At 56.7% G+C, this 56,651-nt stretch carries 57 protein-coding genes and 2 tRNA genes (1 of these 59 only partly in view); 31 read left to right on the top strand and 28 right to left on the bottom strand.

The window, feature by feature from the left end:
- The 11 genes from flgL to flgB form a co-directional block, all read right to left on the bottom strand.
- Positions 1-652: the 5' portion of a flagellar hook-associated protein FlgL gene (gene flgL, locus PU683_RS08630; RefSeq protein WP_277171107.1), read on the bottom strand. The gene continues 272 nt to the left of window position 1, outside the view; only the first 652 of its 924 coding nucleotides appear in the window; its start codon is at positions 650-652; its stop codon lies beyond the left edge, outside the window.
- Between the two features lie 47 nt (positions 653-699).
- A complete protein-coding gene (gene flgK / locus PU683_RS08625) occupies positions 700-2,340 on the bottom strand; it encodes a flagellar hook-associated protein FlgK (protein WP_277171106.1) in 1,641 nt (546 codons plus the stop codon).
- A gap of 102 nt (positions 2,341-2,442) precedes the next feature.
- On the bottom strand, positions 2,443-3,402 hold the full coding sequence (gene flgJ / locus PU683_RS08620; RefSeq protein WP_277171105.1) for a flagellar assembly peptidoglycan hydrolase FlgJ: 960 nt from the start codon (positions 3,400-3,402) through the stop codon (positions 2,443-2,445).
- Entirely contained in the window at positions 3,402-4,511 is a 1,110-nt protein-coding gene (locus tag PU683_RS08615; protein ID WP_431190931.1) for a flagellar basal body P-ring protein FlgI, read from the bottom strand. The genes flgJ and PU683_RS08615 overlap by 1 nt, the downstream gene beginning before the upstream one ends.
- Before the next feature lie 12 nt (positions 4,512-4,523).
- Positions 4,524-5,198 (bottom strand): flagellar basal body L-ring protein FlgH, encoded by a 675-nt coding sequence (locus tag PU683_RS08610; RefSeq protein WP_431190955.1) that lies wholly within the window; start codon positions 5,196-5,198, stop codon positions 4,524-4,526.
- A gap of 87 nt (positions 5,199-5,285) precedes the next feature.
- Positions 5,286-6,068: a flagellar basal-body rod protein FlgG gene (gene flgG, locus PU683_RS08605; protein ID WP_277171103.1), complete on the bottom strand. Its 783-nt coding sequence runs from the start codon at positions 6,066-6,068 to the stop codon at positions 5,286-5,288.
- A 23-nt stretch (positions 6,069-6,091) separates the two neighbouring features.
- Positions 6,092-6,838, bottom strand: coding sequence for a flagellar basal body rod protein FlgF (locus tag PU683_RS08600; RefSeq protein WP_277171102.1), 747 nt, complete (start codon positions 6,836-6,838; stop codon positions 6,092-6,094).
- Between the two features lie 6 nt (positions 6,839-6,844).
- Positions 6,845-8,044 carry a flagellar hook protein FlgE gene (flgE, locus tag PU683_RS08595; RefSeq protein WP_277171101.1) on the bottom strand — a complete coding sequence of 400 codons (1,200 nt, stop codon included), beginning with the start codon at positions 8,042-8,044 and terminating at the stop codon, positions 6,845-6,847.
- Positions 8,045-8,089: 45 nt separating this feature from the next.
- Positions 8,090-8,803, bottom strand: coding sequence for a flagellar hook assembly protein FlgD (locus PU683_RS08590; protein ID WP_277171100.1), 714 nt, complete (start codon positions 8,801-8,803; stop codon positions 8,090-8,092).
- A gap of 10 nt (positions 8,804-8,813) precedes the next feature.
- Positions 8,814-9,218: a flagellar basal body rod protein FlgC gene (gene flgC, locus PU683_RS08585; RefSeq protein WP_277171099.1), complete on the bottom strand. Its 405-nt coding sequence runs from the start codon at positions 9,216-9,218 to the stop codon at positions 8,814-8,816.
- A gap of 8 nt (positions 9,219-9,226) precedes the next feature.
- The gene (flgB, locus tag PU683_RS08580) at positions 9,227-9,640 is read right to left on the bottom strand and encodes a flagellar basal body rod protein FlgB (RefSeq protein ID WP_277171098.1); all 414 of its coding nucleotides are present in this window, start codon (positions 9,638-9,640) and stop codon (positions 9,227-9,229) included.
- 279 nt (positions 9,641-9,919) lie between these two features.
- On the opposite strand from flgB, the gene flgA reads away from it, so the two are divergent.
- From flgA to PU683_RS08565, 3 genes are all read left to right on the top strand, one after another.
- On the top strand, positions 9,920-10,633 hold the full coding sequence (flgA, locus tag PU683_RS08575; RefSeq protein WP_277171097.1) for a flagellar basal body P-ring formation chaperone FlgA: 714 nt from the start codon (positions 9,920-9,922) through the stop codon (positions 10,631-10,633).
- 71 nt (positions 10,634-10,704) lie between these two features.
- Positions 10,705-11,001 (top strand): flagellar biosynthesis anti-sigma factor FlgM, encoded by a 297-nt coding sequence (gene flgM / locus PU683_RS08570; RefSeq protein WP_277171096.1) that lies wholly within the window; start codon positions 10,705-10,707, stop codon positions 10,999-11,001.
- Between the two features lie 18 nt (positions 11,002-11,019).
- A complete protein-coding gene (locus PU683_RS08565) occupies positions 11,020-11,463 on the top strand; it encodes a flagella synthesis protein FlgN (RefSeq protein ID WP_277171095.1) in 444 nt (147 codons plus the stop codon).
- 857 nt (positions 11,464-12,320) lie between these two features.
- On the opposite strand, the gene PU683_RS08560 is transcribed toward PU683_RS08565, so the two are convergent.
- The gene (locus PU683_RS08560) at positions 12,321-13,979 is read right to left on the bottom strand and encodes an SgrR family transcriptional regulator (RefSeq protein WP_277171094.1); all 1,659 of its coding nucleotides are present in this window, start codon (positions 13,977-13,979) and stop codon (positions 12,321-12,323) included.
- Between the two features lie 216 nt (positions 13,980-14,195).
- On the opposite strand from PU683_RS08560, the gene PU683_RS08555 reads away from it, so the two are divergent.
- The 4 genes from PU683_RS08555 to PU683_RS08540 are packed head-to-tail and all read left to right on the top strand — an operon-like array spanning position 14,196 to position 17,172.
- Entirely contained in the window at positions 14,196-14,747 is a 552-nt protein-coding gene (locus PU683_RS08555) for a peroxiredoxin (RefSeq protein WP_277171093.1), read from the top strand.
- A gap of 28 nt (positions 14,748-14,775) precedes the next feature.
- Positions 14,776-15,996, top strand: a complete 1,221-nt coding sequence (locus PU683_RS08550; protein WP_277171092.1) for a protein-disulfide reductase DsbD family protein — start codon at positions 14,776-14,778, stop codon at positions 15,994-15,996.
- A gap of 8 nt (positions 15,997-16,004) precedes the next feature.
- Positions 16,005-16,553 (top strand): sigma-70 family RNA polymerase sigma factor, encoded by a 549-nt coding sequence (locus PU683_RS08545; protein WP_277174242.1) that lies wholly within the window; start codon positions 16,005-16,007, stop codon positions 16,551-16,553.
- Positions 16,540-17,172, top strand: a complete 633-nt coding sequence (locus PU683_RS08540) for a DUF1109 domain-containing protein (protein WP_277171091.1) — start codon at positions 16,540-16,542, stop codon at positions 17,170-17,172. The genes PU683_RS08545 and PU683_RS08540 overlap by 14 nt, the downstream gene beginning before the upstream one ends.
- A 3-nt stretch (positions 17,173-17,175) precedes the next feature.
- On the opposite strand, the gene PU683_RS08535 is transcribed toward PU683_RS08540, so the two are convergent.
- The 4 genes from PU683_RS08535 to PU683_RS08520 form a co-directional block, all read right to left on the bottom strand.
- On the bottom strand, positions 17,176-18,246 hold the full coding sequence (locus tag PU683_RS08535; RefSeq protein ID WP_277171090.1) for an ABC transporter ATP-binding protein: 1,071 nt from the start codon (positions 18,244-18,246) through the stop codon (positions 17,176-17,178).
- The gene (locus PU683_RS08530) at positions 18,239-20,008 is read right to left on the bottom strand and encodes an ABC transporter permease (protein ID WP_277171089.1); all 1,770 of its coding nucleotides are present in this window, start codon (positions 20,006-20,008) and stop codon (positions 18,239-18,241) included. Before PU683_RS08530 ends, PU683_RS08535 begins: the two co-directional genes overlap by 8 nt.
- 75 nt (positions 20,009-20,083) lie before the next feature.
- On the bottom strand, positions 20,084-21,172 hold the full coding sequence (locus PU683_RS08525) for an ABC transporter substrate-binding protein (RefSeq protein ID WP_277171088.1): 1,089 nt from the start codon (positions 21,170-21,172) through the stop codon (positions 20,084-20,086).
- Between the two features lie 231 nt (positions 21,173-21,403).
- On the bottom strand, positions 21,404-21,778 hold the full coding sequence (locus PU683_RS08520; protein ID WP_277171087.1) for a DUF3592 domain-containing protein: 375 nt from the start codon (positions 21,776-21,778) through the stop codon (positions 21,404-21,406).
- Positions 21,779-22,000: 222 nt separating this feature from the next.
- On the opposite strand from PU683_RS08520, the gene PU683_RS08515 reads away from it, so the two are divergent.
- The 9 genes from PU683_RS08515 (at position 22,001) to tcp (ending at position 32,738) form a co-directional block, all read left to right on the top strand.
- Entirely contained in the window at positions 22,001-22,927 is a 927-nt protein-coding gene (locus PU683_RS08515) for an aminoimidazole riboside kinase (RefSeq protein ID WP_277171086.1), read from the top strand.
- 163 nt (positions 22,928-23,090) lie between these two features.
- Positions 23,091-24,608 carry a carbohydrate porin gene (locus PU683_RS08510; protein WP_277174241.1) on the top strand — a complete coding sequence of 506 codons (1,518 nt, stop codon included), beginning with the start codon at positions 23,091-23,093 and terminating at the stop codon, positions 24,606-24,608.
- Positions 24,609-24,672: 64 nt separating this feature from the next.
- Positions 24,673-26,043: a sucrose-specific PTS transporter subunit IIBC gene (locus PU683_RS08505; RefSeq protein ID WP_277171085.1), complete on the top strand. Its 1,371-nt coding sequence runs from the start codon at positions 24,673-24,675 to the stop codon at positions 26,041-26,043.
- Positions 26,043-27,452 carry a sucrose-6-phosphate hydrolase gene (locus PU683_RS08500; protein ID WP_277171084.1) on the top strand — a complete coding sequence of 470 codons (1,410 nt, stop codon included), beginning with the start codon at positions 26,043-26,045 and terminating at the stop codon, positions 27,450-27,452. The genes PU683_RS08505 and PU683_RS08500 overlap by 1 nt, the downstream gene beginning before the upstream one ends.
- 29 nt (positions 27,453-27,481) lie before the next feature.
- Positions 27,482-28,489: a substrate-binding domain-containing protein gene (locus tag PU683_RS08495; protein ID WP_277171083.1), complete on the top strand. Its 1,008-nt coding sequence runs from the start codon at positions 27,482-27,484 to the stop codon at positions 28,487-28,489.
- Between the two features lie 141 nt (positions 28,490-28,630).
- Positions 28,631-28,942 carry an ArsR/SmtB family transcription factor gene (locus tag PU683_RS08490; RefSeq protein WP_277171082.1) on the top strand — a complete coding sequence of 104 codons (312 nt, stop codon included), beginning with the start codon at positions 28,631-28,633 and terminating at the stop codon, positions 28,940-28,942.
- Positions 28,943-28,944: 2 nt separating this feature from the next.
- A complete protein-coding gene (locus tag PU683_RS08485; RefSeq protein WP_277171081.1) occupies positions 28,945-29,469 on the top strand; it encodes a rhodanese family protein in 525 nt (174 codons plus the stop codon).
- A 66-nt stretch (positions 29,470-29,535) separates the two neighbouring features.
- Positions 29,536-30,960 carry a DNA cytosine methyltransferase gene (locus tag PU683_RS08480; protein WP_277171080.1) on the top strand — a complete coding sequence of 475 codons (1,425 nt, stop codon included), beginning with the start codon at positions 29,536-29,538 and terminating at the stop codon, positions 30,958-30,960.
- A 113-nt stretch (positions 30,961-31,073) separates the two neighbouring features.
- Positions 31,074-32,738, top strand: coding sequence for a methyl-accepting chemotaxis citrate transducer (tcp, locus tag PU683_RS08475; RefSeq protein ID WP_277171079.1), 1,665 nt, complete (start codon positions 31,074-31,076; stop codon positions 32,736-32,738).
- Positions 32,739-32,770: 32 nt separating this feature from the next.
- On the opposite strand, the gene PU683_RS08470 is transcribed toward tcp, so the two are convergent.
- Positions 32,771-33,667, bottom strand: coding sequence for a LysR substrate-binding domain-containing protein (locus tag PU683_RS08470; RefSeq protein ID WP_277171078.1), 897 nt, complete (start codon positions 33,665-33,667; stop codon positions 32,771-32,773).
- 100 nt (positions 33,668-33,767) lie between these two features.
- Between PU683_RS08470 and PU683_RS08465 the strand changes: the two genes are divergently transcribed.
- On the top strand, positions 33,768-34,370 hold the full coding sequence (locus PU683_RS08465) for a short chain dehydrogenase (protein WP_277171077.1): 603 nt from the start codon (positions 33,768-33,770) through the stop codon (positions 34,368-34,370).
- Here the strand turns inward: PU683_RS08465 and PU683_RS08460 are convergent.
- Positions 34,367-35,245, bottom strand: a complete 879-nt coding sequence (locus tag PU683_RS08460) for a hypothetical protein (protein WP_277171076.1) — start codon at positions 35,243-35,245, stop codon at positions 34,367-34,369. The two genes, PU683_RS08465 and PU683_RS08460, sit on opposite strands and share 4 nt — an antisense overlap.
- Positions 35,246-35,365: 120 nt before the next feature.
- The gene (locus PU683_RS08455) at positions 35,366-35,524 is read right to left on the bottom strand and encodes a YqaE/Pmp3 family membrane protein (protein WP_023480545.1); all 159 of its coding nucleotides are present in this window, start codon (positions 35,522-35,524) and stop codon (positions 35,366-35,368) included.
- 179 nt (positions 35,525-35,703) lie between these two features.
- On the opposite strand from PU683_RS08455, the gene PU683_RS08450 reads away from it, so the two are divergent.
- Both PU683_RS08450 and alaE read left to right on the top strand, forming a co-directional pair.
- Entirely contained in the window at positions 35,704-35,883 is a 180-nt protein-coding gene (locus tag PU683_RS08450) for a YodC family protein (protein ID WP_277171075.1), read from the top strand.
- Positions 35,884-36,301: 418 nt separating this feature from the next.
- Positions 36,302-36,751: an L-alanine exporter AlaE gene (alaE, locus tag PU683_RS08445; RefSeq protein ID WP_042712546.1), complete on the top strand. Its 450-nt coding sequence runs from the start codon at positions 36,302-36,304 to the stop codon at positions 36,749-36,751.
- A 13-nt stretch (positions 36,752-36,764) separates the two neighbouring features.
- Here the strand turns inward: alaE and PU683_RS08440 are convergent, their stop codons facing one another.
- On the bottom strand, positions 36,765-37,109 hold the full coding sequence (locus PU683_RS08440) for a DUF2002 family protein (RefSeq protein WP_277171074.1): 345 nt from the start codon (positions 37,107-37,109) through the stop codon (positions 36,765-36,767).
- Between the two features lie 161 nt (positions 37,110-37,270).
- On the opposite strand from PU683_RS08440, the gene PU683_RS08435 reads away from it, so the two are divergent.
- From PU683_RS08435 to emrB, 12 genes are all read left to right on the top strand, one after another.
- Positions 37,271-37,597: an ElaB/YgaM/YqjD family protein gene (locus PU683_RS08435; RefSeq protein ID WP_124967463.1), complete on the top strand. Its 327-nt coding sequence runs from the start codon at positions 37,271-37,273 to the stop codon at positions 37,595-37,597.
- Positions 37,598-37,862: 265 nt separating this feature from the next.
- A complete protein-coding gene (gene nrdH, locus PU683_RS08430) occupies positions 37,863-38,093 on the top strand; it encodes a glutaredoxin-like protein NrdH (protein WP_042712550.1) in 231 nt (76 codons plus the stop codon).
- Positions 38,090-38,500: a class Ib ribonucleoside-diphosphate reductase assembly flavoprotein NrdI gene (gene nrdI, locus PU683_RS08425; RefSeq protein ID WP_277171073.1), complete on the top strand. Its 411-nt coding sequence runs from the start codon at positions 38,090-38,092 to the stop codon at positions 38,498-38,500. Before nrdH ends, nrdI begins: the two co-directional genes overlap by 4 nt.
- Positions 38,473-40,617, top strand: a complete 2,145-nt coding sequence (gene nrdE, locus PU683_RS08420) for a class 1b ribonucleoside-diphosphate reductase subunit alpha (RefSeq protein ID WP_277171072.1) — start codon at positions 38,473-38,475, stop codon at positions 40,615-40,617. The genes nrdI and nrdE overlap by 28 nt, the downstream gene beginning before the upstream one ends.
- Positions 40,618-40,627: 10 nt before the next feature.
- Positions 40,628-41,590, top strand: a complete 963-nt coding sequence (gene nrdF, locus PU683_RS08415; protein ID WP_277174240.1) for a class 1b ribonucleoside-diphosphate reductase subunit beta — start codon at positions 40,628-40,630, stop codon at positions 41,588-41,590.
- Between the two features lie 363 nt (positions 41,591-41,953).
- Positions 41,954-43,156 (top strand): glycine betaine/L-proline ABC transporter ATP-binding protein ProV, encoded by a 1,203-nt coding sequence (gene proV, locus PU683_RS08410; RefSeq protein ID WP_277171071.1) that lies wholly within the window; start codon positions 41,954-41,956, stop codon positions 43,154-43,156.
- Positions 43,149-44,213, top strand: coding sequence for a glycine betaine/L-proline ABC transporter permease ProW (gene proW / locus PU683_RS08405; protein ID WP_277171070.1), 1,065 nt, complete (start codon positions 43,149-43,151; stop codon positions 44,211-44,213). Before proV ends, proW begins: the two co-directional genes overlap by 8 nt.
- 61 nt (positions 44,214-44,274) lie before the next feature.
- Entirely contained in the window at positions 44,275-45,270 is a 996-nt protein-coding gene (proX, locus tag PU683_RS08400; RefSeq protein WP_128482277.1) for a glycine betaine/L-proline ABC transporter substrate-binding protein ProX, read from the top strand.
- 160 nt (positions 45,271-45,430) lie between these two features.
- Positions 45,431-46,615 (top strand): MFS transporter, encoded by a 1,185-nt coding sequence (locus PU683_RS08395; protein ID WP_277171069.1) that lies wholly within the window; start codon positions 45,431-45,433, stop codon positions 46,613-46,615.
- Between the two features lie 450 nt (positions 46,616-47,065).
- Positions 47,066-47,596 carry a transcriptional repressor MprA gene (gene mprA / locus PU683_RS08390; protein WP_023480518.1) on the top strand — a complete coding sequence of 177 codons (531 nt, stop codon included), beginning with the start codon at positions 47,066-47,068 and terminating at the stop codon, positions 47,594-47,596.
- A 117-nt stretch (positions 47,597-47,713) separates the two neighbouring features.
- On the top strand, positions 47,714-48,886 hold the full coding sequence (emrA, locus tag PU683_RS08385) for a multidrug efflux MFS transporter periplasmic adaptor subunit EmrA (RefSeq protein ID WP_277171068.1): 1,173 nt from the start codon (positions 47,714-47,716) through the stop codon (positions 48,884-48,886).
- Between the two features lie 15 nt (positions 48,887-48,901).
- On the top strand, positions 48,902-50,434 hold the full coding sequence (gene emrB, locus PU683_RS08380; RefSeq protein ID WP_277174239.1) for a multidrug efflux MFS transporter permease subunit EmrB: 1,533 nt from the start codon (positions 48,902-48,904) through the stop codon (positions 50,432-50,434).
- A gap of 36 nt (positions 50,435-50,470) precedes the next feature.
- Here emrB and PU683_RS08375 read toward each other — a convergent pair whose 3' ends face one another.
- The 8 genes from PU683_RS08375 to PU683_RS08340 form a co-directional block, all read right to left on the bottom strand.
- Positions 50,471-51,904, bottom strand: coding sequence for an FKBP-type peptidyl-prolyl cis-trans isomerase N-terminal domain-containing protein (locus PU683_RS08375; protein ID WP_277171067.1), 1,434 nt, complete (start codon positions 51,902-51,904; stop codon positions 50,471-50,473).
- A 26-nt stretch (positions 51,905-51,930) separates the two neighbouring features.
- Positions 51,931-52,302, bottom strand: a complete 372-nt coding sequence (locus PU683_RS08370) for a hypothetical protein (RefSeq protein ID WP_277171066.1) — start codon at positions 52,300-52,302, stop codon at positions 51,931-51,933.
- Between the two features lie 277 nt (positions 52,303-52,579).
- Positions 52,580-53,095, bottom strand: coding sequence for an S-ribosylhomocysteine lyase (gene luxS / locus PU683_RS08365; protein ID WP_023480587.1), 516 nt, complete (start codon positions 53,093-53,095; stop codon positions 52,580-52,582).
- Between the two features lie 154 nt (positions 53,096-53,249).
- Positions 53,250-54,794 carry a glutamate--cysteine ligase gene (gshA, locus tag PU683_RS08360; RefSeq protein WP_277171065.1) on the bottom strand — a complete coding sequence of 515 codons (1,545 nt, stop codon included), beginning with the start codon at positions 54,792-54,794 and terminating at the stop codon, positions 53,250-53,252.
- A gap of 80 nt (positions 54,795-54,874) precedes the next feature.
- Positions 54,875-55,303: a YqaA family protein gene (locus PU683_RS08355; protein ID WP_277171064.1), complete on the bottom strand. Its 429-nt coding sequence runs from the start codon at positions 55,301-55,303 to the stop codon at positions 54,875-54,877.
- Entirely contained in the window at positions 55,300-55,866 is a 567-nt protein-coding gene (gene yqaB, locus PU683_RS08350) for a fructose-1-phosphate/6-phosphogluconate phosphatase (RefSeq protein ID WP_277171063.1), read from the bottom strand. Before yqaB ends, PU683_RS08355 begins: the two co-directional genes overlap by 4 nt.
- A 322-nt stretch (positions 55,867-56,188) precedes the next feature.
- Positions 56,189-56,265, bottom strand: a tRNA-Arg gene (locus PU683_RS08345).
- Positions 56,266-56,450: 185 nt separating this feature from the next.
- Positions 56,451-56,527: transfer RNA gene (locus PU683_RS08340), tRNA-Arg, on the bottom strand.
- Positions 56,528-56,651: the final 124 nt, after the last annotated feature.

The raw sequence follows: 56,651 nt of genomic DNA, 5'->3' as shown, positions 1-56,651 counted from the left end.
CATCCAGTACAGCCTGCAGCGCATCGCGATCTGCGTCGCTGGTTACCGGCTGTTTAAGCTGCGCAATCGCGCTGTCGAGCGCCTTGAACATATCGTCCGGCGTACCGCTCAGGAACACATCATTGCCGGTGTGACCAACCTGCATTTCCGTGCTGTCGGAGACAACCTGGGTCATGGCGGTATCGCCGCCAACATAGGTACCATCGGCCTGGAACGGCGGATTACCGGTTTTATAACCGGCAAAAATGTAGCGACCGTCGCTGTTTTTAGTGTTCGCCAGATCCAGCAGGTTATCGCGGATGCCCTGAAGCTCTTCCGCCAGCGCGGCGCGATCTTCGTCCGAGTAGGCACCGTTGCCACCCGCGATGATTTTTTGCGTCAGGTTCTCTGTCAGCAGGTTGCTGATTGAATCCAGCGTATTGTCTTCTTGGCCTAATGCGTCCTGCGCGTAGGTTCGCGCGGTATCAAACTGGCTCATGCGCGACAGCGCCGTTTGCAAGGTAACAGACTGCGACGCGCCGGTCGGATCGTCAGAGGGTTTCAGCAGCGTCTGGCCCGCGGAGAGGCGGGTCGCCAGATCGTTGTAACCCGTCATCGCGTCGCCCAGGCTATCTATGCGGTTTTGAAAAATATAACTCGTGCTAAGACGCATCGTTATTTCCCGATCGTAGGTTAAGCAACCCGGTTACCCGGGCGCGATTAACGGATATTTAAAATGGTGTCGAACAGCGTATTCGCGGTCTGTAGCACCTGCGCATTCGCCTGGTAGTACTGAGAGAACATCTGCAAATTGACGTACTCTTCCGTGATATCCACCCCTGAAACGGACTGCTGCTGCAAAGCCCACTGGTCGTGGACATTCGCGGCGGTCGAGATGTCCGCTTTTAACGCGCTGACGGAGGAGCCTACGGAACTGACCAGGCTGGCGTAAGCACCGGAGAGCGTCTTGCCTTCGACCACTTTTTCATCTTTGATACCAATCAGATCGAGGATATTTTCGTTATCGCTCTGATCGTCCGGATCGGCAGATTTCGCCGCCGCGATCTGATCGCCATCGGTGATCGCCACGGTCAGGTTATCCGCCGCGCCGTCGGTCGGGTTGAGGGTGAAGCTGTCGCCCGGCTGCGGCGCGCCGCCCGGCGTCACGGAGATACCTTCAAACTCAAGCTCGCCGTTGGTGCCAATCGTCGGGGTGATGTTACGACCATCGCTGGTGGTGATGGACCAGTCAGTGCTGCCCGGTCCGTTATAGACCAGTTCGTAATCCTCGGATTTCACCGACGGAATATCCGTGAAGTTAACATCCAGCGAACCGGTGCCGGTGTTATTGATTTTGCCCACCGCCAACGGATCCGCAATGTTGAAGAGATCGCCGCCGGCATTGCCGTCAAGATCGTAGCCCTGGGCGTTCACTTCGTTGAATTTGTTCGCCATCTGCAGCGCCAGCTGGTTGAGCTGATCGCGCGCGGAGACCAGATCTTCATTGCGGAATTTAAACAGGCCGCCCAGCTCGCCGGTGGTCTTCTCTTCATCCAGCGGTAAGGCATTACCGGAAGCGTCAACGTACGCCACCACGGTCGTATTGGGATCGCTTGCCGAGGCGCTGGCCTGCAATTCATAGGATTTGCCGGCGCTCACTAGCGCCATACCGTTTTGCATTGAGACGCTGACCGCGCCGGTATCGCTGTTTTCGCTGACTTTAATGCCGATCTTTTCGCTGAGCTGGCTTAAGAGCTGGTCGCGCTGATCCAGCAGATCGGCTGGCATACCGCCGGTCTGGCCGTGCACTTTTTCAATCTGCTCATTAAGTTTGGCAAGCTGTTTGGTATAAGAGTTGATGTCGTCAACGCTCTGGCTAATCTGCGTATTGGTGCTCTGCTCAAGGCCGTTTAACGTTTTGCTGTTACTGCGATACTGATTCGCCAGCGCGTTAAACTGGGAAAGCACACTTTGACGCGCGGCTGGATCGACCGGGTCTTTACTGACCGACTCCATCGCTTCAAACAGGCTATCCATGGTGACAGAGATATTGTTGGTGCTGTCGCCGAGCATGTCATCAATTTGGCTGACCTGCTCATAGCGGCTATTCAGGGTATAAAACTCAGTGGTTGCGCCGCGCACCTGGTTGGTCATAAAACCGTCGTAAGCGCGCTGTACATCACCCACTTTCACGCCATAGCCGAAGAAGCCATAACTTGTGGATTTCCCACCTGCCTCGCCGAGAATAATATTCTGGCGGCTGTAGCCTGTTGTTGTGGCATTTGACAAGTTATTACCTACCACATTTAACGCGTTCTGCGCGGCGTTAAGCCCGGACTGGGCCAGATTGATTAAATTCATTGCTATCGATCCTTACCAGAGGAGGAGGAGATAAGAAGCCCCCGATAAAAGTTGTGCTCTCTATATTTATCGGCCCTGCAAAATTTCGCTAAAGGCCGCGACCTAAAATAATGAGGAAAAATCCGAGGAATATGCCTCTGTCGCTTCATTCACCTTATTTCGGACCTGTTGAATGATATTGATCAATTTTTTCGCATATGCCGGATCCGTTGCATATCCTGCGGATTGCAACGCTTTTGCCGCTATTTCCGGCGTTTCCGATTTCACAACATTTTTATAACGAGGGTTACGGCTTATTAACGACGTATAATCTTCCAGCGCTTCGGCATAAGAGGAGTAGACTTTAAATTTATCCTTTATTTTTTGCGCCACGCCATTTTCATATTCGGTGGTGGTTATTTCGGTCGTTTCACCCTGCCACTCTGCTGTCGCTTTTACGCCAAATAAGTTATGGCTCGGTTTGCCATCTTCGGTCAGTATTTCCCGTTTACCCCAACCGGACTCCAGCGCCGCCTGGGCAATGATTAATTGATGCGGAATACCGCTTAAACGCGCCACCGCCATAGCCGGTGCCATCATGCGAGAGATAAATCCGCCGCCGGGGATGGCGGGCACTTCGGGCTGGGGTGCCCGCTCATTATTGGCCTGCGCCGTTTCCGGCTCTGCCGGTTGCAGACGCAGCGGCACGCCAATAAAGCGTGCCGGGCTGATATTGAGGGGAACTTCGCGCGTCGCGGTAGCCGGTTGCGCTACCGCATCGCTTTTGCCGGTCAGCTGTTTGACCATCAGATCGGCAAAACCCATCCTGCCTTTGTCGGCGATGTTCTGCGAAATCTGCTGGTCGTACAGCGAGGTGAACATCTCCGACTGCTGGGTATTGAATAAGCCATCTTTAAAGCTGGCCTGGCGCATGCTTTTCAGCATCATCTGCACGAACAGGCCCTCCATCTGTTTAGCAACGGCTTTGAGCGCCTGCGGCGAATCATTGCGTGCCGCCAGCTTTAACTTATCGAGGCTGTGGGCATCAAAGGCTGCATCTTGCGGCACGGACGGGCCAATCATCAGTTGATCTCCAGACGAGCATGCAGACAGCCTGCGCTTTTCATCGATTGCAGGATCGCCATCAAATCGTTCGGCGTTGCGCCAAGGCCATTAAGGGCGCGGACGACATTGTTCAGATCGGTGCTGGTCTGTACGCGCTGCAGGGAGCCGTTCTGTTCACGCACCGAGAGCTGCGTGTTTTGCGTCACCACCGTCTGCCCGCCAGCCAGCGGTGCGTTGGGCTGATTGACCTGCTCATTTTGCGCCACTTCAACCGTCAAATCCCCCTGCGCAACAGCGCAAGAATCGAGAGAGACATGGCCATTCATCACCACCGAGCCGGTACGCGAGTTAATGATGATACGCGCATCGCCGGCGTCGACCCGCAGCGGCAGATCCTGCACCGCAGAGAGGAAACGCACGCGCGCCGCGCTGTCAGCCGGAGCACGCAGGCTCACGGTACGGGCATCTTCCGCCACGGCCGCGCCGCCATAACGACGGTTAATGGCATCGCTGACCTGCTGGGCAACGGTGAAGTCATCCTGGTGCAGCACCAGTTTCAGCGTGCTCTGCCCGGCAAAGTTAGAGGGCACCTCGCGCTCAACCGTTGCGCCGCCGCTGATGCGTGCGCCGTTCAGCTGGTTAACCTGCACGCGGTTACCGCCCGCCTGCGCGCCTGCGCCGGAAACCAGCAGGTTCCCCTGTGCCAGGGCGTAGATTTGGCTATCAGCGCCTTTAAGCGGCGTCATCAGTAGCGTACCGCCGCGTAAACTTTTCGCGTTGCCCATAGAGGAGACCACCACATCGATCTTCTCTCCGGCGCGGGCAAAGGGCGGCAGCTCTGCCGTCACCATTACCGCAGCGACGTTTTTAAGCTGCATGTTGACGCCCGCAGGTACGGTAATGCCGAGCTGCGAGAGCATATTGTTGAGGCTCTGGGTGGTAAACGGCGTCTGCATGGTCTGATCGCCGGTGCCATCCAGGCCCACCACCAGGCCGTAGCCCATCAGGGAGTTGCCGCGAACGCCCTGAATCGTGGCGAGATCCCGGATCCGCTCGGCGCTGGCCTGGCCGGTGATAAGTCCCGACAGACAGCAGAAGAGCGCCAGGTAACGCATAAAGGAAAACATTTTCATCATCAATCAAAAAGGAGAAAGGTTAAGGAACAGGCGTTGCAACCAGCCCATCTGCTGCGCTTCGTTGATATAGCCGTTACCGACATACTCAATGCGCGCATCTGCCACCTGGGTTGATACAACGGTGTTGCTGGCGCTGATGGTGCGCGGGTTCACGATGCCGGAGAAGCGGATGAACTCCGTTCCCTGATTAATGGCGATCTGTTTTTCCCCCACCACGGCCAGGTTGCCGTTTTCCAGCACCTGTTTCACCGTCACGGTGATGGTGCCGCTAAAGGTATTTTTCGCTGCCGCCCCGCCCTGTCCGGCGAAGTCGTTGTTGCCACTCAGCGATGCATCGGCTTTGCCGCCGCCCACCAGCCCGGAGAGGAAGCCAGGCACCGTGCTCATACCGACATCGGTCGATCCATCGCGCGATGCGGTGGCGGAGGAGCTTTTGCTGGCGCTGACGTTCTCCTGCAAGGCAATGGTCAGCGTATCGCCGACATTGCGCGGACGGCGGTCTTCAAACATCGGTTGATAACCATAATTCATCGCCTGCCCTGACTGAAAAATTGCGCCATTAACCGATGCGGCAGCAACCGGCGTCGGCGCGGCAGAGGTTTCCCCCCCTACCAGTGGTTTTTGTGGAATGTAGGCGCAGCCGGTTAACAGACTCATTAACAGGAGCGTTGAGGCCATACGGCCCAGCGTGGTTTCAGAGCAAGGGAGATTAGTCATCATATTCACTACAGGTAATGCAGCCGCGAGCGTGCCCGCGGCCAGGGTTCAAAGTTGTGACAATCGTTGCAGCATCTGGTCAGAGGCCGAGACCGCCTTACTGTTAATTTCATAGGCGCGCTGGGTCTGGATCATATTGACCAGCTCTTCCGCTACGTTAACGTTGGAGGTTTCGACATAGCCCTGCTTCAGGGTGCCCGCGCCGTTGAGACCCGGCGTAGATTCATTCGGCGCACCCGACGATTGCGTTTCGCGATAGAGGTTTTCACCAATACTTTCAAGGCCAGATTCGTTGATAAACGAACTCAGGGTGAGCTGCCCGACTTGCTGCGGCGCGGTCTGGCCAGGAACCGTGACGCTTACCGTACCGTCGTTGCCGATGGTCAGGCTCTGTGCATCCTGCGGAATGGTGATAGCCGGCTGCACCTGATAACCGCTGGAGGTCACCAGCTGACCGTTCTGGTCGAACTGGAAAGAGCCATCGCGGGTATAGGCGGTGGTGCCGTCCGGCAGCAGCACCTGGAAGAAGCCGCCGCCTTCAATGGCGACATCCTTGCTATTGTTGGTCTGCGTCAGGCTGCCCTGGCTGTGAATACGCTCGGTCGCCACCGGACGCACGCCGGTGCCCAGCTGTAAACCAGACGGGATGGTGGTCTGCTCGGACGACTGTGCGCCCGGCTGGCGTAGGGTCTGATAGATCAGATCCTCAAACACCGCCCGCTGGCGTTTAAAGCCGTTGGTGCTGACGTTCGCCAGGTTGTTGGAAATCACATCCATATTGGTTTGCTGGGCTTCGAGGCCGGTTTTCGCAATCCATAAAGAGCGAATCATGCTGTTGTTCTCCTTACCGCGACCTAACTGGCGCTCAGTAACTGGTTGGCTTTCTGTTCGTTGTCATCAACGGTGGTGATGACTTTCATGTTCATGTCAAAGCCGCGTGAGGTGGCGATCATCTCCACCATCGATTTCACCGGGCTGACGTTGCTCCCCTCCAGCATGCCGGGCATCAGACGCAGATCGGCATCGGCAGGCAGCACGGCGGCAGCGTTCGGATCGGCGACGTGGAACAGGCCATCGTCGCCATGTTTCAGCATGCCTGGCGTGGCATTGACCATCTTCAGACGGCCAACCTGCGCCAGCGCGGAGGGCTCATCGCCTGCGCCCAGCGCGGTAATGGTGCCGTCAGCGGCGAGCGTCAGTTCTGCCTGTGGCGGGACGGCAATCGGGCCGCCATCGCCAATCAGCGGCATGCCGTGCACCCGCAGCTGGCCATCGGCGTCCACTTCGATGTTGCCATCTTTGGTATAGCCTTCACTGCCGTCGGGCAGTTGCACCGCCAGCCAGCCGTTCTGCGGCATCGCCACGTCGAGGTTGCGCCCGGTGGCCTGCATCGGGCCCATGGTGCTGTCGCTCCATGGCGTCGACTCCGTCACCATCGTGCGGGTCTCCACCGACGGGCCGCGCACCGGGATCGCGCGATAAGCGGCGATCTGCGCCCGGAACCCGTTGGTCGATGCGTTCGCCAGATTGTTTGAGGTCACCGCCTGGCGGTTAAGCGCCGCGTTAGCAGCGCCCATTGCGGTATATATCGCGCGATCCATCAGCCATTAACCCAGGTTAACCAGCGTCTGCAGCAGCTCAGACTGGGTTTTGATGGTCTGCGAGTTGGACTGGTAGTTACGCTGGTAAACGATCATGTTCACCATCTCCTTACTCAGATCCACGTTGGAAGCTTCCAGCATGTTGCCGCGCAGCGAGCCGAGGTTGCCGGTGTCAGCAATGCCAATTACCGGCTGCCCGGATTCCGGCGTCTCGGTCCAGCAGTTGTTACCGGCAGACTGAAGGCCGCCCGGATTGGTGAAGTTGCTCAGCACCACCTGACCCAGCAGCTGGCTTTCACCGTTGCTGTAAGAGGCGATAATCTGGCCGTTATCACCGACGGTGTAGCCATTCATTAATCCCGGCGGATAACCGGTGGTGCTCGGGCTGTCCATGGTGTTTTCTGATGCCTGCTGGCTCAGGCCAGAGAGATCGAGGTTAAAGTTGAGCGCGGCCCCGCCCTGGTACGCTGCACCGACGACGGCGAGTTCAGCCGGGTTGGTGGTCAGCTTGCCGGAGGTATCAAATGTCAGGTTGACGGAGCTGGTGGTGCCCGGTGAAGTGGAGTCCACCGAGTACGCTGTCCACTGGTTATCCGCGGTTTTCACGTAGTAGACGTTAATCGCGTGCTCGTTACCGAGGCTGTCGTAAGCGTTCACCTGCGTGGAGTAGGTGTAGGAGTCACCATCCGTCGGATCGAACGGGGTAACAGAGACCACATCGTTACCGGAGTCCAGGTTACCGGAGATGGAACCCGCGTCGGACGCGCGCGCCGGCATCTGCCCGGTTGGGATCTGAATCGGCCCTACCGGCGCGCCCTGCTGAATGGCCGGCGGCGTGCCGGTCGCCATATAACCGGTCAGGCGCATGCCCTGGTTATTGACCACATAGCCGTTTTCATCCGTCTGGAACTGACCATTACGGCTGTAAAATACGCGCCCCGCTTCTGTCACCATGCGGAAGAAGCCGTTGCCCTGGATACCCATATCCAGCGGGCTGCTTCCTGCGCCGAGCACGCCATCGCTGAAGTTCTGGTTTACACCGGCAACCTGTACGCCCATCCCCACCTGGGAGCCGGCGAAAACATCGGCGAACGCCACGGAGCCGGATTTAAAACCGACCGTCTGCGAGTTGGCGATGTTGTTACCAACCACATCTAACGCCTGCGATGAGGCGTTTAATCCACTAAGACCTTGAGAGAAACTCATTTGTTAAACGTCCTGTGCGCGTAGCGCGCAACTCTGAATGAAAAATTATTCAATAAGGTAAACTTCGCTGAGCGACGCGGTGCCATCCACGCCCAATTGCAGCACGGCGCCTGAGCTGGTGAAGGAGACGCTCTGTACTTTTGCCGGCTTCAGCGCAGTAACGGATGGCGCGCTGCCGTCGGCATTGGTAGCGGTAAACGACACCGTAAAGTGGGTGTCGGGCTGGCTACGCGGATCGCTCGGCTGGAAATCGTCAAAGTCATCCAGCGTGTACTCATGCACGCCCGCTTCCACATTTTTCAACTTCGCGTTGTAGGCGTTACCGGCCGCATCGGTGAGCGTGACGGTCACTTCATCCGCGTCGCTATCCAGCGAAAGCCCCACTTTCTGGTTGCCATCTTCCGCGGTAGAGACCTTCGGATCGCCGGCAATCATGATGTCGCGGCCTACCCAGTCAGCGGAGTTCATCTGCTGCATACTGGCCACCAGCGTGCCCATGCTGTTCATGGTGGTGTTGAGTTGCTCAACGCCCGCCGCCGTGTTGAACTGCGCCAGCTGAGCGGTCAGCTGGTTGTTGTCCATCGGGTCGGTCGGATCCTGGTTTTGCATCTGCGCAACCAGCAGCGTCATAAAGCTGTCCAGCAGCTCGTTGGCGCTGGAGCCTGTGCCGACATTGCCGGAGGTGGCGTTGGTCGCCGTCGTGGATGACGAACTTTTTGTTGTCGCGGCGCTGTGCGTCATGACCGGTGAAACTGCCATCGTTTTATCCTTACTGACCCAGCGTCAGCGTTTTCAGCATCAGGCTCTTCGCCGAGTTCATCACTTCGACGTTGGCCTGGTAGCTGCGGGATGCCGAAATGGTGTTGACCATTTCCCCCACCACATCGACGTTCGGCATATGTACATAGCCTTGCTCGTCCGCCAGCGGATTAGCCGGTTCATACACCAGACGATCGGGGGCTGTGGATTCCGTCACGCCGCTGACTTTCACGCCGCCAATCTCCTGGCCGGCGGCGTTATCGACATTGAAAATAACCTGACGGGCGCGATAGGGTTTGCCATCCGGCCCGGCAACACTGTCGGCATTTGCCATATTACTGGCGCTGACGTTAAGTCGTTTTGACTGGGCGGTCATTGCCGACCCGGAAATATCGAAAATACTAAACAGCGACATGAAAGTTATTAACCCTGGTTAATGACGCTCATTAAACCTTTAATTTGAGCGCCGAGGATGGTTAAGCTCGACTGATACTTAACGTTGTTATCTGCAAAATTAACGCGCTCACGATCCATATCGACAGTATTACCGTCCGCGCTTGGCTGATCCGGGATTCGGTAAAGTAATTGTTGATCGTTGGCTTTTGGCGCAACGCCGGGAATATGTTTCCCGGATGTTAGAGCTAATGTTAATGGATGATTATTTCGCGTCTCCTGCGCCATCGCATTTTTCAACTCTTTCGAAAAATCAATGTCTCGCGCCTGGTAGCCCGGCGTGTCGGCATTCGCGATATTGGAGGCTAAAATATCCTGCCGCCGCGACATCAGGCTTAATGCCTGCTGCTGGAAACGCAATTCATTATCAAGTTTATCAAACATGAAATGACTCGCCTGCTTCGCTAATTGATTACGGAGCATAGTCTAAGAGACAACCTAATAAATCTATACCTTAAACATCCGACAGAAATAAGCGCATTTAAATACTTCATTACGCGCATCGATATCTAAATCGGGTTTTTATACATACTCTGAAACAGCGAACCTGCAATATACAAACAGAAGTGCACGCATTTACGCGATAAACAAATTGCCGCCCTGAATTACAATTAAAGAAATTGTGATATCTGCTTTCCCCTATTTATTTATAAGGTTGTTCTGATGCTGCACACGCTTTTAAGGCCGCTTTGCCTGCTGCTGCTCGGCTGCGCACTCTCTTTTGCCGCGCAGGCTGCCAGTGCCCCCAGTGATCCCGACGCCGTGCTTGAGTCGCGAATAGCTAAACTGCTGGCCGCCGATCATCACGGAGCAGAGGAGAATGCGCCGCGTGTGCGCATTCACATTCTTACCCCGAAGACAAAACGTGCCGCTCTCTGTGAAAGACCCGATTTACGTCTTTCCGGTCATCCGGTGCGTTTAACGGGCAACCGCAGCGTGATCGCTAAATGCGGCAGAAAACAGCACTTTATTCAGATAAAGGTGAGCGCCAGCGGACGCTACTGGATTGCGGCCCGCCTGCTTAAACCGGGGCAAACCATTGGCCCGAGTGATATTCAGCCGCTCAGCGGCGAGCTGGATAAGCTGCCCGCCGGGCTGCTGTTAGATGCCAATAAGATTGTTGGCCGCACGCCGACACGCACCCTGCGCCCCGGCCAGCCGCTGACGGAAAATCAGCTGCGCCAGCGCTGGCTGGTGGTAGCCAATCAGGAGGTGGAGATTGTTGCCCCTGGCGATGGTTTTTTGATTCATGCCAAAGGCAAGGCGCTGAACAATGCGGCGCTGAACGAAGGTGTACGGCTGCAGACGCGCAGTGGTCGCGTGGTGGCGGCAACCGCGGTGGCGGAAGGGACGGTAAGCATCAAAATCGATAACTGATTTCAGTTTTATTTTGCCTGGGCCGATATCTTTATTACAGGCCACACATCAAAGATATCACCAGGACACTTATGAATATTGAACGCACTAGTCAAGCACGCGCAATCCAGGCGACCACCGCACAACAGCAGGGCGAGCCGCGTGCCAAGTTTGACGATATGGGCACAGCGGCGACATCTGACGATCGGGCAAACGGTACTCAGGTCAAGCTGAGCCAATTGATGCAACAATTCAAAACTGACAGTAGCCGTGATATCGACACCGCACGCGTTGCTGAAGTTAAGGCGAAGATGGAAGCAGGCGAGCTGACGCTGGATAGCGACAAGATTGCCAGCGCACTGGTCCGCGACATCTTTCAGTTCTCATAATCCTGACGAATAGTAGAGATGGAAAATTTATCCGTAATATTGAAAAAACTCACCGGCCTGCTGGAGGAGCTGGAGAGCACGCTGGTTGAAGAGAATGGTCAGCTAAGCCGGGCGCAGATCAATCCGGTTTCGCTGCAAATTATCTCTGATAATAAAAGCCGACTGCTGGCCGCCATCAACTTTTATGATGAGCAGCGTAAGCAGGAGGAGAACCAGCAGAAGATCGCTTCTCCTTATGCTCATAAACCGCAGCTGGCAGCGCTGTGGAGCGGCATTACTTCAGTAGTGAAAAAATCGAGCGAGCTGAACCAGAAGAATTATCAGCTGCTGGAGATGCATATGAAGAAGGTTAATGACGTTAAGCAGATCGTCAGCCGGGCGACGTCGACGACGCAACTCTATGGGCAGAGCGGCAATCACAGCAATGATGGTTCCGGCAATGTCTATCGCATCTCCGTGTAACCTCCCTTCCTCTTCCCCGCAATTGAAAGCAGGCGCTCGCCTGTCTGCCGGTGCCGGGAACAGGCGAAATACGCTTCGCGCTGTTCCCGCCAGGCTTTAACCAGCATTTTCCACTGCGCACTTTTCCTCCCCAGGCCAACCGCAAAAATTACAACTTCTTTTTTACGCCATCCCGCGCCAGCCAACGCTTCGCGCTGTTTTACAAATTAAAATGTTTCAAAATATTTCATAAAAACAGGCCTGAGAATTGCCTCTTTGCGCAGGAAAAAACAAAAGCGCTGATTTTGATCCCTTTTTTCCGGTTAAAAAAACTGTACTACTACGCAGTTACAGCCGAATAAATGCCACACAAATTTTAATGAAATTATTCGATGAACATCTGCGCAAGCAAAACAAAAAAAAGCGTATTTACGACACCCGTGGAAATAGCGAAAATAGATTCACGCACTGCATCAGGACGTTTTACCGGTAATACGAAATGATGGCTCTGTGAAAATCCCCTCTCGAAAAGGCTCGTTTTTTCCAGTTGCCTTATACCGGGAAGGTCGGTGACTTAACTCAATTACTGCCAACATATTCCAGTAATGAGTCGTCATATGTGATGTATAACCACTCTTTTCGATAGCCACCTTCGGGTGGCTTTTTTTTACTTATTTTTCATAAGCCTAAAAAGAGAAGGTAAAAAAATCGCGCCATGCGTTCATTGGCGATAAGAATTTACCTGGAATAAAGGGCTGACCGGCAAGCTCACAATGTAAATATACGTAAGGATTACCGCTTCGCTGAATAATAGTTACTGTTTTACCGCTCCGCTTATTTCTCTTTTATTAACGCGGCTACCTGATCTATTCCGCCTGTCACTCTCCCTTAATCGCGTTATTAAGTGTTGTTCCCCCCTCCTCCTCCCGTTCGTCAGTCCAGATACGGCTGTAATCCGGCCACTCTTGCGCATAGCAGGCGATATTTTTGATGCAGGCAGGTGTCGTCAGGCGGTAACGCTGGGCGCACAGCGGCACCACCAGATGATGCTTTTTAAGAAACCGCATCATCCGCCGGATACGCGCGCTATGACGTGCCGCCGGGCCGGCATTAATGCGATCAAGCAGCTGGACACCACGTAGCCACTCCGCATGCCCCCAGAACCAGGTCCACATCTCACTGTGACGATAGCGCTCCTCCAGACTGAAGGTTTCATGCGGATCAAAGCGCAGAAAGCCGAGGCAGAGATCCTCCTCCTCCCACTGCTGATTGGGCAGCAACCAGTGCGAAACGCTGATGGGATTGGTCTGTACCGTACAGCCGCGGTAGCGCAGGCTTTTGACTAACTCATCCACCAGCTTTTTCATCTCGGTGGATCGAAAGTAGGTGATCTTGAGCGTGGCGGGCAGCAGCGCCTGAGCGGGTACCTCATTTGGCGGCTGTAGCCAGTCAGGCAGCTGTGCCAGCGTCTCTTCGCGCTCCATCAGCGCGCGGCTCAAGGAGCGCGCAATCTGGCGGATCACCGCCTGTTGAGTCAGGCTCAATCGGCCGCGCCGTTGATTGAAAGTGACATAGTAAAACGCATCGCTACTTTCACGGGTGATCATCGGTTCCGGCGTCAATTGTGAGCGCGGCGTATCGAGGCGCACCAGCGCCGGTGAGGGTGTTGCGACCAGCGGCGTGCTGTAGACGATCTCGCTCGCCTGCGGCATTTCACCGTACCAGCCGGGCGCGCGGGTGAGGATCATCTGCGCATCGGAATGGCTGCCAAGCTGAAAAGGCCCGAGGCCCACCACGCCATTTTCCGGGTGCGACAGTGCGTAGACCGGGCTTGCCAGACGATAGAGCAGCATCGCGTCCGGCTGGTTAAGGTGGATGATCAACACATAATCCTGCACGATGACATCCGTCACATGGGGCAAACCAGGCCCGCCCGCATAACGCTGTAGCGTGGTCTGCAGCTGCGCAGGCGCTACCGGCTCACCGTTGTGCCACACCAGCCCCCGGCGCAGCATAAAGTGCCAGCTCAACCCATCTTCACTGACGCGGATCGTGTGCGCCAGCCCCGGAACCGGCTCGGCCTGCTCCGGCAGATGGCGCGTCAGCCCCGCATGTACCATTTGCAAAATATGTCGTCCGGCGCGATCGGTATGAATAGAGGGCACAGGTGCCTGTAGCGGGCGATAAAAAGAGATGTGATAGTGAAAGCCATCGTTTGAATAGGAGGTTCCCAGCTTTGCCGGCACGCTTTTCGCCTCTGCCGCAGGCGTGTTATTGCCGAGCATATTCTCAAGCGCCGCTACGCTCATCTGGCACTGCAACACGCCGAGCGCCCCGCGACCTGGTCTGGAGCGCCAGATAAGCCATCCCTCCTCCTGCATCTCCTGCAACAAGGAGCGCGCATAGCGCGCCGTGCACGCTAACGTGTCGGCGATTTGCGCCAGCGATAACTCATGTCGGTGCGTACTGTATTTCGCCAGTAGCCGGTTATAACGGCGCAGCAGGCTGCCCTTCTCAATAGCGGAGTAATAAACCATTGTTTATTTACCATGATAAACAGATAACGACAGGGGATTCGATACGATGGCGAGCGCTGTAATGAATATAGCATATTAGATAAATCTTATGATTTCGTCCGTCCGCTGCGGCGCTGTATGAGATTTTTCACTTTTTTTTCACCGCCAGCGAAACCTTTTCCTCTGCGCCAGCGAACTGTAGATGAACGCACACTTAACGTTGACCTGGAGCGCACAATGACCCCGATAAAAAAACTTTTTCTGAGCCTCTCTGCCGCAGCCCTGCTGAATGTTGCCAGCGCCCAGGCGGCGCTGCCCACCGGTTCGCAGGCACCCGATTTCCAGTTACAGGGGGCGCTGGCGGGAAAACCGCTCACCCTCTCCCTTAAGCAAGCGCTGCAAAAAGGGCCGGTGGTGCTCTACTTCTTCCCGGCGGCATTCAGTAAAGGGTGCACTATTGAAGCCCACGCCTTTGCCGAAGCGACCGATGATTTTAAAAAGCTCGGCGCGACGGTGATTGGCGTTACCGCCGGTAATACCGATCAGGTGGATGCCTTCTCCAAAGAGGAGTGTCGCGATAAATTTACCGTTGCCGCCGATCCGGGCGCGAAAGTGGCGGCGCAATACGACACGCTGATGGAGATGAAGGGCAAAACCCTCTCCGATCGCACCTCTTACGTTATCGCGCCGGACGGCAAGATCCTGCTGAGCTACACTGACAGAAACCCGGAAACGCATATCCAGAAAACGATGGACGCGGTGAAGCAGTATGCGAAATCCCATTCGTAACTAACCCTTTTTCCGGCAGAGAAGCGCTATGTTAACCGCCATGCTCGCCGCCTTCGCAGGCGGCATTATTCTCAACTTTATGCCCTGTGTATTTCCGATTATCTCGCTGAAAGCGCTGGGCCTGCTGCGCCATACCCAGGATCTCAGGCAAACCCGCCGTGAAGGGCTGGGCTTTTTGCTCGGTACAGTGGCAACCATGCTGATCCTCGCCGGGATCCTGCTCGCGCTGCGCGCTGGCGGCAGCGCCGTTGGCTGGGGCTTTCAGCTCCAGTCGCCGCTGGTTATTGCCGCGCTGGCGCTGATTGTGCTGGCGGCGGCGCTCAACCTGCTCGGCGTGTTTGAAGTGGGTCTTTCTGTACAGCGGGCCGGGGAGATCCGTGTTGAGCGCGGGGCGTTTATCCGTGCGGCACTGACCGGCGCGCTCTCCATTATTGTGGCAACGCCCTGCGCCGCGCCGTTTATGGCTGGCGCCATTGGCTACGCGCTGGTGCAGCCGCCCGCCGTCGCGCTGGCGATCTTCTTCGCCCTTGCGCTCGGCTTTGCCGCACCGTTTAGCCTGATTTCGCTCTTCCCCGCCCTCGGCAAATGGCTGCCGCGCCCCGGCGCGTGGATGAGTACCCTGAAACGCGGGCTGGCTTTTCCCATGTTCGGCGCGTTTGGCTGGCTGGTGTGGGTGCTGGCGCAGCAGGCAGGCACCACAGCGCTGGCAGCGATCATTGCCGCGTCGGTAGTGGTGAGCTTCGCCGCCTGGCTCTATGGCATGGCACAGCAGCGCCGCTTCGCCGGGCGCGGCCATAAGGGGCTCTTCACCGCGACGGCACTGCTGATAGTAGCCGCCCTTGCGCCACTCCCGTCGGTGGTGAAGAGCGGCGCGGCGCTTGCCTCATCGCAGGTGGAGGAGACCAGTTGGTCGCCGCAAAAAGTGGCGGAGAATCGCGGGCACGGGAAAGCGATTTTCGTCAACTTCACCGCCTCCTGGTGCATCACCTGCCAGGTGAATGAGAAGACCTCACTCTCAACCCAGGCGGTCAAAACGGCACTGGCGAAGAGCGGCACGCTCTATATGGTGGCGGACTCGACAAAATTTAACGCCGATATTGATGACGCGCTCAACGAGCTCGGCCAGGGCAGCCTGCCGCTCTATGTCGTCTACCCGGCGGATGGCGGTGCGCCGACCATCCTGCCGCAGGTGTTAACGCCGACGATCGTGGTTAACGCCCTGAACGCAGCGAGCGGCAAAAAAACCTAAGGCGGATGATGGAAAAAGAGGTGGCAGCGCGGGAAGAGTGGCCGCATCTGATGGCCCGGGCGCAGGCAGGCGACGGTCAGGCCTATACCCGCCTGCTCAAAGCGCTGGTGCCGGTTATCCGCACGCTTGCGCATAAGCAGATCGCCGACGACGAGCTGGTCGACGATGTGATTCAGGATGTGCTGTTGACCCTGCACCGGGTTCGCCACACCTACGATCCCGCCGCGCCATTTTTGCCCTGGCTAATAACGATTGCCCATGCCCGTACGGTGGATGCGCTGCGCAAACGCGGCCGCCACCAACAGCGGGAGGTGGCGGATGAACGGCTACCGGAGCCGGTGGCAAGCTCACCCAGCCTGCATGAGGAGGAGCTTGCGGCGCTGCTTGCCCAGCTACCCGCACGCCAGCGTGAGGTGATTGAGCATTTTCACCTGCGCGAAATGAGCCTTGCTGAAACCGCGACGCAGCACAACCTGACGGTCTCCGCCGTCAAATCGCTGCTGCACCGCGCCCTGAATAATCTTCGTCGGTTAGGAGCCCTTCATGGCCGATCATGAGTGGTTAATTGAGAAACTTGGCCGTTCGGCAGAGCCGGTGAAACGGCCCTGGCGCAGCAGCTGGCGTGTGGCGAGCTGGCTTGCCGTGGCGCTGCCCTGTGGGGTGATAGTCAGCCTGCTGTTAAACAGAACGCAGACCGACTGGTCGCACACCGGGGCATCGTGGGCCATGTTGCAACTGCTGCTCACCTTCGCCACCGGCACGCTGGCAATCCGGAACGCCTTTCTGATCAGCATTGCCGGGCAGCGCCCGCTCGGCTGGGGCTGGTTTGCGCCGCTGATCGGCCTCTGGCTGGCAACAACCTTTTTGAATCTGCATCTGCATCGCGCTCCGGCAAGCGGCGTGGTCGAGGGGCCAAACTGCTACCTCTTTATGCTGGCGGTGAGCGTGCCGATGGCGGCGATAGTGGTCGGTTACCTGCGCCGCACCCGCACGCTCTTTCCCGCCCGCAGCCTTGGCGCTGCGGGTGCAGGCGTCGCCTGTATGGCGCTGAGCCTGCTCTCGCTTTGTCATCCGACGCACATTAGCGCGGCGGATCTGCTGATGCATATTGCTGCGGTAAGCACCATTGTGCTGCTTACCGTTGTGCTCGGTTATCGCTGGGTTTCCCTGCCGTAGCCATCACTTTTTCGGGAAGATCCATAGCTGATCGGCAGGCAGCACCACGCGGTAGTTTTGCGCCGCGCGCGACTGCGTACCGTAGACGCGCACCACATAATCATCGACCGGCGTGCGGAAGAGATACTCCCAGCGGTCGCCAAGATACATGCTGGTGAGCATCGGCAGATCCAGCGAGTTATCCTGCGGCGTCTCCGTCAGCCGCAGGCTCTCTACGCGGATCACCGCCGTCGCCTCCTGTCCCGCGCTGACGCCCGGACCGGCAACACCCCACAGCGCCCACTGCGCCCCTTCGATGCGCGCCCGACCGTTGGAGACTTCCGTCACTTTGCCATGCAGGCGGTTGTTGCTGCCCATAAACTCGGCGGTAAAGAGCGTTGAAGGCTTGCTGTACATCTCCTGCGGCGTGCCCTGCTGCTCAATCACCCCGTTGTTGAGCAACAGGATGCGGTCGGAAATCGCCATCGCCTCATTCTGATCGTGTGTCACCATCAGCGCCGACAGCCCGAGCTTGACGATCAACTCGCGCAGGAAGACGCGCGCCTCTTCGCGCAGCTTGGCGTCGAGGTTGGAGAGCGGTTCGTCGAGCAGGATTACCGGCGGGTTATAGACCAGCGCGCGGCCAATGGCGACGCGCTGCTGTTGGCCTCCCGAAAGCTGATGAGGGTGGCGCTGGCCGAGCGCGCCGAGTCCAAGCTGATCGAGCACACTCTGCACCCGCTGGCTCATCTCCTGGGTGGCGATTTTGCGCAGCTTCAGCGGATAGGCAACATTCTCAAATACGGTTTTATGCGGCCACAGGGCGTAGGACTGGAACACCAGCCCGAGATTACGCTCCTCCGCCGGCACTTCGCTGCGCGGTGTGCCATCGTAGACCACGTTTTTGCCAATGGTGATGCGCCCCTGGGTGGGCTTCTCCAGCCCGGCGACGGCGCGCAGCAGGGTAGTCTTTCCGCTGCCCGAAGGGCCAAGCAGCGAGACCACTTCGCCACGTTTGAGATCCATCGACACGCCCTTTAATACCGGGTTGTCGCCGTAGGTCAGGTGTAAGTTCTCTACCGTTAGCTCAATCATGTAATTTCACTCCAAAACGCAGGGCCACACCAAGACCGATGACCACCAGCAAAATATTGATAAACGAGAGGGCCGCGACAATATCGATAGCGCCCGCCGCCCAGAGCGACACCAGCATTGAGCCGATGGTTTCGGTGCCGGGCGAGAGCAGATACACCCCGGTGGAGTATTCGCGCTCAAAGATCAAAAACATCAGCAGCCAGGAGCCGATGAGACCATAGCGCGACAGCGGCACCGTCACATGGCGGGTCACCTGCCCGGCACTCGCGCCGGTGCTGCGCGCCGCCTCTTCCAGCTCCGGCCCGACCTGTAGCAGGGTTGAAGAGATAAGCCGCAGGCCATAGGCCATCCACACCACGGTGTAGGCCAGCCAGACGCTGAAGATGGTGTTGCGCAGCGAGCGCAGCCAGACAATCAGGTTGTCACGCAGCCACTCGGAGACCGGCAGACCCGACAGCCAGCCATTTTTCAGAGATTGATCGAGCCACATCGGTAAGAAGAGGAAGACCCACAAAAAGGCCAACCCGGCGAGCAGCCCCGGTACCGCGCGCGGCACCAGCACGCTGTAGTCGAGGAAACGGGTGACGTTATCCTGCTTGCGGTGCATAGCGATGCCGACAAACAGATAGCAGATCACCGCCAGCGCGCCGCCGAAGACGCCAATCGCCATCGAGTTAACAATCGCCCGCAGCAAGTTCGGCTGCTGCCAGATATTGCGGAAGGTCTCCAGCGAGACGTTATCCCACAGCGGGACGCCAACCCCCCAGTGGGAGATAAAGGCGCGCAGCACCACGCCCAGCAGCGGCACACCAATGGTGACCGTCAGCCACGCCACCACCACGGCACCCGCTACCCAGCGCCATTTGCCCAGCGGCAGTGCGCGCGCCTGCGACGCTTTGCCCTTCATGGTGACAAAGCGGTTAGCGGTGCGCATTAAGCGACGTTGCAGCATCACCAGCGGAATAGTGATGCAAATCAGCACCACTGCCACTGCGGCCATCAGGTGATAAGAGGGAGTACCGAGTTTGTTGGTCAACTTATAGAGGTAGGTGGCCAGCACCATGTTGCCCTCGGGATCGCCGAGTACCAGCATCAGGCCGAACACCTCCAGCCCAAGGAAAAAGAGCAGGACGCAGGCGTAAAGAATGGAGGGGCGAACCATCGGCAGGCTAACGGAGGTCATCACCTGTAAAGGCGACGCCCCCACCGTGCGCGCGGCCTCCTCCACATCCGAGCCGACGCTGCGCAGCGCCGATGAGATATAGAGATAGGCGTGCGGGACGTGCGTCAGCCCGGCGATCACCACAATGCTGAACATCGAGTAGATATTCCACGGCACAAACCCCAGCAGCTGCTGCGCCCACTGCGACAGGAAGCCCACTGGCCCGGCGGAGACGACATAGCCAAAACCCAGCACCATCGGCGAGACGAAAATGGGCACCAGGATTAGCGGCTCAATAAAACGCCGCCCCGGCAGGTCGGTACGCACCATTAAGAATGCGAGAATGCCGCCGAGCGGAATGGCAATAAACACCAGCCCGAAGGCGAGAATAAAGCCGGACTTTAAGGCGAGGTAAAAATCGGGGTCGGTGAAGATAAAGGCGAAGGATTCGAGGCTCAGCTCCTTGCTGCGGGAGAAGAAAGGCGCTGAAAGAAAACTCTGTACGACGATAAATAATAACGGAACGTAGATCACCAGGGCGGTAATCAGGACCGTTACGCCGCGCGGTAACCCTTGCCATTTTCTGCGCACGATATTCATAGAAGATCCCTGTGGTCAGAAGATGAGAGAGAAAGGGCTGTGTGCGGACAGCGCCACACACAACCGGCAACGCCTCTATTTCCCGGCGGCGGTGCGCCACTGTTTAATAAATTCGAGACGCTTTTTCGGCTCCAGATACTCAAGCAGCGACTCATCAACCGGGATCGGTTTCAGGGCATCGCCGAGCAGTTTGGTCATGCCGTCGATATCATTACTGCCTTCGATATCGTTACGCAGGGAGGGAATATCTGCCTGGCTTGCGAGTATGCTCTGCCCTTTTTCGGAGAGCACATAGTCAAACCACAATTTCGCCGCGTTGCTGTGTTCCGCTTCGGCACTGATAAAGGAGACGCGCGACAGCACCAGCACATAATCTTTCGGGTAGGAGACGCCTAAAGATTTATCCGCTTTCGCGCGCGCTTCGGCGTAGGAGCCGAGGATGTTATAGCCCACCAGGTTTTCACCGGAGGAGACGCGCTCCATCATGGTGCCGGTGGAGGATTGCACCGTCAGGCCGCCTTTGGCGATATCTGCAAGATGGGTGAAATACTCTTTATCATGTTTGCTGTCTTCAACGGCGAGCATAAAGCCAAGCCCCGATTTTTCGATATCGTAGGTGGTCACTTTGCTCTTGAACTTATCGGTCTGGCTGGCAATCAGCTTTGCCAGCGCAGTGTGGGAATCCGGAACATCGCCCTGCGGGATCAGGCGTTTGTTATAGATAAAGACCACCGGCTCGTAGGTGGTACCGTAGGCTTTGTTTTGCCAGACCGCCCATTTCGGCAGTTTGCTCTGTTCAGGGGAGGCATACTCATCGGCGTACTCGGTCGCCAGCTTCAGCGCGGTGTCCATTGACGAACTCCACACCACGTCGCCGCTGCCACCGCCGGAGGCCTGCTCGCTGAGATAACGGTTATACAGTTCGGTGCTGTTCATATCGTTATATTCAACTTTGATACCGGGATATTGCGCTTCAAACCCTTTGATCAGCGGCCCAGCGGCTTTGGTGTCGGTCGTCGAGTAGACCACCACTTTGCCCTCTTTGGTGCCGGCATCGACGATTTTCTGATAATCCGCCGGGTAGCCCGCAGGGACCGCTGCGAGAGCGGCAGAGGAAAAGAGAGCCGCCACTACGCCCGCCAGTACGCTTTTTTTCATCTCCATGAACAAACCCCTATTTATCATTTTGTAAACACAAATTTAACATATAGCGCCTTAGCCACCCGATGCAACGCGAAGGGGTCTTTTTTGCGGGTTTTGTGACATTGAAGGGATTTACGCTAATTACGCCATTATTTTACCGACAGTTAGCGGCATTTTATTCAGAACGGCGTTTTGTTCAGGATGAAAAATGGCAGGGCAAAGCGGTAAGAGTTGTTTACGCTTTTTAACAAATCAATCGCCGAGGATAAGGGGGCGATCGTACAGCACAACATGCTCCGGTTTATGCGGGTCATATTTTATGGTGGTGCCATCCCCGGCGGCCAGGCGGTTCGCATCCTTATACGCCAGCGGCACGGTGATAGAGGCCTGCTCAACATGCCCTTCCCGCGTGGTAAACCGCACCCCTATTTCGCACCAGACCGAGGTGCGATCCATCCTGTTCGTGCGATGAAAAGCAACGATATCAGCATTAGCAGCAATACCGTGTTTACAGACATGGGCCTCAATAAAAAGCTTTCGCACCCAAACGAACGCTTTGTACATCAGCCACAGCATCACTATCACAGCGATGCTGCTCAACATCTCGTAAAGCGGTTTTAGCGTCATTTTTCGTCCTGATGTTGCAATTTTCCTCGAAAGCGCATTTTTCCACTCTTCAATGCGTGATAAAAGCCCCCGGATTTCATTGCTTTTTTACACCAACATACTCTTCCCTCTATCAATCAGAAGCGGCTCTACATCCCTAAAGCGCAATAAACCCACCATCAGTATTGAATGGCTAAACCGGTTTAGTTAATGTTTAGCGGTACTCATTATTGGGAGAAAATCATGTCAGCTCGAGTCTGGTGTCTGGGTGACGCCGTGGTGGATTTGCTACCGCAAGGGGATGCCTGCCTGATGCAGTGCCCCGGCGGCGCACCGGCCAATGTCGCGGTCGGCATTGCGCGCTTACAGGGAAATAGCGGTTTTATCGGTCGCGTCGGCGACGATCCCTTCGGCCACTTTATGCGTCAGACGCTGGCGAAAGAGCAGGTCGACACCGCCTGGATGCGCGCCGATGCGCAGCATCGCACCTCCACCGTCGTAGTGGCGCTCGATGAAGAGGGTGAACGCTCCTTTACCTTTATGGTGCGCCCGAGCGCTGACCTCTTTCTCGCTGAAGCGGATCTGCCGCCGTTTGCCCGCGGCGAATGGCTGCACTGCTGCTCGATTGCACTGGCGGCTGAGCCTTCACGCTCCACCACTTTCAGCGCCATGGAGCGGGTGCGCAGCGCGGGCGGATTTGTCAGCTTCGACCCCAATATTCGCCACGATTTATGGGCCGACAGCGCCCAGCTTCGCCACTGCATTGAACGCGCGCTGGTGCTGGCGGATGTGGTGAAACTCTCGGAAGAGGAGCTGGCGTTTATTGCCGACGCGCCCGCTGACGAGGTGAGCCTGCCTGCGCTGGCGGCGCGTTATGGCCTCACCCTGCTGCTGGTCACTCAGGGCAAAGCCGGAGTGAAAGCCTGCCTGAATGGTAAGTGCTACCACTACCCGACGCTGCCGGTGATAAGCGTGGATACAACCGGCGCGGGCGACGCCTTTGTTGCCGGTCTGCTGTGGGGGCTGGCGCAGCACGGCCTGCCCGATGGCGAAACGCAGCTGGCCGCGCGGCTGGCGAGCGCGCAGATCTGCGGCGCGCTGGCAACCACCGCCAAAGGAGCGATGACCGCCCTGCCCTGGCGCCACCAGCTTGAGGAGCAACTCGCCTGACGTTGCGCGCTTACGTCTCGTTTTGCGAGCCGTCTCACATTCACTAAACCGGTTTAGCTAATTTCATTGCGTCCTGAAATTATGCGCGATTATGATTCGACACCTAAACCGGTTTAGCAAAAATAACTCTGTGATGATGGCTCTTCCTTAGGGATGCAAAATGATGAAAAAAAGCACGCTCGCCATAACCCTTGGTCTTATTCTCAGCGCGGGAGCGGCACAGGCCGCCGATCCGAGCATGAGCAGCATTGAAGCCCGTCTTGCCGCGCTGGAGCAGCGCTTACAGGCCGCTGAACAGCGTGCCAATGCCGCCGAAAGCCGCGCGCAGGCTGCGGAAAAACAGGCTCAGCAGCTGGCAGCCGCCCAGCAAAAAACCGCCACCACCACCACGCAAGTTGAGCAGCGCACCGCCAAACTGGAGCAGAAAGCCAGCGATGAAGGCGGCTTTGAGTTCCACGGCTACGCCCGCTCCGGCCTGCTGATGAGCGATTCGGCGAGCAAAACCCAGGGCGGTCCGACCGTGACGCCAGCCGGCGAGACCGGCGGCCATGTGGGTCGTCTGGGTAACGAACCGGATACCTATGTCGAGATGAATCTCGAACATAAACAGACCCTCGCCAACGGCGCGACGACCCGCTTTAAAGTGATGCTCGCCGACGGCCAGCGCACCTATAACGACTGGACCGCCTCCACCAGCGCTCTCAACCTGCGTCAGGCCTTTACGGAAATCGGCCATCTGCCGAGCTTTACCGGCGCCTTTAAAGACTCCACCGTCTGGGCCGGGAAACGCTTCGATCGCGATAACTTCGATATTCACTGGATCGACTCCGATGTGGTCTTCCTCGCCGGGACCGGTGCCGGGGTATACGACATGAAGTGGAGCGACGAGGCGCGCAGCAACCTCTCCCTCTACGGCCGCACCTTTGGCGATATCGAAAACAGTGAAAACAGCGCGCAGAACTACATCCTGTCGCTGAACAACTACTATGGCCCGCTGCAGCTGATGGTCAGCGGCATGCGCGCGAAGGATAATGACGACCGCCTCGATCTGGAAGGCAATAAAGTGAAGAGCGACGCGGCGGACAACGGCGTTCATGCCCTGCTCGGCCTGCACAACGACAGCTTCTACGGCCTGCGTGAAGGCTCGGCGAAAACCGCGCTGCTCTACGGTCACGGCCTCGGTGCGGAAGTGAAAGCCATCGGCTCCGACGGCGCGCTGCTGTCGCAGGCCGATACCTGGCGCCTGGCGAGCTACGGCATTACGCCGCTCGGCGGTGGCTGGCACATTGCCCCGGCGGTGCTGGCACAGAGCAGTAAAGATCGTTACGTCAAAGGCGACAGCTACCAGTGGGCGACCGCCAACGTGCGCCTGATTCAGGGGCTGACGGAGAACTTTGAAATGCAGTATGAAGGGACTTATCAGTACATGGATCTGCGCCCGGAAGGCTACAACAGCCGCAATAACGTGAGCGGCAGCTTCTACAAACTGACCGTTGCCCCCACGCTGAAAGCGAGCGATGTCGGCGAGTTCCTCAAGCGCCCGGAAATCCGCCTGTTTGCTACCTGGATGGACTGGGATCACCGGCTGGATAACTACGCCGGTGACGACGCCTTCGGCAGCGCTGGCTTCAAGGCCGGCGGTGAATGGAACTTCGGCGTACAGATGGAAACCTGGTTCTGATAGCGCGGCCCCTGCGGGGGCCGTTTGCGTAGCCTGAAAGCTCAAAAACAAGACAGAGGTTGTTATGGATTTTGCACAAATTTCCCGCTCGCTGCTGCCCTTGCTCGGCGGCAAAGAGAATATCGCCAGCGCCGCGCACTGTGCGACGCGCCTGCGTCTGGTGCTGGTGGACGACGCGAAAGCAGACACCGCCGCGATTGGCAAAATCGACGGCGTGAAGGGCTGTTTTCGTAATGCCGGGCAGCTACAGGTCATCTTCGGCACCGGGGTGGTGAACAAAGTTTACGCCGCGTTTATTGCCGAGGCGGGGATTAGCGAGTCGAGCAAATCGGAAGCCGCGGACATCGCCGCACGTAAGCTGAACCCGTTCCAGCGCATCGCCCGTTTGCTGTCGAACATCTTCGTGCCGATCATTCCGGCGATCGTCGCCTCTGGCCTGCTGATGGGACTGCTGGGGATGGTGAAAACCTACGGCTGGGTCAACCCGGATAACGCGCTTTATATCATGCTCGATATGTTCAGCTCGGCGGCGTTTATCATTCTGCCGATCCTGATTGGCTTTACCGCCGCGCGCGAGTTTGGCGGCAACCCCTATCTCGGCGCAACGCTTGGCGGCATCCTCACCCACCCGGCGCTGACCAACGCCTGGGGCGTGGCGGCGGGCTTCCACACCATGAACTTCTTCGGCATTGAGGTGGCGATGATTGGCTACCAGGGGACGGTCTTCCCGGTACTGCTGGCGGTGTGGTTTATGAGCATGCTGGAAAAACAGCTGCGCCGGGTGATCCCGGACGCGCTGGATCTGATCCTCACCCCATTCCTGACGGTGATCATCTCCGGCTTCATCGCCATGCTGATTATTGGCCCGGCGGGCCGCGCGCTGGGCGACGGCATCTCGTTTGTGCTCAGCACCCTGATTGCCCACGCGGGCTGGCTGGCGGGGCTACTGTTTGGTGGTCTCTACTCGGTGATAGTCATCACCGGCGTGCACCACAGCTTCCACGCCATTGAGGCGGGGCTGCTCGGTAACCCGTCGATTGGCGTTAACTTCCTGCTGCCAATCTGGGCAATGGCTAACTTTGCACAGGGCGGCGCGTGCCTGGCGGTGTGGTTTAAAACCAAAGACGCGAAAATCAAAGCGATTACCCTGCCCTCGGCCTTCTCAGCGATGCTCGGTATTACCGAGGCGGCGATTTTCGGTATCAACCTGCGCTTTATGAAACCGTTTATCGCCGGGTTAATTGGCGGCGCGGTCGGCGGCGCGTGGGTGGTGTCGATGCATGTCTATATGACGGCGGTGGGACTGACCGGGCTGCCGGGTCTGGCAATTGTGCAGGCCAGCTCGCTGCTTAACTATATTATCGGTATGGCTATCGCGTTTAGCGTCGCCTTCATTCTCTCCTTCTTGCTGAAATACAAAACGGACGCGGAATAATGGCATCTGATTCTCTGCTGCCCGCCATTTTACAGGCGGTGATGAAAGGCCAGCCGAAAGCGCTGAGCGACGCCTTCTACCCGAGCTGGCACCTGGCGCCGGTCACCGGGCTGCTCAACGATCCCAATGGGTTTATCCAGATGGGTGGGCGTTACCATCTGTTTTACCAATGGAATGCGCTGGGCTGCCAGCACCAACATAAGAGCTGGGGGCACTGGAGTTCAGCGGATTTACTCCACTGGCAGCATGAGCCTATCGCGCTGATGCCTGACGAAGAGTATGACCGCAGTGGCTGCTACTCCGGTAGCGCCGTGGATAACGACGGCGTACTGACGCTCTGCTACACCGGCAACGTTAAGTTTGACGACGGCACGCGCACCGCCTGGCAGTGTCTGGCGGTGCAGAACCGCACCGGCGGTTTCGACAAGCTCGGCCCGGCGATCCCGCTGCCAAACGGCTACACCGGACACGTACGCGACCCGAAAGTGTGGCGACACGGCGACATCTGGTACATGGTGCTCGGCGCACAGGATCTCACCTTACAAGGCAGAGTGCTGCTGCTGCGCTCAGAAAACCTGTGGAACTGGCAGAATCTTGGCGAGATTGCCGGTAGCGGCCTCAACGGCCTGGGCGATGCGGGCTATATGTGGGAGTGCCCGGATCTCTTCACGCTCGGCGACAGCACCTATCTTATCTGCTGCCCGCAGGGGATTACGCGCGATGAGAAGCGCTGGCTCAATACCCATCCGAGCGCTTATCTCAGCGGCGAGCTGGATTACGCTAACGCGCAGTTTCGCCACGGCGAGTTTCATGAGCTGGATGCCGGGTTTGAGTTCTACGCTCCGCAAACCACGCAGAGCGAAGATGGCCGCCGTCTACTGGTCGGCTGGATGGGTGTACCGGATGGGGAAGAGATGCGCCAGCCTACCGTCGCCAATGGCTGGATCCACCAGATGACCTGCCTGCGCGAATTAACCTCGCGCAACGGTAAGCTTTATCAACAGCCGGTCGTCGAGCTTCAGGCGCTGCGCGACGCCGGGCAGATTTTCAACGGCCACGCCGATGCGCTGCCCGCGCTGGATGCCGCGTCGCTGGAGTTAATCGTGGAGAGCGCAGGCGATATCACGCTGAACTTCGCTGACACACTGATCCTTGAGTGGAGGCAGAGTGAACTGCGTCTCGCGCGCAGAAGCTTTGAGAGCGGCGAGTGGCACTATCGCTACTGGCAAGGCGCGGCGCGCAAGTTGCAGATCCTCTGTGACCACTCAAGTGTGGAGATCTTTATCAATGACGGCGAAGGGGTGATGAGCAGCCGCTACTTCCCGCAGCAGCCTGCGCACTTAACGCTTACGGGCGATGCAGAAGTGCGGGCGCGCTACTGGTCGTTACGTGCTTGCATGGTAGAATAAGCGCTTGTTTCTTTGAGCGATGCCAAACCGTGAGAAAACCTAAACGCGTTACCATCAGTGATATTGCCGCGCTGGCGGGGGTGTCAAAAGCCACCGCCAGCCTGGTGCTTAACGGCCGCGGCAAAGAGCTGCGCGTCGCCCAGGAGACGCGCGAGCGCGTGCAGGCGATTGCCCAGCAGCACCACTATCAGCCCAGTATTTACGCGCGCCTGCTGCGCGAAAACCGCAGCCATACGCTGGGGCTGGTGGTGCCGGAGATCATTAACTATGGTTTCGCCGTTTTCTCTCACGAGCTGGAAAACCTCTGTCGCGAAGCGGGTCTTCAGCTGCTTATCTCCTGCACGGATGAAAACGCCAGCCAGGAGACCGTGGTGGTGAATAACCTGGTGTCGCGCCAGGTTGATGGCCTGATTGTCGCCTCCAGCATGTTGAACGACGCCGACTACGTAAAGCTGAGCGAACAGCTGCCGGTGGTGCTGTTTGACCGCCATATCAGCGACACCCAACTGCCGCTGGTGATCACTGATTCGCTGACCCCCACCGCCGAGCTGGTTGAGCGCCTGGCGCGCGCCAACCCGGACGAGATCTATTTTCTTGGCGGCCAGCCGCGCTTATCGCCGACTAAAGATCGTCTGGCGGGCTTTATGCAGGGCCTTGAGCGCGCTGGCGTCACGCCGCGCCCGGAGTGGATTATTCACGGTAACTATCACCCGAGCAGCGGATATGAGATGTTCGCCGCTCTCTGCGCGCGCCTCGGCCGCCCGCCAAAAGCGCTGTTTACCGCCGCCTGCGGCCTGCTCGAAGGGGTGCTGCGCTATATGAGCCAGCATCACCTGATGGAGAGCGATATCCATATCGCCAGCTTCGACGATCACTATCTCTATGATTCGCTCTCTCTTCCCATCGATACCGTCGAGCAGAATATCCCGCGCCTGGCGCAGGACTGCTTCGATATCATCACGCAGCTGGTGGACGGCAACGAACCGGCCACGCCGCAGCGCATTCTTCCTGCCACGCTGCGCTGGCGTCATCCGTAGCTTACCCAGGCGTGGCGCGGTGGTGCCGCGCCAACTCCGTCAGAACCGGCTTACTCTGTGAGCGCAGCGGATGCACGTTGCGCTTGCTTCTTTCCCATTTGTATTTTAGATTTTCCTAAATTTAGAAAAAGCTAAAATATCATGTCACCCTCGAATATTACGCAGTTACAGAACCAGGCAGAGCAGGCCGCTGCGCTGCTGAAAGCGATGAGTCACCCGCGACGGTTGCTGATTTTGTGCATGCTCTGCGATGTGCCCGGCACCCATGCGGGCGAGCTCTCGGCGTTGACCGGTCTTAGCCCGTCGGCCACTTCGCAGCACCTGACACGCATGAAGGATGAGGGGCTGATTGAGAGCGTGCGTCAGGCGCAACGCATCACCTACTTCATCAAAGATCCCGCCGTGAACCATATCGTTAACACACTCAAGGGCATCTACTGCCCGGAGGTCTGAATATGCACTACAGCACCATCACCCCGCGCGATGCGCGTATACAGCAGCAGCAGGGCGTGCCGCTGATTGATATTCGCCAGCCAGATGAGTTTCGCCGCGAACATCTGCCCGATGCCCTCTCCCTGCCGCTGGAGGATCTGCTGGCCGGTAAAAGACTGAGCAGTGAAAAACCCGCGCAAACGGTGATTTTCCACTGCCAGTCCGGGATGCGTACCCAGAAAAATGTTGAGGCACTAATCCAGGCCGCCGCGCCTGCTCAGGTGATGCTGCTTGAAGGGGGGCTGGCGAACTGGAAGCGCGCGGGTTTGCCAACGGTGCAGGATAGCGCTCAGCCGCGCCCGCTGATGCAGCAGGTGCAGATCGTCGCGGGCAGCCTGGTGCTACTTGGCGTGCTGCTCGGCTACCTGCTCAATCCGGCACTCTTTCTGCTCGCCGGGTTTGTTGGCGCAGGCCTGCTCTTCGCGGGATTAAGCGGCTGGTGCGGCATGGCGCTGCTGCTGGCGAAGATGCCGTGGAACCGATCCTGATGTGCGGCATTTCTCCTCCGGGTCAAATGAGTGATATATTTCCCGGCCTACACCCAAGGAGACGCCATGGCGGAATTTGATTCACTCGCGCAGGAAGAGCTGGCGCAGGCAGAAGCTTTGCAGCAACAGGCACGGGATCGTGCGCTACTCAACCAGGTACTCGACATCTATGGTCAAAAGTATGTGGCAGAGCAGTTAAAGAAAGCGGGCAAATCTGAGTGGAGCCGCGAAGCGCTCAACCGCTGGGTTAACGGCAAAAGCGCGGCGAAAACCCTCACCGCTGCCGAAGAAACCCTGCTGCGCGGGCTGCTGCCCTCCCCGCCCGCGCACCATCCCGATTACCGTTTTCGCTTTATCGATCTCTTTGCCGGTATTGGTGGCATCCGCAGCGGGTTTGAAGCGATTGGCGGGCAGTGCGTCTTTACCAGCGAGTGGAACAATAACGCGGTGCGCACCTATAAAGCCAACTGGTATAACGACAGCGCCACGCACACCTTTAATCAGGATATCCGTGAAGTGACGCTGAGCGGCAACCCCGCCATCTCTGAAGCGCAGGCCTACGCCCATATCGCGCAACATATTCCTGAACATGACGTCTTGTTAGCCGGTTTCCCCTGCCAGCCCTTTAGCCTTGCAGGCGTCAGTAAGAAGAATGCCCTCGGGCGGGCGCACGGCTTTGAGTGCGAAGCGCAGGGGACACTCTTTTTCGACGTTGCGCGGATTATCAAAGCCCGCCGCCCGGCCATTTTCGTGCTGGAAAACGTCAAAAACCTCAAGAGCCACGATAAAGGCAAGACCTTCAGCGTGATCATGAATACGCTGGATGAGCTGGGCTACGACGTCGCTGACGCAGAGGCCTCGGGCAAAAACGATCCGAAGATTATCGACGGCAAACACTTTCTGCCGCAGCACCGTGAGCGCATTGTGCTGGTCGGTTTTCGCCGCGACCTCAATCTCGCCAACGGCTTTACGCTGCGCGATATCGACCGCCTCTATCCGCAGCAGCGCCCGACCTTTGGTGAACTCCTGGAGCCTGTCGTCGACAGTAAGTATGTGCTCTCGCCCAAACTGTGGGATTACCTCTATCGCTATGCCAAAAAGCACGCAGCCAAAGGTAACGGCTTCGGCTTCGGGCTGGTCGATCCCACAAACGCCGACAGCGTGGCGCGCACCCTCTCGGCGCGCTATCACAAAGATGGTTCTGAAATTCTTATCGATCGCGGCTGGGATAGAGCGCTGGGCGAGGCAGACTTTACCCACGCGGAGAACCAGGCGCGTCGTCCGCGTCGCCTGACGCCGCGCGAATGTGCCCGCCTGATGGGCTTTGAGAAGGTGGGCGAAAAGCCGTTCCGCATCCCGGTTTCTGATACCCAGGCGTATCGCCAGTTCGGCAACTCGGTGGTGGTGCCGGTGTTTGCAGCGGTGGCCGAACTGCTGGCTCCGCGCATCGATCTGGCGGTGAAACAGCGGAAAAAGAAGAGCAAACTGTGACGCATAAGACACTTCACTGCGCCGGGGTGAGGTGTTTGATAAGCGATCGTAAAGTTAACAGGGGCCAGGTCGATAGTAGTTGAGCAATCCCGACTCTTTTACGGACTATGACCATGCTCAAAAACATACGTGTTATTACCGGCATCATTATCGCGCTTTCGATATTTTGCCTTCTTCAACTGGTCACCGGGGGTCTTTTTTACTCGGCGGTCAATAACGACCGGGTAAATTTCCAGAACACCGGCGTTCTGAATGCGCAGCAAGAAAACCTTGGCGACAGCGTGAATACGCTGATCAAAACCCGCGTCACCGTCACCCGCGTGGCGATCCGCTTCCTGAAAAACCAGCGCGATCCGGCCTCCCTTGCCAGCATCGAAAAGCTGCTCAACACCGCAACCGATTCCCTGCAGAAATCTGAAGCCTATTTCAGTAACTATAAAAGCACGCCGCGCGTCGCCGGGCAGGAGAGCGCACTGGCGGACGACGTCGCGCAGAAGATCACTAAAATGCACGATGTGTTGCAGCAGTCGATCGCCTTCCTGCGCGCTAACAACTATGAAGCCTATGGCAACCTGGATGCGCAGCAAGCGCAGGATGAGATGGATGCCAGCTACGCCAAATGGCGCACCGAAAACAACACCTTCCTGCAGGCCGCCGCACAGCAGAACCAGCATAGCTTTACCAGTATGCAGTGGACGCTGGGGGTAATTCTGCTGGTGGTGATTGCGGTGATGGTGATGATCTGGCTCGGCCTGCAGCACCTGCTGCTGCGCCCACTGCACAGCATCATGAACCATATCCGCGCCATTGCCGGCGGCGATTTGACGCAGCCGATTGCGGCACAGGGGCGTAACGAGATGAGCCAGCTGGCAGCCGGTCTGCATGAGATGCAATCTTCGCTGGTGAAAACCGTTAGCGCGGTGCGCAGCAGTTCAGACTCGATCTATACCGGTGCCAGCGAAATCTCGACCGGCAATAACGATCTCTCTTCACGTACCGAGCAGCAGGCCGCGTCGCTGGAAGAGACCGCCGCCAGCATGGAGCAGTTGACTGCAACGGTGAAACAGAACACCGATAACGCTCGTCAGGCGTCGCAGCTGGCGAAAACCGCTTCTGACACCGCTGCGCGCGGCGGTCAGGTGGTGAGCAACGTGGTACGCACGATGAGCGAGATCTCCGACAGTTCCCAGCAGATTGCCCATATTACCAGTGTAATTGACGGTATTGCCTTCCAGACCAATATCCTGGCGCTTAACGCCGCCGTGGAAGCTGCGCGCGCGGGCGAACAGGGTCGTGGCTTCGCCGTGGTGGCAGGTGAAGTACGCACGCTGGCAAGCCGCAGCGCGCAGGCGGCAAAAGAGATCAAAACGTTAATTGAAAACTCCGTCAACCGCGTCAACTCCGGCACCACGCTGGTTGCGGAAGCGGGCGATACCATGAAAGAGATCGTCAATGCGGTGACTCGCGTGACGGATATTATGGGCGAGATCGCCTCGGCATCCGATGAGCAGAGCAAAGGCATTGAGCAGGTGAGCCTGGCCGTATCGCAGATGGATAGTGTGACGCAGCAGAACGCCTCGCTGGTGCAGGAGTCCGCCGCCGCGTCCGCTGCGCTTGAAGAGCAGGCCGAGCAGCTGCGTCAGGCCGTTGCCGTGTTTCGCGTCAACGGTCACAGCGCGCTGTTGAACGCCAGACCGGGTAAACCGAGCGCCGCACCGCTGCGCCCTGTGGCCACCGCCAGCACGGGCAGCAGCGACAGCAACTGGGAAACCTTCTGACAGCCAGCCGCGCGTTAAAAGTGTCGCGCCGGTTACGCTGCCACCCACGCTGTTATCTCGTGGTGTAAGTGCTCAATGTACCGCGTCAATTTCGGCAGCGGTCGGCTGTCCTGGCGATAGACCAGGTTCACCGGCCGCGGCCTGGGCGTGAAGGGCTGCATGATGCGCACCAGCGTGCCGTTTGCCAGCTCCTCGCGCACCAGGATTTCAGGCTGCAACAGCAGCCCCGCCCCGGCAATTGCCGCCATCCGCAACCCCTGCCCGTCATTACAGCGCAGCACCGGATCACGCTGCCAGCTCGTCCCCCCCGCTTCACCCGGTAATTTCCACTCATTGCGCCGGTTCCATACGCCGTTCGACAGACAGCGGTGATCGCGCAGCGCCTCGGGTGAGGCCGGCTCGCCATAACGCGCCAGATAAGCAGGCGCGGCGCAAATCACCATCCGGTAGAGGCAGAGCGGCTTGACTACCACATCCTCACTGTTCACCGCGCCGATGCGGATCGCCAGATCGTACCCCTCCTCCAGCAGATCGACGCTGCGATTACTGAGATCCAGCTCGACGCGCACCTGCGGCCATGCCGTGAGGAAAGTCGCGGTGATCGGCGCGATGACGCAGCCGCCAAAGGTGGTTGAGGCAGTGACGCGCAGCGTACCGGCAGGGGCTGCGCGCAGCCGCTCTACCGAGGTTTCGGCGATATGCACCTGCTCCAGCACCCGCCGCGCCTCCTCATAGAAGACGCGGCCGGCGTCCGTCAGGCTCTGACGTCGGGTATTACGCGCCAGCAGGCGCGTCGCCAGGCTGTTTTCAAGTTGAGTAATGTATTTCCCGACCATCACCGCCGAGATCTCCAGCCTGACGGCGGCCTGAGTAAACGACCCCGCCTCTGCCACGGCGACAAACACCGCCATACTGCGCAGCTTATCCATAGTACAAACCATTAGTTAGGAATGAATAAACATTAAGAGCATTTATCTTATCAATGATTAGCGAAAAAATGACCACTCCGCACACTGAAGGAGAGGTGAAATGAAGATTATCGTGACAGGTGCTACCGGCACCCTTGGCCGGGCAGTCGTGGCAGAACTGAGTAAAGATAACGAAGTGATAAGCGTCGGACTCACCCACGGCGAGTTACAGGTCGATTTAACGCGTGATGAGAGTGTCGAGGCGCTGTTTGCGCAGACCGGACGCGTCGACGCGATTGTTGCCACCACGGGCTCACTCTTTTTTGGCCCGCTGACGGCGATGCGCGCAGAGGATTTTGCTTTCGGCCTTTACGACAAACTGCTGGGTCAGGTGCGGCTGGCACTGATGGGCCAACATTATCTCAATGATGGCGGGTCGATCACGTTGACCAGCGGCATTATCAGCAGCGAACCCATTGCGCAGGGAGTGAACGCCACCGCGGTCAATGCCGCACTGGAGGGGTTTGTGCGTGCGGCGGCGTGCGAGTTACCGCGCGGCTTACGCATCAATGTCGTCAGCCCAACGGTGCTCCGCGAATCCGTTGAGAAATATGGCGCGTTCTTCCCGGGGTTTGAAAGTGTGCCTGCCGCACGCGCTGCACTGGCCTATCGACGCAGTGTTCACGGCGTGCAGACAGGCCGCACGTTTACCGTCGGGTATTAAGCGCGCGGGGTTTCGTCACCCGCAGGTTGCTCTGCCGCTTTCAGCAGGGTGGTGAACTGCGTCCACTGCTGCTGTAACGCGTTAAGATGGTCCTTCTCCAGCGCGGTCATAAACGGCAGCGAACCGCCTTTTTCTATCTGCTGGTTCATCTGCGCGAACCAGCTGTTACTGTCGCTGCTATTGGCGGTGCTCGCCAGCATCTCTTTGCGTGCGATTTGTGACGAATGGGTGCCGGCATCAAGCTGCTCGATCGCCTGCTGGTTCTGTTTCGCATACCCCGTGTCGCCGAGGCTTTGCGCCAGCGCCACCGACTGGGTCAGCACTTCGCGTTGAATCTGATCCGCCTGCTCGCCCTTTTTTGCCACAAACCCGGCGACGAACTCACGCGCCTGCTGCTGGTAATCCGCAGAGACGAACTTATCCACGACATAATTGAGTTTCGCCTGAGTCATCGCCACGTCCATCCCGAGAGTGGTCTCATTACCGCTGCCTTGCGGCGAGGTCAACGCCTGGTGCAGTGCCGTGGCCATATCATCGGCGCTAATGTTGGAGTGATAGAAAAAGTCGATAAAGCTTACGGCGTCGTTTGCGGTCGCCGGATCGCCATAGAAGGCGCTGTCAAGGCGCGGGCCGGTTGCGTGAGAGGCCATATTGGAGTTGCGCAGTGCCGCCATTTCGCGGGCAACTTTTTCGCTCTCCTCTTTGGTTGGCTGTGGCTTGCTCTGTGCAACGCGCGCCAGCGCTTCCTCTGAGAGAGAAACGGAAATCGAACTCTCGGTAACGCTCTCTTTTCCGCCAGGGTTGGGGGTTTTTAACAGACGTAACTCGTATTGCGACTGTGATGCCACAGAGACACCAACTTCCTGAATGCTCATTTCGCTTCCTTAAAGTGATTGCTGACGTGATATTTATCGACGCAACCAACGCTCTCTTTAATGTTTTGGAGAAAAAATGTGCACTCGATCGGCTCGGGGCGGAAAACCGCCCCGGATGAATCAGTCGCGGGATTGCACCCAGAAGGCGTGGATCAGGCCCGGGATGTAACCCAGCAGCGTGAGCAGAATGTTAAGAAGAAACGCCAGGCCTAAGCCTTTCCCGAGCAGCACGCCCAGCGGCGGAAGAAGAATCGTAATGACAATACGCCAAAAGCCCATATAGCCTCCTGTGCAAGATAAATTCCAGGTGATTGATAATTTACACAATCTGTTTAAGCGTAGCCCCTATATGCCACCGTGCCAATCAGCCATCAAGAGGTTTACCCTCTTTTACGCTGTACCACGCTCGCCCTTCAGTCTATGTTTACTTTCACAACCTCATTACAAAGGAGAGACGTATGTTTTCTGTAGGCGATATCGTTCAACCGCGGATTGGTGGCCCAAAACTGAAAGTTCTGGAGGTGCATGAGGATCAAATTGTTGCGGTGCCGACTCACAACGAGCAGGCGGAGAAGCTGACGCTTAAAGCTGAAGATGTCGCGCTCTATAAAGAAGAGGGCGACTTTGGCGTCTGCTAACTCAGGGCGGTGGGCTCGCCCGCCGCGTACCTGCATAAATACTCCCTGCCGATGCGTAAAACCTCACCCCCTCCAGACCGCATCTTATGCTACTGAAAACGCCTTACTAGCATAAAAGATACTACCTCAGCGCTTTTCACTCTTCGCAAAAGCACAGCGCGCTATGCTTACGGCTACCCCTTGAAACTAAAATCTTTAACTCATTGATAGTAAAAGTCTTTAATCGCACCCCCAACAATAATAGGGCAATGCGGATGAATGCAGCAGCTACAGAGCACTTTATCCATGCAGAAGTTAAAAATAAAAATTAATCGCTAGTTGAGAGTTTTAAATCAGACAGATACGCTATGCGCGTAAATTAGTCCGTTTTAAAACGCTAAATCTCTTCATTGCGCCATCATTTTCAAGGAGCTTCATCATGTTTTCTTCGCAGTCTCGCCTGCGCCACGCCGCTGCGGACACTTTCGCGATGGTGGTCTACTGTTCAGTAGTGAACATGGTGATTGAAATATTCCTCTCCGGAATGAGCTTTGAGCAGTCCCTTTCCTCTCGTCTGGTGGCGATCCCGGTCAACATCATTATTGCCTGGCCTTACGGCTTTTATCGCGATCTCTTTATGCACTATGCGCGCCGCATCAGCCCCGCAGGCTGGATGAAAAATCTGGCAGATGTGCTGGCGTATGTCACTTTTCAGTCACCGGTGTATGTCACGATCTTGTGGTCGGTAGGGGCTGACTGGCAGCAGATTATGGCGGCGGTGAGTTCAAATATCGTGATTTCGATGTTGATGGGTGCGGTGTACGGCTATTTCCTCGACTACTGCCGCCGTCTGTTCCGGGTGAGTCATTACCACCAGGCGAAAGCCTGATGGCAGCTCTGGCTTAGTGCTGTTCGCCGAACAAGCCGGTCAGGAAGCGCTCAAGCGCCATACGCGAACTGAAACCATGCGGAATGCCGTAATGTTCCTGTTCATGTCCGCCCAGATAGAGCGGGAAATTGTGGTAGTGATCGCATAACTTAATCTCCGATGCGGGATCGGCCAGCGATGAACTGCGCTCTTTAAGGGTAGGATGGATAACCAGCGCCGTGCGGCCCATACGTGCTTCACGGTTAACATAAACATAGTTTTCGCCACGGCGATAACCGTACGCTTTGTTGGTCGCCACATCCATCGTAAAGCCGACATTCTCCAGCACGCGCGCCACTTCATCGGGTCGTAAATACATAGATTTTCCTCATCATCTCTCAACTGCTTCGCAACCTTACAGTACTGAGCATGGTCAGTGACTCAGAAAATTCCACAAACTGCGCGCAAAAGGGTGTTTGCCGTTTGGCCTGTAAATTTATGGTCTACGCTTAAAAGCACACCAAAAAAAGGGAGGCTACTATGTTAAACAGACCCACTCGCCGTGAAGTAGATGAAGGTGTTGAAGATATCAATAATGATGTCAACCAGTTAGCTGATAGCCTGGAAGAGCTGCTTAAATCCTGGGGCAGCGACGCGAAAGAGGAAGGCGAATCTGCGCGGCGTAAAGCGCAGGCGCTGCTAAAAGAGACTCGCGCCCGCATGCATGGTCGCAACCGTGTGCAACAAGCTGCACGTGACGCCGTCGGCTGCGCCGATAGCTTTGTAAAAGATCGCCCGTGGTGCAGCGTGGGTGCCGCCGCCGCAGTCGGTATTTTTGTCGGCGCGCTGCTCAGCTTCCGTCGTTAATTTATACAAATAATCTGAAACCTCTGCCCATCCCGCCGGATGGCAGGGGTTTTTCTTTCTCCTTTTTCCACCCCGCCTTACAATACGCGGCGACATTTCGCCCTTACCCATTCAGCCACTCCTCTGGGCACGGCCTGTGTCTTTTTCCCATATATTGTATGGTTGATAAATTTTATAACTACATCTAGTATCTCTTCTTGTACTCCATACACTAACTGACGCGATCTATCGCGCCGCTCTATCACTTTTAACGGAAATACGAATCATGCGCATTACTATTTACACTCGAGATGATTGTGTTCAGTGCCACGCCACCAAACGGGCGATGGAGAGCCGGGGTTTTGAATTTGAGATGGTGAACATTGATCATGTGCCGGATGCCGCAGACCAGCTGCGCGCGATGGGATTTCGTCAGCTGCCGGTAGTGGTCGCAGGCGAGACAAAATGGTCCGGGTTCCGCCCGGATATGATTAATCGTCTCAGCGCAGCCGCATGAGCACGCTCGTCTACTTCTCCAGCAGCTCGGAAAACACTCATCGCTTTATTGTGCGTCTGGGGCTGCCGGCGGTGCGTATTCCGCTAAACGAGCGTGAGCGCATTCAGGTAGAAGAACCCTATATTTTGGTGGTTCCCAGCTACGGCGGCGGCGGTACGGCTGGCGCTGTGCCGCGCCAGGTGATCCGCTTTTTGAACGATCCGCATAATCGGGCGTTGATTCAAGGCGTGATCGCCGCCGGTAATCGCAACTTTGGCGATGCGTTTTGCCGCGCGGGCGATGTTATTGCGCAGAAGTGTGCGGTGCCCTACCTCTATCGGTTTGAATTGATGGGGACTGCGCAGGACATCATCAACGTGCGAACAGGAGTAAGCGAATTTTGGCAACAACAACCGCAGCGCGCGTGATGCAAAGCACGCCCGATTTCCATGCCCTGAATGCCATGCTCAATCTTTACGATCGTGACGGCCGCATTCAGTTTGAAAAAGACCACCAGGCGGTGGAGACGTTCATGGCGCACCACGTTCGCCCTAACAGCGTTCACTTTGCAAGCCAGGATGAGCGCCTTGACTGGCTGGTGGCGGAAAATTATTACGATGAAAGCGTGCTCGCGCGCTATGAGCGGGCATTTGTCACTGACCTGCTGGCGAAAGCGAAGGCGCGCGGTTTTCGCTTCCAGACCTTCCTGGGTGCCTGGAAGTTCTACACCAGCTACACGCTGAAAACATTCGATGGCAAACGCTATCTGGAAGATTTTGAAGATCGCGCCTGCATGGTGGCCTTAACCCTGGCGCAGGGCGATACCGCACTGGCGCAGGAGTTGGTGGAGGAGATCCTCTCGGCCCGCTTCCAGCCCGCAACGCCAACCTTCCTCAACTGCGGCAAAAAGCAGCGCGGCGAGCTAGTCTCCTGTTTCCTGCTGCGCATTGAAGACAATATGGAATCAATTGGCCGTGCGGTGAACTCTGCCCTGCAGCTCTCCAAGCGCGGCGGTGGCGTCGCCTTTTTACTCTCGAATCTGCGTGAAGCCGGAGCGCCAATCAAGCGCATCGAAAACCAGTCTTCCGGCGTGATCCCGGTGATGAAGATGCTGGAAGATGCCTTCTCCTATGCTAATCAACTGGGCGCGCGCCAGGGCGCAGGTGCGGTCTATCTGCACGCGCATCACCCGGATATTCTGCGCTTCCTTGATACCAAGCGCGAAAACGCCGATGAGAAGATCCGCATCAAAACCCTGTCGCTGGGGGTGGTGATACCGGATATCACCTTCCAGCTGGCGAAAGAGAATGCGCAGATGGCGCTCTTCTCCCCGTACGATGTGGAGCGCCTCTATGGCAAGCCGTTTGGTGATATGGCAATCAGCGAAAACTACGACCAGTTAGTGGCCGATGAGCGGGTGCGCAAAAGCTGGATCAATGCACGCGACTTCTTCCAGACGCTGGCGGAGATCCAGTTTGAGTCCGGTTATCCCTACATCATGTTTGAAGATACGGTTAACCGCACCAACCCGATTGCCGGGCGCATAAACATGAGCAACCTCTGCTCGGAGATTTTGCAGGTTAACAGCCCCTCAACCTTTGATGACAACCTCGACTATGCTCACACCGGGCACGATATCTCCTGTAATCTCGGCTCGCTGAATATCGCCCACACCATGGATTCGCCCGATTTTGGTCGCACCGTTGAGACCGCGATCCGCGGTTTAACCGCCGTCTCCGATATGAGCCATATTCGCTCGGTGCCGTCGGTGGAAGCGGGCAACGCCGCTTCCCATGCGATTGGGCTTGGGCAGATGAACCTGCACGGCTATCTGGCACGTGAAGGCATTGCCTATGGCAGCCCGGAAGGGCTCGATTTCACCAACCTCTACTTCTACACCATCACCTGGCATGCGCTGCATACCTCGATGATGATCGCCCGTGAACGCGGCCAGACCTTCGCCGGTTTTCCCGCCTCTCGCTACGCCAGCGGGGAGTATTTTGATCGCTATCTTGAAGGCGACTGGCAGCCGAAAACCGATAAAGTGCGCGCGCTGTTTGCCCGCGCGAATGTCACCCTCCCCACGCGCGAGATGTGGCAGCAGCTGCGTGAAGAGGTGATGCGTTACGGCATTTACAACCAGAATTTGCAGGCGGTGCCGCCGACCGGATCGATCTCCTATATCAACCATGCGACATCGAGTATTCATCCGATTGTGTCGAAGATTGAGATCCGCAAAGAGGGAAAAACCGGGCGCGTTTACTACCCTGCCCCATTTATGACCAATGAGAACCTGGCCCTGTATGAAGATGCTTATGAGATTGGGCCGGAGAAGATCATCGATACCTACGCCGAAGCGACGCGCCATGTCGATCAGGGTCTGTCACTGACGCTCTTCTTCAAAGATACCGCCACCACGCGCGACATCAACCGGGCGCAGATTTACGCCTGGAAAAAGGGCATCAAGACGCTCTACTACATCCGCCTGCGCCAGCTTGCGCTGGAAGGCACCGAAATCCAGGGCTGCGTCTCTTGTGCGCTGTAAGGAAAACATGATGACCCCACTCTCCCGCGTCAGCGCGGTGAACTGGAACAAAATCCAGGATGATAAAGACCTCGAAGTGTGGAACCGGCTGACCAGCAACTTCTGGCTACCGGAAAAAGTACCGCTGTCGAACGATATTCCGGCCTGGCAGAGCTTAAGCCCTGCCGAACAGCAGCTGACGATCCGGGTGTTTACCGGGCTGACGCTGCTCGACACCATTCAGAACACCGTCGGCGCACCGGCGCTGATGCCGGATGCCGCCACGCCGCACGAAGAAGCGGTGCTCTCCAACATCAGCTTTATGGAGGCGGTGCACGCCCGCTCCTACAGCTCCATCTTCTCGACTCTCTGCCAGACGCGGGATGTTGATGCCGCTTACGCCTGGAGCGAAGAGAATCACGCCCTGCAGCGCAAAGCGCAGATCGTGCTGAGCCATTACCGCGCTGACGATCCGCTGAAGAAAAAGATCGCCAGTGTCTTTCTGGAGTCGTTCCTCTTCTACTCTGGTTTCTGGCTTCCGATGTACTGGTCGAGCCGCGGCAAACTGACCAACACCGCCGATCTGATTCGGCTGATCATCCGCGATGAAGCGGTGCACGGTTATTACATCGGCTATAAGTACCAGAAGGGATTAGAGAAAGTGAGCGAGAGCGAGCGAGAGTCGCTAAAATCTTTCGCCCTCGATCTGCTGATGGAGCTGTATGATAACGAGCTCGCTTACACCGACGATCTCTACGCCGACAGCGGCTGGGCAGAGGAGGTAAAAGCGTTTCTCTGTTACAACGCTAACAAGGCGCTGATGAACCTCGGCTACGAGGCGCTCTTCCCGCCGGAGATGGCGGATGTCAACCCGGCGATATTGTCGGCGCTCTCGCCCAACGCCGACGAAAACCACGACTTTTTCTCCGGCTCCGGCTCGTCGTATGTGATGGGCAAAGCCGTCGAAACGGAAGACGAGGACTGGAATTTTTAAATATTCTCTCCTCTCGCTCAGCGGGAGGAGAATCTCCCATCGGTTTATAATTCACTACTATTTATTCCGCCCCACCTAAGCTGATTCTTAGCAAAATAACTATGGCGATCTGCACTGTCATGATTTGTTCATATTTCACAAAATCATGCCAATTCAGCCTTGTTTTTCTCACCAATTCGAAAAAATGATTACCCGCGCCAGCCCTTATATCATGGGAAATAATGCCATTTCACTGCATGGGAATTGTGTAAAGCGCGGAACGGAAGGGTTGTCTCAGATGGAGAGTGTGGTAGGGTATGACCAGTCAAATATATTCATTGGGTAGCGTATCGAAATAATAAATAACAGGAACTCTATTATTGCATGGCAATTAAATTAGAAGTTAAGAATCTATACAAAGTATTTGGCGAGCATCCGCAAAGAGCTTTCAAATATATAGAAAAAGGACTTTCGAAAGAAGCAATACTGGAAAAAACGGGTCTGTCGCTTGGCGTTAAAGACGCCAGTCTGGCCATTGAAGAAGGCGAGATATTCGTCATCATGGGGTTATCCGGCTCGGGTAAATCCACTATGGTACGCCTTCTCAATCGCCTGATTGAACCCACCCGCGGGCAGGTGCTGATTGACGGCGTTGATATCGCCAAAATATCCGATACTGAGCTTCGTGAGGTGCGCAGAAAAAAGATTGCGATGGTATTCCAGTCATTTGCGCTGATGCCCCATATGACGGTGCTGGATAATACAGCATTTGGTATGGAATTAGGCGGCACGCCCGCGCAGGAGCGGCAGGAAAAAGCGCTTGATGCGCTACGCCAGGTGGGGCTGGAAAATTACGCCCACGCCTACCCGGATGAACTCTCCGGCGGCATGCGTCAGCGCGTCGGATTAGCCCGCGCATTAGCCATCAATCCCGATATCTTATTAATGGATGAGGCCTTCTCCGCGCTCGATCCCTTAATTCGTACCGAGATGCAGGATGAACTGGTAAAGCTGCAGGCGAAACATCAGCGCACCATTGTCTTTATTTCCCATGATCTCGATGAAGCGATGCGGATTGGCGACCGGATTGCGATTATGCAAAACGGCGAAGTGGTGCAGGTTGGCACGCCGGATGAGATTTTAAATAACCCGGCCAATGATTATGTGCGCACCTTTTTCCGCGGCGTCGATATTAGCCAGGTGTTCAGCGCGAAAGATATTGCCCGCCGCACGCCCGTCGGCCTGATCCGTAAAACGCCCGGTTTCGGCCCGCGCTCGGCGCTGAAAGTGTTGCAGGATGAAGACCGCGAATATGGCTACGTCATTGAGCGCGGCAATAAGTTTGTCGGCATTGTCTCCATCGACTCCCTGAAGGCGGCGCTGGCCGCGAGTCAGGGGATCGAGGCGGCGCTGATTGACTCCCCGCTTGCGGTGGAGGCAGACACGCCGCTCAGCGAACTGCTCTCCCATGTCGGACACGCGCCCTGCGCGGTGCCGGTGGTGGGCGAAGAGCAACAGTACGTGGGCATCATTTCGAAACGAATGCTGCTGCAAGCTTTAGATCGCGAGGGGGCAAACAATGGCTGATCAAAACAATCCGTGGCAGAGCGCGCCAGCAACCGACAGCGCCGCACAGTCGACAGATGCCTGGGGCGGCGGCGCGGCGGCGCCCGCCGATAGCAGCAGCGCTGACTGGCTCAACAGCGCCCCGGCTCCCGCGCCGGAACACTTCAATATTATGGATCCGTTCCATAAAACCCTGATCCCGCTCGACAGTTGGGTGACGCAGGCGATCGATTGGGTAGTACTCCATTTCCGCCCGCTCTTCCAGGGCATTCGCGTGCCGGTGGATTACATTCTCAGCGGCTTCCAACAGCTGCTGCTCGGCATGCCGTCGCCGGTGGCGATTATCCTCTTCTCGCTGATCGCCTGGCAGATGAGCAGCGCCGGGATGGGCATCGCAACGCTGGTATCGCTGATTGCCATCGGTGCGATTGGTGCCTGGTCGCAGGCGATGATCACCCTGGCGCTGGTGCTTACCGCGCTGCTGTTCTGTGTGGTGATCGGCTTGCCGATGGGGATCTGGCTGGCGCGCAGCCCGCGGGCGGCGAAGATTATTCGCCCGCTACTGGATGCGATGCAGACCACTCCGGCGTTCGTCTACCTGGTGCCGATTGTGATGCTGTTTGGCATCGGCAACGTACCGGGCGTGGTGGTGACGATTATCTTCGCCCTGCCGCCGGTGGTGCGCCTGACCATCCTCGGCATTAACCAGGTGCCAGCCGATCTGATTGAAGCCTCGCGATCCTTTGGTGCCAGCCCGCGTCAGATGCTGTTCAAAGTTCAGCTGCCGCTGGCGATGCCAACCATTATGGCGGGCATCAACCAGACCCTGATGCTGGCGCTGTCGATGGTGGTGATCGCCTCAATGATCGCCGTCGGCGGGCTGGGGCAGATGGTGCTACGCGGTATCGGTCGCCTTGATATGGGCCTTGCCAGCGTTGGCGGCGTCGGGATTGTGATCCTCGCGATTATTCTCGACCGCCTGACCCAGGCGGTAGGCCGCGACTCGCGCAGCCGCGGTAACCGCCGCTGGTATCAGACCGGCCCGCTCGGCCTGCTGACCCGCCCCTTCGCCAAATAATTTTGCTGCCCGGCGTACCCCGCCGGGCAACAACATCACACCCGAAAAATAAGGAACAACGATGCGACATAGCGTACTTTTTGCCACAGCGTTTGCCACCCTTCTCTCCACCAGCGCCTTTGCCGCCGATCTGCCGGGCAAAGGCATTACCGTTAAACCGTTTCAGAGCACCATCGCCGAAGAGGCTTTCCAGACCCTGCTGGTAAGCCGCGGCCTTGAAAAGCTTGGCTACACGGTCGAAAAGCCTGATGAGGTCGATTACAACGTCGGCTACACCTCGATGGCCGCAGGCGATGTCACTTTTACCGCCGTAAACTGGCAGCCGCTGCATGACGATATGTATGCCGCTGCCGGGGGCGATAAGAAGTTCTACCGTGAAGGCACCTATGTGACCGGCGCGGCGCAGGGCTACCTGATCGATAAGAAAACCGCCGATAAGTATCACATCACCAACATTGAGCAGTTAAAAGATCCAAAAATCGCCAAACTGTTCGACGGCAACGGCGACGGTAAGGCCGATATGATGGGCTGCTCGCCGGGCTGGGGATGTGAAACGGTGATCAACCACCAGCATAAAGCCTATGGCCTTGAGAATACCGTTACGGTTAACCACGGTAATTACTCGGCGATGATGGCGGACACCATCACCCGCTTTAAAGAGGGGAAACCGATCCTTTACTACACCTGGACGCCCTACTGGGTCAGCGATGTGCTGAAACCGGGGAAAGATGTGGTCTGGCTGCAGGTGCCGTTCTCCTCCCTGCCGGGTGAGCAGAAAAATATCGATACCAAACTGCCGAACGGCATGAACTATGGCTTCCCGGTAAATACCATGCACATTGTCGCCAATAAAGCCTGGGCGGAGAAAAACCCGGCGGCGGCGAAACTCTTCGCGGTCATGAAACTGCCGCTGGCGGATATCAACGCCCAGAATGCGATGATGCACGCAGGCAAAGCCTCAGAAGCGGATGTGCAGGGCCACGTTGATGGCTGGATCAAAGCCCATCAGCAGCAGTTTGATGGCTGGGTGAAAGAGGCGCTCGCCGCGCAGAAGTAACGCCTGCCTTGCAGTGAGTTTTATACCGCGCCATCGGGTGTTATACCGGATGGCGATTTTGTTTGCCTGTCCTGAACAGGCTGCACAGATAACAACACGCGCGGGCAGGCAATTGTCTATGATGGCATTCTGACAAAACCATTAACGATGCTTGATAATCATGACAACAACTCACCAGGGCCTCAGCCCGGCGCTGATTGCGCTCATGTCGGTGGCAACCGGTCTCGCCGTTGCCAGTAATTATTACCCCCAGCCCCTGCTGGATACTATCGCTAACGCCTTTTCGATCACCGCAAGCCAGGCCGGCTTTATCGTCACCGCCGCGCAGCTTGGCTACGCCGCCGGACTGCTGCTGTTGGTGCCGCTTGGCGATATGTTCGAGCGGCGCACATTAATTGTGGTGATGACATTGCTCTCAGCAGGCGGGATGCTGATTACTGCCAGCAGCCCATCGCTCGGATTGATGATTCTGGGTACGGCGCTCACCGGACTCTTCTCGGTGGTGGCGCAGCTCCTCGTGCCGCTGGCCGCTACACTTGCGACACCCGAGAGCCGTGGCCGCGTGGTCGGCACCATCATGAGCGGCCTGCTGCTGGGGATTTTGCTTGCGCGTACCGTTGCCGGGCTGCTGGCAAGCCTCGGCGGCTGGCGCACCGTTTACTGGGTCGCCAGCGTCTTAATGGTGCTGATGGCGCTGGCGCTCTGGCGCGGCCTGCCGAAACTCAAGTCGGAAACGCACCTTAACTACCCGCAGCTGCTCGGCTCCGTCTTCACCCTCTTCGTGAGCAATAAACTGTTGCGCACCCGCGCACTGCTTGGCTGCCTGAGCTTTGCCAACTTCAGCGTCCTGTGGACCTCAATGGCCTTTCTGCTGGCTGCGCCGCCGTTTCACTTCTCTGATGCGATGATTGGCCTGTTTGGCCTGGTGGGTGCCGCCGGTGCATTAGGCGCGCGTCAGGCGGGCGGACTTGCGGATCGCGGGAAAGGCAACCTCACCACTACCGGCGGGCTGCTGCTGTTGCTGTTCTCGTGGCTCGCTACCTGGTGGGGTCACACCTCGGTGGTGGCGCTGGTTATTGGCATTATCGTGCTCGATCTCGCGGTACAGGCGGTGCATATCACTAACCAGACGATTATCTATCGCGTTAATCCCGAAGCGCGTAACCGTCTGACCGCCGGCTATATGACCAGCTACTTTATTGGTGGTGCCGCCGGTTCGCTGATTTCGGCCACGGCCTGGCAGCATGCGGGTTGGGCTGGCGTCTGCGCTGCGGGTGGTCTCCTCGCCCTGCTCAACGTGCTGGTGTGGTGGCGAGGATATCGCCATACGGAGGCGCAGAGCTAAGCAACCGCTCACGTTTAGGCAATTCGGTGCCAAACCGGGGTGTTAACACGTCCGTCACTCTGCTAAGGTTATAGGACTTGTTTATCCCGGTTATATTAACGTGGGTGATATATAACAAACTTTATGGATATGGAACGTTCATTGAATCACACCGCCGGGCCTGAAAAGGTGGTATCACACACGGAAGGCATTACAAACTGCCTGCCCCCTATTCTTAGCCACTGCGCCGTGGCATTTTCCCTCGTTTCGCACGCCCGCTTCGCTGGTCGCCACCTCTGGCATCGTCACCGCCCTCTCTTTCCCACGCTACTGAGCGCACTGTTGTCCCGTGTCGCCTGGAAATTTTTGGCACATGTATAGATAGAGCGAATTTATTAGCACAAATAATACATTTACTTTATTTGTCACCGTCGTTACTATATCGACTGCAATTAATGAGGTTATACCCAAATGGATAGTTCGTTTACGCCCATCGAACAAATGCTTAAGTTTCGCGCCAGCCGCTATGAAGATTTCCCGTTTCAGGAGATTTTATTGACCCGTCTCTGTATGCATATGCAGGGCAAGCTGCTGGAAAACCGCAATAAGATGCTGAAAGCGCAGGGCATTAACGAGACATTGTTTATGGCGCTGATTACCCTGGAGTCGCAGGAAAATCACAGCATTCAGCCGTCGGAGCTGAGCAGCGCGCTGGGATCGTCACGCACCAACGCCACCCGTATTGCCGATGAGCTGGAGAAGCGCGGCTGGATCGAGCGCCGCGAAAGCGACAACGATCGCCGCTGTTTGCATCTGCAACTGACCGACAAAGGACATGAGTTCCTGCGTCAGGTTCTGCCTCCGCAGCACAACTGCCTGCATCAACTCTGGTCAACCCTGACCAATGCTGAGAAAGATCAGCTTGAGCAGATCACCCGTAAGCTTCTGTCTCGTCTCGACCAGATGGATGAAGAGGATGTGGTCCTTGAGGCGCTGCGCTAACGCGAAACGCAGCGTCTATTTCCAGAAAGAGCAATGTGAAGGGCCAGCTAAGCTGGCCTTTCTGACGAAAGGTCGGTACACGCCGACATAACGAAAAATAAGATCGTGGAGAAAATCATGAGCGCAAATGCGGAGAGCCCGACCCCGCAGCAACCGGTCAGAAAGCGCGGCAAACGTAAAGGACTGCTGCTGTTACTGACCTTGCTCTTTGTTGTCATTGCCGTGGCATACGGAATTTATTGGTTTTTAGTCCTGCGTCATTTCGAAGAGACTGACGATGCTTATGTAGCAGGTAACCAGGTACAGATCATGTCGCAGGTCGCCGGTAGCGTGACGAAGGTCTGGGCCGACAACACCGATTTTGTGCAGAAAGGCGATGTGCTGGTGACGCTTGATGAGACCGATGCCCGCCAGGCGTTTGAAAAAGCGCAGACCCAACTGGCAAGCAGCGTACGCCAGACCCGCCAGTCCATTATCAACAGCAAACAACTGCAGGCCAGCGTTGAGCTGAAAAAGACCGCCCTTGCTCAGGCGCAGAGCGATCTTAACCGCCGTGTGCCGCTCGGCAGCGCGAATCTGATTGGCCGTGAAGAGCTGCAGCACGCCCGTGATGCGGTTGCCAGCGCGCAGGCTGCACTGGATGTTGCCGTTCAGCAATATAACGCCAATCAGGCGATCGTACTGGACACGCCGCTTGAAGAGCAGCCAGCGGTGAAGCAGGCGGCTACGGAAGTGCGCAATAGCTGGCTGGCCCTGCAGCGTACCAGGATTGTCAGCCCGCTTACCGGGTATGTCTCCCGCCGCGCGGTGCAGCCGGGTGCGCAGATTGCCACGACCACCCCGCTAATGGCCGTGGTTCCGGCAACCAACCTCTGGGTGGATGCCAACTTTAAAGAGACACAGCTCGCGCATATGCGTATCGGCCAGACCGCTACCATTGTCAGCGATTTTTATGGCGATGAGGTTGAATACAAAGGCAAAGTGGTCGGTCTCGATATGGGTACCGGCAGCGCCTTCTCCCTGCTGCCCGCGCAGAACGCGACCGGGAACTGGATCAAAGTAGTTCAGCGCCTGCCGGTGCGTGTCGAGCTTGATCCCCAGCAGCTGGCGGATCACCCGCTGCGCATTGGTCTTTCGACCACGGTGAAAGTCGATACGTCCGCGCGCGATGGCGCCGTGCTGGCGAAGCAGGCGCGCACCACGCCGGCCTATGAGAGTAACGCGCGGGAGATCAATCTTGAGCCGGTCAACACGCTTATCAATAACATTGTGAAAGCAAACGCCGGGTAATCTGAGATGAGTGCCATGCAACAGAAACCGCTGGAAGGCGCGCAGCTGGTCATTATGACCATTGCACTTTCACTCGCGACCTTCATGCAGGTGCTGGATTCCACCATCGCCAACGTGGCTATCCCGACGATCGCCGGCAACCTTGGCTCTTCGCTGAGCCAGGGGACCTGGGTGATCACCTCCTTCGGGGTGGCGAACGCCATCTCAATTCCGATTACCGGCTGGCTGGCAAAACGCTTCGGCGAAGTGCGGCTCTTTCTCTGGTCGACGGTGGCGTTTGCCCTCGCCTCGTGGGCGTGCGGCGTCTCCAACAGCCTTGGGATGCTGATCTTCTTCCGCGTTATCCAGGGGATTGTTGCCGGTCCGCTGATCCCGCTTTCGCAGAGCCTGTTGCTGAGTAACTACCCACCGGCGAAGCGCTCTATCGCGCTGGCGCTCTGGTCAATGACGGTGATTGTCGCGCCGATTTGCGGGCCGATCCTCGGCGGCTATATCAGCGATAACTACCACTGGGGCTGGATCTTCTTTATCAACGTGCCGATTGGCGCACTGGTGGTGCTGCTGACCCTGCAAAGCCTGCGCGGACGCGAGACGCGTACCGAGCAGCGGCGCATCGATGGCGTAGGCCTCGCGCTGCTGGTGGTGGGTATCGGCAGCCTGCAGGTGATGCTCGACCAGGGGAAAGAGCTGGACTGGTTCAACTCGACAGAGATTATTGTGCTGACGATTGTCGCGGTGATCTCCCTCAGCTTCCTGGTGGTATGGGAGCTTACCGACGATAATCCGATAGTTGATCTCTCGCTGTTTAAGTCGCGGAACTTCACCATCGGCTGCTTGTGTATCAGCCTTGCTTATATGCTCTACTTCGGCGCGATTGTGCTGCTGCCGCAGTTGTTGCAGGAGGTGTATGGCTATACCGCAACCTGGGCCGGGCTGGCGTCCGCGCCGGTCGGGGTGATCCCGGTGCTGCTGTCACCGATTATTGGTCGCTTTGCGCATAAGCTGGATATGCGCCGGCTGGTGACCTTTAGCTTCATTATGTATGCCGTGTGCTTCTACTGGCGCGCCTATACATTTGAGCCGGGAATGGACTTTGGCGCGTCAGCGTGGCCGCAGTTTATTCAGGGCTTCGCCGTGGCCTGCTTCTTTATGCCACTGACAACGATAACCCTCTCCGGGTTGCCGCCGGAGCGCCTGGCCGCGGCCTCCAGTTTGTCGAACTTTACGCGAACGCTGGCAGGCTCAATTGGTACCTCCATCACCACGACGCTGTGGACTAACCGGGAATCGATGCACCATGCACAGCTGACGGAGTCGGTGAACCCCTACAACCCGAACGCGCAGGAGATGTATAACCAGTTGCAGGGAATGGGGTTATCACAACAGCAGTCGTCAGGCTGGATCGCCCAGCAGATCACCAACCAGGGGCTGATTATCTCAGCTAATGAAATTTTCTGGGTCTCGGCGGGGGTCTTCCTGATACTCCTTGGCCTGGTCTGGTTCGCCAAACCACCGTTTGGTGCGGGCAGCAGCGGCGGCGCGCATTAACGTCAAATAAAAACGCCTCCGCAGGGAGGCGTTTTTTTATTTGACGATGCCGAGGATCTCAAGCGTCATGATCGATGCCACACCTGGCGGCACCATACCGGGGAGCCCTTTCTCACCGTAAGCCAGTTCAGCAGGGGTGTAGATTCGAATCCGCCCCCCCACTACCACTTTTTCAATCCCTGCGCGCATCAGCGGCGGTAGCTCGCTAAGCCGCCCGCTGTGGACAGCGCCGCGTGAAAGTACCTTACCGGAACTGAGCTTCTCATCGACCCGGAAGCGAATCACATCCCCGGGAAGCAGCGCAACGCCCTGCCCTTTTCTCTCCACCAGATAGATGATGCCATTGGCGGTGCGCTCAGCACCTTTCAGCTTAGCCGCCTCGGCCAGCAGCTTTTGTGCCTGTTTCTTATTCTGCGCCAGCTCATTTTTCTGCGCTTCGCCCACCTTTTTATTCAGGGTTTGCAGCACGCTTTCGATATCGGCGTTCTTCATCTGTAGAGTGCCGGCGAACTTATCCTGAAAGCCCTGTAAAAAGGCCTGTGGCAGATATTTTTGCCCGGCGTGGGTCAGCGTGACACTCTCCTGCTGCGCTTTCGCCGCAAACCAGGCCCCCCAGGCGTAGCTCATCTTCGCGGCGGGGGAGTTATTCTCTGTCAGCAGGTAGCGGGCCTGCACTTTTTGAGGAGCTGGCACCGTCGCACTCTTCTGCTCCGCCTGCGTTTTCTCCTCTGTGCGCTGCCTGAGCTGCGCCTCGAGGCTGGCGATACGCGCGGCCTGGTTGCTGACCTGCTTTGTGGCGGCATCAAGCTTGCCGCTTATCTGCTCTTTGGCCTGGGTGAGTTGTTTAACCTGCTCCGCGGTTTGCGGCGTGGCCGTGTGCTGCTGGCCCAGTTTTTCCTGTTGCTGCTGGCTGGTTTTCAGCTGCTGATGCAGCTCGCTATTCGCCGTTCGAAACGCTTGCAGTGCTTGCGTATCATCGGCATGCTTCTGCTTCGTCTCTGCCAGCTGCTGCTGACTGGTCTTGAATTGCTGTTCCAGCCGGCTTTTCTCATCGCGCAGTCTCTCCAGCATGTCGCTCTCATGCGCCAGCTTCTGCTTCGCTTCCGCAAGTTGCTGAATATGCGCCTGCAACTGCTGTGTTAACGATGCATTCTCTTTGGCGGCGGCATCTTGCTTACCGGGCTGAAGAGCCGTCGTGCCACGCTGCTTTTTCTTCAGTGCGGCGATCTGGCGCTGCGCTGACGCAAGCTTACGCTTGAGCTGCGCGATTTCCTCACGCTTCGCTTCACTCTCTTTCGCCTTACTCAGCACCTCAACAGAGGGTGCAGGCGTTGCGTTCGGCTGTGCTGTAAGGCGATCGTTTATAAAAGGGGATTGAGGCCCAACGGAGATAATCTTCTCTTTATTTAACTGTTCGAGTAATTCAGCCGGATCGGCACGAACCCCGGAGGGTGAAATAGCTGTTAGCAATATAGCTGATGAATATAATAATTTTCTCATAACTGTTTCAGAGCATTTGCGCGCCGGGACATGTTAACGAATACCGCGCTGCGTACGCGCGAGCAAACAACTTCAATTTTGTTATCAATTTCCGTCTTCATTATTTCCGCCGAGTTCTTATCAATAATCGGCTGATTTTTTTTGTAGACTTCATAGCTTTGATTAAGGGTGGTGAATTGCTGCTTATAGGTTTCAAATGCCGTTTTGTCGAGCCCCTGCAAGGCGGTAAGCAGTTCGTAGCACTGCTGCGTCTCCTGCTTCTGCGGCGCGTCCTGCACCAGCGCGGGTGACTTTGATTTAACACAGCCAGTTAATGTAAGTGAGAGGCAAATAGAGAGACATAAGTAAGAGATGGGTGAGCGCCGCATAATATCCTCGCCATTCAGGCATTCTTTTCACTGAAGTAGATGCAGAAAATAAACACAGAAGGTAACACGATCGCCTAATAGCGATGTGCGGTGCAAACTATCATGGCAAGAATGAAATAACAATAAGAAGGCGCGGCAGCGGCGAGGATATTATTTATATATTACGTGAGATTAATAATTAAAAGAATTAAATAGATTTAATGTATAAAAACTTTCTTATAAATATGGCGATAAATAATAGTGCCGCTTCCCGTTAACCAGAAAGCGGCATGGCGAACTAGATATGCAGCTCCTGCAATTTCTCTTTCGGCAAAGCAAGGTCATCATTGCTGTTGACGCGCACATCACGATCGAGAATGTGACGCGCGATCTCCTGCGCCTCTTCCAGCGAGTGCATCTGGTATGTCCCGCACTGGTAAACGTTCAACTCAGGGATCTGGTTCTGCTCTTTCACTTTCAGCACGTCAGCCATCGCCGCTTTCCAGGCATCGGCCACACGCTGCTCATCCGGCGTACCGATCAGGCTCATGTAAAAACCGGTGCGGCAACCCATCGGCGAAATATCGATAATTTCTACGCCATCGCCGTTGAGGTGATTACGCATAAAGCCAGCGAAGAGGTGCTCCAGGGTATGGATCCCTTTTTCCGGCATAACTTCTTGATTAGGAATGCAAAAACGCAGGTCGAATACGGTGATGGCGTCGCCGTGCGGCGTGTTCATGGTTTTAGCAACACGGACTGCAGGCGCTTCCATACGGGTGTGATCGACAGTGAAGCTATCCAATAACGGCATTTAGTCACCTCCGACAGTGATTTTTTTTAAAATAAACTGAACTCTTCGTTCGCGTGCGAGTCTGAATAAGTGAAAGACGCGCATTTGTTATCATCATCCCTGTTCTTCAAGAGATGAAATTTCGGCCACAGCGATGTGGCCTTTTTCTTTTCTGCTAGGCGTGACGCGCAAGCAGCGCTTCAAACGACTCGTTATCTGCGGCTTCAATCTCCGCCTGACGCGCCAGCGAGGCGTGGCATTCAGCAGTAAAGTCCTCTTCATGCAGAATTTCCAGCGGCTCTTCACGCAGCTGCGAACGATACTGCTCGCTCAGCGCTTTTCCTGTTCCGCCAATGCCTTCATCCAGCATTGAACGCAGAATACGCGCCGAGAAGGTCAGCTCAGGATCGTCGAAGCTGGCGACCAGCTGATCGCATACTGCTTCATACTCATTGCCACCGTACACGCCATCCAGCGTTTGCGCTACCCGTTTCAGGTCGTTAAACAGATCGCGTCCAACATCGGCGAGCGGGTATTGAGCCGTTTCACAGCCCATACCGAGCGTCAGGCCTGGCTTACGGCCTTCGAGGATCACGCGGTTCCAGTTAGAACGCGTACAGAGCAGTTCATCGCTGCTCATCTCCGGCGCATCGGCCAGCACACACCAGACCATAAAGAGGTCGAGGAAACGCACCTGCTGTTCATCAACGCCAATCGCTGTGAAGGGGTTGATATCCAGCGAGCGCACCTCGATATATTCGATGCCGCCGCGCAGCAGCGCATCCGACGGCGTTTCACCGCTGCGGGTCACGCGTTTTGGTCGAATCGGCGCGTAGAGCTCATTTTCGATCTGCAGAATGTTGGTGTTGATCTGCAGATACTTGCCCTCTTTCTGCAAACCGATCTTCGCGTACTCTTCCGACGGCGTTTTGATCGCGCGTTTCAGCGCTACCACATAATCGTGAAGATTATTGAAGGTAATGCCGAGGCTATTCTGCGACTTATTGGTATAGCCCAAATCACTTAAACGCAGCGAAGTGGCATAGGGCAGATAGAGCATGCCGTTGTCCATCTTCTCGAAGGGCAGCGAAGTCTCTTTGCCCTGCAGAAAGGAGGAGCAGATCGCCGGCGAGGCACCGAAGAGATAGGGGATGACCCAGCCGAAGCGATAGTAGTTGCGGATCAGGCGGAAATAGCCCTCCGAGACAGCCTCTTTATCGGTGCTACCGCTTTTCGCCTGCCAGAACGCCATCGGCAGCGAGAAGTTATAATGCACGCCAGAGATGGTTTGCATCAGCGCGCCATAGCGGTTTTTCAGCCCTTCGCGGTAGAGCGTTTTCAAACGACCAATGTTTGAGCTGCCATACTGCGCCAGCTCAATCTCCTGTCCCTCTTTGATATAGCAGGGCATGCTCAGCGGCCAGAAACGCTCATCGCCAATCTGGCGGGCGGTGTAGCGATGGATATCGCGCATGATAGTGAGCATGCGGTCAATATCACCCTCAACCGGGGTGATAAACTCCAGCAGCGCTTCGGCAAAATCCGTCGTAATCCATTTATGAGTTAATGCAGAGCCAAGCGCTGCCGCGTGACCGGTTGTCGCCAAAGCCCCATCCGCGTTAACGCGCAGGGTTTCGCGCTCAAGACCACGCTGGATCCCTTTGAGCGCCTGAGGATGTTCTTCCAGCCAGGACAACGCCTGTGATACGTCCGGGATCAAATTGACCTCCCGCCTGTAATAATCGTTTTATTAAGCATAATTGTAATGGTTGGCGATGAAAGGTCACTCACGCAATCCAATTAGTGCCACCACGTCATACCCTGAAGCGTTACAAGGGCGAGAGCCACATAGCGTAACGCTTTGCCAAGGCATAAAAAAAAGATCACTGGCCCCCACGAAAGGCGTAGCCATCCCGCGAGAATGCACAGTAAATCGCCTATAACAGGCACCCAGCTCAACAACAGCGCCGCGGCGCCGTAACGCTTGAGCCAGCCGGTCGCCCTCTCCTGCCAGCGCGATGTTTTACGCTGCGGAAAGAAACGCCCAAGAATAACGTTAGTCAGCCCTCCAAGGCTATTACCCATTGTTGCTATTACAACAAGTGACCAGGGCTGGCTGACTTTCGCTATCAGCATCGCAACCAGCACCACCTCCGAGTTGCCCGGTAAAATCGTGGCACTGAGAAAACTGCTGGCAAACAGTGAAAGGAGCGGCAGCGCATCGCTCACAATACGCGGACATCCACAGCGTCCATACCGGCTGCACGCGCCGCCTGCAGGCCAAAATCGGCATCTTCAAATACCACGCACTGCGACGGCTGCACGCCCATGCGTTCGGCGCAGAGTAAAAAGGTATCTGGTGCGGGTTTATGGTGCTGAACATGATCGGCGGCAATGACCGCATCAAAATAGTGTCGCAGGCCGAGATGCGCCAGCAGCGCTTCGGCAACGGCGCTTTCGCTCCCGGTGCCAACCGACATTGGGCGACGTCCGTGCCACGCTTTTACCACCTCAATAAGCGGTAACGGGCGTACGCAATCGAGCAGCATCGCTTTTACGGCTGCGGTTTTCTCTTGTGCGAGTAAGTGGGGATCCAGATCGGCCTGGTTTGCCTCGATAATAGACTCGGCGATACGCCAGGTTGGCGAGCCGTTCAGCGCGACCATTGCCTGTTCGTCAAAATGCATGCCGTAACGCGCCAGCACGTCGTGCCAGGCTTTGCGGTGGGTTGGTTCAGTATCCAGGATGGTGCCATCCATATCAAAAATCAAACCAGCGTAACGTGCGTACATCTTGCTCTCACAAACCGGATAACTAACATTTACTTTAACGTAAACAAGGCTTTTTGTCGCATCCAGCGCGAGATTAGCTGCAGGGAATATGATTTTGTGCAGAATTTCAACGAAAATGTGTAAGTTGTGGGGATGAAGATTTTAAGCAGAAAGAATAAGGGGAGAATTTTTGGCTGGGTTCGTAAAAGATGGTGCATCCGGGAGGATGACTCGGCTTTGCCTCGCCCTTCGAGTCGTTGGTGAAGCAACGCTATCCTCCCTGGCGCTCGCGTTTAGGCCCGCTCCCCCTGAGAAAACAGACTCGCTGTTATCTCGCAGAAGATGGTGCATCCGGGAGGATTCGAACCTCCGACCGCTCGGTTCGTAGCCGAGTACTCTATCCAGCTGAGCTACGGATGCATCAGGATTACTGCTTTTACGATGAAAAGCGGAAACGGCTTTTCACTGAAGATGGTGCATCCGGGAGGATGACTCGGCTTTGCCTCGCCCTTCGGGTCGTTGCTGAAGCAACACTATCCTCCCTGGTGCTCGCGTTTAGGCCCGCTCCCACTGAGAAAACATACTCGCTGTTATCTCGCAGAAGATGGTGCATCCGGGAGGATTCGAACCTCCGACCGCTCGGTTCGTAGCCGAGTACTCTATCCAGCTGAGCTACGGATGCATCAGGATTACTGCTTTTACGATGAAGAGCCAAAACGGCTTTTCACTGAAGATGGTGCATCCGGGAGGATTCGAACCTCCGACCGCTCGGTTCGTAGCCGAGTACTCTATCCAGCTGAGCTACG

Origin of the sequence: Candidatus Kosakonia sp. 282A-S69 (assembly GCF_029433855.1) — a bacterium.
Classification (GTDB): domain Bacteria; phylum Pseudomonadota; class Gammaproteobacteria; order Enterobacterales; family Enterobacteriaceae; genus Kosakonia; species Kosakonia cowanii_A.
Note: the sequence above shows the minus strand (reverse complement) of the source record. Positions and strands in the feature narration are given on the sequence as shown.

Bases quoted from the DNA above. Each gene is read 5' to 3' on its own strand.
- flgJ (WP_277171105.1), bottom strand. From the start codon at position 3,402: ATGATTGGCCCGTCCGTGCCGCAAGATGCAGCCTTTGATGCCCACAGC.
- PU683_RS08565 (WP_277171095.1), top strand. From the start codon at position 11,020: ATGGAAAATTTATCCGTAATATTGAAAAAACTCACCGGCCTGCTGGAG.
- PU683_RS08555 (WP_277171093.1), top strand. From the start codon at position 14,196: ATGACCCCGATAAAAAAACTTTTTCTGAGCCTCTCTGCCGCAGCCCTG.
- nrdI (WP_277171073.1), top strand. From the start codon at position 38,090: ATGAGCACGCTCGTCTACTTCTCCAGCAGCTCGGAAAACACTCATCGC.
- PU683_RS08540 (WP_277171091.1), top strand. From the start codon at position 16,540: ATGGCCGATCATGAGTGGTTAATTGAGAAACTTGGCCGTTCGGCAGAG.
- PU683_RS08485 (WP_277171081.1), top strand. From the start codon at position 28,945: ATGCACTACAGCACCATCACCCCGCGCGATGCGCGTATACAGCAGCAG.
- PU683_RS08560 (WP_277171094.1), bottom strand. From the start codon at position 13,979: ATGGTTTATTACTCCGCTATTGAGAAGGGCAGCCTGCTGCGCCGTTAT.
- luxS (WP_023480587.1), bottom strand. From the start codon at position 53,095: ATGCCGTTATTGGATAGCTTCACTGTCGATCACACCCGTATGGAAGCG.
- flgA (WP_277171097.1), top strand. From the start codon at position 9,920: ATGCTGCACACGCTTTTAAGGCCGCTTTGCCTGCTGCTGCTCGGCTGC.
- proV (WP_277171071.1), top strand. From the start codon at position 41,954: ATGGCAATTAAATTAGAAGTTAAGAATCTATACAAAGTATTTGGCGAG.
- emrB (WP_277174239.1), top strand. From the start codon at position 48,902: ATGCAACAGAAACCGCTGGAAGGCGCGCAGCTGGTCATTATGACCATT.
- PU683_RS08550 (WP_277171092.1), top strand. From the start codon at position 14,776: ATGTTAACCGCCATGCTCGCCGCCTTCGCAGGCGGCATTATTCTCAAC.
- yqaB (WP_277171063.1), bottom strand. From the start codon at position 55,866: ATGTACGCACGTTACGCTGGTTTGATTTTTGATATGGATGGCACCATC.
- flgM (WP_277171096.1), top strand. From the start codon at position 10,705: ATGAATATTGAACGCACTAGTCAAGCACGCGCAATCCAGGCGACCACC.
- PU683_RS08615 (WP_431190931.1), bottom strand. From the start codon at position 4,511: ATGTTTTCCTTTATGCGTTACCTGGCGCTCTTCTGCTGTCTGTCGGGA.
- nrdH (WP_042712550.1), top strand. From the start codon at position 37,863: ATGCGCATTACTATTTACACTCGAGATGATTGTGTTCAGTGCCACGCC.
- PU683_RS08515 (WP_277171086.1), top strand. From the start codon at position 22,001: ATGTCAGCTCGAGTCTGGTGTCTGGGTGACGCCGTGGTGGATTTGCTA.
- mprA (WP_023480518.1), top strand. From the start codon at position 47,066: ATGGATAGTTCGTTTACGCCCATCGAACAAATGCTTAAGTTTCGCGCC.
- PU683_RS08460 (WP_277171076.1), bottom strand. From the start codon at position 35,245: ATGAGCATTCAGGAAGTTGGTGTCTCTGTGGCATCACAGTCGCAATAC.
- proX (WP_128482277.1), top strand. From the start codon at position 44,275: ATGCGACATAGCGTACTTTTTGCCACAGCGTTTGCCACCCTTCTCTCC.
- proW (WP_277171070.1), top strand. From the start codon at position 43,149: ATGGCTGATCAAAACAATCCGTGGCAGAGCGCGCCAGCAACCGACAGC.
- PU683_RS08480 (WP_277171080.1), top strand. From the start codon at position 29,536: ATGGCGGAATTTGATTCACTCGCGCAGGAAGAGCTGGCGCAGGCAGAA.
- nrdF (WP_277174240.1), top strand. From the start codon at position 40,628: ATGACCCCACTCTCCCGCGTCAGCGCGGTGAACTGGAACAAAATCCAG.
- tcp (WP_277171079.1), top strand. From the start codon at position 31,074: ATGCTCAAAAACATACGTGTTATTACCGGCATCATTATCGCGCTTTCG.
- PU683_RS08535 (WP_277171090.1), bottom strand. From the start codon at position 18,246: ATGATTGAGCTAACGGTAGAGAACTTACACCTGACCTACGGCGACAAC.
- flgG (WP_277171103.1), bottom strand. From the start codon at position 6,068: ATGATTCGCTCTTTATGGATTGCGAAAACCGGCCTCGAAGCCCAGCAA.
- PU683_RS08455 (WP_023480545.1), bottom strand. From the start codon at position 35,524: ATGGGCTTTTGGCGTATTGTCATTACGATTCTTCTTCCGCCGCTGGGC.
- PU683_RS08530 (WP_277171089.1), bottom strand. From the start codon at position 20,008: ATGAATATCGTGCGCAGAAAATGGCAAGGGTTACCGCGCGGCGTAACG.
- flgE (WP_277171101.1), bottom strand. From the start codon at position 8,044: ATGAGTTTCTCTCAAGGTCTTAGTGGATTAAACGCCTCATCGCAGGCG.
- PU683_RS08470 (WP_277171078.1), bottom strand. From the start codon at position 33,667: ATGGATAAGCTGCGCAGTATGGCGGTGTTTGTCGCCGTGGCAGAGGCG.
- PU683_RS08490 (WP_277171082.1), top strand. From the start codon at position 28,631: ATGTCACCCTCGAATATTACGCAGTTACAGAACCAGGCAGAGCAGGCC.
- flgK (WP_277171106.1), bottom strand. From the start codon at position 2,340: ATGAATTTAATCAATCTGGCCCAGTCCGGGCTTAACGCCGCGCAGAAC.
- PU683_RS08590 (WP_277171100.1), bottom strand. From the start codon at position 8,803: ATGGCAGTTTCACCGGTCATGACGCACAGCGCCGCGACAACAAAAAGT.
- PU683_RS08545 (WP_277174242.1), top strand. From the start codon at position 16,005: ATGGAAAAAGAGGTGGCAGCGCGGGAAGAGTGGCCGCATCTGATGGCC.
- flgB (WP_277171098.1), bottom strand. From the start codon at position 9,640: ATGTTTGATAAACTTGATAATGAATTGCGTTTCCAGCAGCAGGCATTA.
- emrA (WP_277171068.1), top strand. From the start codon at position 47,714: ATGAGCGCAAATGCGGAGAGCCCGACCCCGCAGCAACCGGTCAGAAAG.
- PU683_RS08520 (WP_277171087.1), bottom strand. From the start codon at position 21,778: ATGACGCTAAAACCGCTTTACGAGATGTTGAGCAGCATCGCTGTGATA.
- PU683_RS08395 (WP_277171069.1), top strand. From the start codon at position 45,431: ATGACAACAACTCACCAGGGCCTCAGCCCGGCGCTGATTGCGCTCATG.
- PU683_RS08450 (WP_277171075.1), top strand. From the start codon at position 35,704: ATGTTTTCTGTAGGCGATATCGTTCAACCGCGGATTGGTGGCCCAAAA.
- PU683_RS08510 (WP_277174241.1), top strand. From the start codon at position 23,091: ATGAAAAAAAGCACGCTCGCCATAACCCTTGGTCTTATTCTCAGCGCG.
- PU683_RS08435 (WP_124967463.1), top strand. From the start codon at position 37,271: ATGTTAAACAGACCCACTCGCCGTGAAGTAGATGAAGGTGTTGAAGAT.
- PU683_RS08505 (WP_277171085.1), top strand. From the start codon at position 24,673: ATGGATTTTGCACAAATTTCCCGCTCGCTGCTGCCCTTGCTCGGCGGC.
- PU683_RS08600 (WP_277171102.1), bottom strand. From the start codon at position 6,838: ATGGATCGCGCGATATATACCGCAATGGGCGCTGCTAACGCGGCGCTT.
- PU683_RS08370 (WP_277171066.1), bottom strand. From the start codon at position 52,302: ATGCGGCGCTCACCCATCTCTTACTTATGTCTCTCTATTTGCCTCTCA.
- PU683_RS08440 (WP_277171074.1), bottom strand. From the start codon at position 37,109: ATGTATTTACGACCCGATGAAGTGGCGCGCGTGCTGGAGAATGTCGGC.
- PU683_RS08500 (WP_277171084.1), top strand. From the start codon at position 26,043: ATGGCATCTGATTCTCTGCTGCCCGCCATTTTACAGGCGGTGATGAAA.
- alaE (WP_042712546.1), top strand. From the start codon at position 36,302: ATGTTTTCTTCGCAGTCTCGCCTGCGCCACGCCGCTGCGGACACTTTC.
- PU683_RS08610 (WP_431190955.1), bottom strand. From the start codon at position 5,198: ATGGCCTCAACGCTCCTGTTAATGAGTCTGTTAACCGGCTGCGCCTAC.
- flgC (WP_277171099.1), bottom strand. From the start codon at position 9,218: ATGTCGCTGTTTAGTATTTTCGATATTTCCGGGTCGGCAATGACCGCC.
- PU683_RS08465 (WP_277171077.1), top strand. From the start codon at position 33,768: ATGAAGATTATCGTGACAGGTGCTACCGGCACCCTTGGCCGGGCAGTC.
- PU683_RS08525 (WP_277171088.1), bottom strand. From the start codon at position 21,172: ATGGAGATGAAAAAAAGCGTACTGGCGGGCGTAGTGGCGGCTCTCTTT.